Source organism: Curtobacterium sp. NPDC089689 (genome assembly GCF_044749145.1).
Classification (GTDB): Bacteria; Actinomycetota; Actinomycetes; order Actinomycetales; family Microbacteriaceae; genus Curtobacterium.
Map to the genome: position 1 here is coordinate 1 of NZ_JBIVHJ010000006.1, position 55,446 is coordinate 55,446.

The window sequence follows — 55,446 nt, forward strand, 5'->3', positions numbered from 1 at the left end:
CGGTCACATTCCGAACCCGGAAGCTAAGCCTCTCAGCGCCGATGGTACTGCAAGGGGGACCTTGTGGGAGAGTAGGACGCCGCCGGACTCAACGTGAAAGAAAGACGTGGCCATCGGCCCTCCGTCGAGCACAGGGGAAACCCGACGCTCGCGAGGGTCGGTGGTCATTTCTGTTTGTGGCGGTCGCTCGCCTCGACGCGCGGCACGGTTCGTGATGGACTGGGCGTGTGTCGTGCTCGAGGCCGGCACCCGATGACAACGACACAGCGGACGACAGCTCGGGAGACCGGGCGCGCAGACGAGGAGCGACGGTGGCGAACGACGACGAACAGCGACGAGACGGCGAAGGCCGTTCGGATCGGCCGCGTCGAGACGGAGACCGTGGGCCTCGTCGAGATGGCGGCCAGGGTGGCCGCTGGTCGTCCGGTCCGCGCGACTTCGAGCGTCGGGAGGGTGGCCGGCGTGACGATGGTCCTCGTCGCGAGGGTGGTCGTCCGTTCCGCGACGGCTCCCAGCGTGGGGACCGTCCGGCTTGGCGCGGTGATCGTCCTGACAGCGGGCGCCCGCCTCGTGGTGACGGTCCGCGCGGTGCTGGCCGACCGCAGCGCGACGGTGATCGTCCGTACCGTGGCGGATCTGATCGGCCGCAGCGGGATGGTGATCGCCCGTTCCGCGGTGGTGCTGATCGTCCGCGTCGTGATGGTGACCGTCCGTTCCGTTCGGATCGTCCGGCGCGTGATGGCGACCGTCCGTACCGTGGTGGATCTGATCGGCCGCAGCGGGATGGTGATCGCCCGTTCCGCGGTGGTGCTGATCGTCCGCGTCGTGATGGTGACCGTCCGTACCGTTCGGACCGTCCTTCGCGTGATGGTGATCGTCCGTTCCGTTCGGATCGTCCGGCGCGCGACGGTGATCGTCCGTTCCGTTCGGACCGTCCGGCGCGTGATGGTGACCGTCCGTTCCGTTCGGATCGTCCGGCGCGTGATGGAGATCGTCCGTTCCGTTCGGATCGTCCGGCGCGTGATGGTGACCGTCCGTTCCGCGGTGGTGCCGATCGTCCCCGTCGCGACGGTGACCGTCCGTTCCGTTCGGACCGTCCTGCACGCGATGGCGACCGTCCCGAACGCCGCGACGGCGGCCGTCCGTTCCGCGGAGACTCCGACCGCCCGCGTCGTGACGGAGGCGACGACCGTCGTCGCTTCGGGGACGGCTCGCGTCATGCCGGCGCACGCTTCGGCGAGGCAGCCCGTGACGACTGGGAGGACCGCGACCCGTACGGCACCAAGTCGATCCGCCCCCGCCACGACGATCCGGAGATCCCCGATGGCGTGCAGGCACGTGATCTCGACCCTGCCGCCCGTGCAGAGCTCAAGACCCTCAGCAAGGACAACGCGGACTGGGTCGCGAAGCACCTCGTCTCGGCGGCGCTCCTCGTGGACGTCGACCCCGAGACGGCGAACCAGCACGCACTGAGCGCTGCCCGTCGCGCCGGTCGCGTGGCCGTGGTCCGGGAGACGGCCGCGATCACCGCGTACCGTCTCGGCGACTTCGCCACCGCGCTCCGTGAGCTCCGGACCTACCGGCGCATCGCGGGCAAGAACGACCAGCTGCCGATGATGGTCGACTGCGAGCGTGGCCTCGGCCGACCCGAGCGCGCGCTCGAGCTCGGTCGTTCGGTCGACCGCGCAGCCCTCGACACCCCCGTGCAGGTGGAGCTCGCGATCGCGATGTCCGGCGCACGCCTCGACCTCGGCAATCCACAGGCCGCGCTCGGTGAGCTGGAGATTCCACAGCTCGACCCCTCCACTGCGTACAGCTGGTCCCCGGCGCTCTACAGTGCTTACGCGGCCACGCTCGAAGAGCTCGGCCGCCAGGACGAGGCCGACGAGTGGTGGGCCCGTGTCGATCACGCGACCACGGCTCTGGCCGAGGCCGCTGACGAGGATGCTTGGGAGACGGTTGATGTGGTCGAGGAAGCGATCGAGGACGAAGGACACCGAGGGGACGACGCCGAGCAGCTCGACGAGCCCGCAGTCGAGCAGGACGCCGACGACGAGCTCGAGCCTGCCGACGAGCACGCCCCCGTCGACGAGCCCGGCCCCGCCGACGAGCCCGGAGAGATCGACGACGACAACCCCACCGACGTCGACGGCTCCGCAGCTGACTGACGCGGCTCCGCAGCCGACTGACGCGGCTCCGCAGCCGTCCACCGGCGCGGTTCCCCCGACGCACGGGATCGACGTCGTCCTGACGGACCTCGACGGCGTCGTGTACCGCGGACGCAACGCGATCCCGCACGCCGTCGAGTCCCTGACCCGGGCGTCGCTCGGCGCCCGCGTCGGGTACATCACGAACAACGCGTCGCGACGTCCGGTCGACGTGGCCGAGCACCTCGAAGCATTCGGCCTCGAGGTCGCCGCGGACGACGTCGTGACCTCGTCGCAGGCCGGCGTCCGGCTCCTGTCGACGCTCGTGCCGGCCGGATCGACGGTCCTGGTGACCGGTGGCCTCGGTCTCACGAGCATCGTCGAGGAAGCCGGGTTCACGGTCACGAACAGCGCCGAGGACTCGCCGGCGGCGGTCATCCAGGGCTTCTCGCCCGACCTCGGGTGGAAGGAGCTCGCGGAGGCGTCCTTCGCCCTCGCGGACCCGGACGTGCCGTGGGTCGCGACGAACATGGACTGGTCGATCCCCGTCGAACGCGGGATCGCGCCCGGCAACGGGACGCTCGTGTCGGCCGTGCACCAGGCGGTCGGCCGGATGCCGGTCGTCGCGGGCAAGCCCGAACGGCCGATCTTCGACGCTGCCCTCGCCCGGTTCGGCGGTGCGCATCCCCTGTTCATCGGCGACCGACTCGACACCGACATCAAGGGGGCGAACGACGCCGGGATCCCGAGCGTCCTCGTCCTGACCGGGATCGACCAGGCGAAGCAGGTCCTCGCGGCCGACCCGAAGTCGCGGCCGACGTTCATCCTCGGCGACCTCCGCGGCCTGTCGACCCCCTACCCGGTGACGGTCCGGCGCGAGGACGAGGACGGCACCCGGTACGTCACGGTCGGCGACTCCACGGTGGCGATGCGCGGGCACGTCGTGCGGGTGCTCGACGACGGCGACGACCTCGACCGACTGCGCGCGGGTGCGACGATCATCTGGGAGTCGGGCCTGGCCATCTACGGTCTCGACGTGGACCCGAAGCTGTACGGCGGCGAGTAGCGTGACCGACGTGCCGAACGAGGACCGCCCGACGCAGCCGCAGCCCGGCGACGTCTCGGCGCGTCCGAAGCCGGGCGGGGCCTCCGGCGTCCCGCTGTCCGACCAGGACCACGAGGACTTCGCCGCGCGGACGGCAACGGCGGAGGAACTCGACCTCGCGGACCGTGCAGACGCCTTCGCGGCCCTGCACGACGAGCTCCGCACTCGTCTCGAGAGCGGCGGCACGGCGAGTGCCTGAGCCCGCCGGAGCAGCCGAGGGCGCTCGCGGCGGTCCCGTCCGTCTCGACGCGCTCGTCGCCGAACGCGGACTCGCACGGTCACGCACGGCGGCGGCCAAGCTGATCCAGGACGGGCGCGTCACCGTCGCCGGGGTCGCGGTCGTCAAGCCGTCCCACCCGACCCGTGCGGACGCCGCGATCGTCGTCGACTCCGGGGACGAGTGGGTCTCCCGTGCTGCGCGCAAGCTCGTCGGTGCCCTCGACGCCTTCGAGATCGACCCCACCGGACGCGTGGCGCTCGACGTCGGCGCGAGCACGGGCGGCTTCACGCAGGTGCTCCTCGCACGCGGTGCCCGTCGGGTCGTCGCGCTCGACGTCGGCCACGGCCAGCTCGACCCCGTGGTCGCCCTCGACGACCGTGTGGCCGTGATCGAGGGGTGCAACGCGCGGAACCTCACCGCCGAGTCGTACGCCGCGCTCGACCCGGCAGCGGCGGAGACGTCGCTCGTGGTCGGCGACCTGTCCTTCATCTCGCTCCGGATCGTGCTGCCGGTGCTCGCCTCCGCGGTGCCGTCCGACGACTTCGTGCTCCTGGTGAAGCCGCAGTTCGAGGTCGGCCGTGGTGGCGTCCGGGAGGGCATCGTGCGCGACCCGGGCCTCCGGAACGACGCGCTCATGAACGTGCTCTGGTCGGCGTGGGACGCGGGCCTCGGGACGTCCGGTCTCGCGGCCTCGCCCATCGTCGGCACCCACGGGAACCACGAGTACCTCGCGCGCTTCCAGCGTGGTGTCGGTACCAATCCGACAGAATGGATCGACCGGGCGACGAGCCTGGCGGAAGGGGTGGCATGAGCGACGAACGGCACATCCTGCTCGTCTCGCACACCGGGCGGCAGGACTCGATCGACGCCGCGGTCGAGGTCTGCGACATCCTGCACGCCGCCGGGGTGACCCCGGTGATGCCCTTCGACGAGTACGCCGACGTCCGGCGGGCCGAGGCGTCCGTGGGCAAGGTCGACATCCTCGGGGTCGACGTGCAGGCGGACCAACTCGAGATCGTCATCGTGCTCGGCGGTGACGGGACCATCCTCCGCGCGGCAGAGCTCGTCCGCGGGACCCGTGCGGCGCTCGTCGGGGTGAACCTCGGCCACGTCGGGTTCCTGGCCGAGAGCGAACGCCCCGACCTCGAGGAGACCGTGCAGCGCACCCTCCGTGGTGAGTACCACGTCGAGGAGCGCGTGGCGCTGCAGGTCGACGTCGTCGTCGGCCAGGAGACCGTGTACTCGTCGTGGGCGCTCAACGAGGCCACGATCGAGAAGGCGTCGCGCGAACGCATGCTCGAGGTCGTCACCGAGGTCGACGGCCGCCCCCTGTCGTCCTTCGGCTGCGACGGCGTGGTCATCTCGACTCCGACCGGCTCCACGGCGTACTCGTTCTCCGGCGGCGGTCCGATCGTCTGGCCGGACGTCGACGCGATCCTCATGGTGCCGCTGAGCGCGCACGCCCTGTTCTCCCGCCCCATCGTCGTCGGTCCGGACTGCACCCTCGCGGTCGAGGTGCTGCGCCGGACGAGCGGCGTCGGCGTGCTGTGGTGTGACGGCCGCCGGGCGCACGACCTGCCGCCGGGTGCACGTGTCGAGGTGCACCGGTCCTCTGAGCCCGTGCGGGTGGCGCGGCTCAAGGACGCCCCGTTCACCGACCGTCTGGTGGCGAAGTTCCGCCTGCCCGTCACCGGCTGGCGCGGCCCGCAGCGCGACGACGAGGTCGACCAGTGATCGAGGAGATCTCGATCGCCGACCTCGGGGTGATCGGTGAGACCACGCTCGAACTCGGTCCGGGCTTCACCGTCGTGACCGGTGAGACCGGCGCCGGCAAGACGATGATCGTCACCGCACTCGGCCTCCTGCTCGGTGCCCGTGCTGACGCCGGAGCCGTCCGACGGGGTGCGTCGTCCGCCGTCGTCGAAGGACGCTGGCACGTGCCGGACCACGACGCCGTCGCCGAACGGGTCGAGGACGCCGGCGGCGCCGTCGAGGACGGCGAGCTCATCCTCACCCGTACCGTGTCGGCGGAGGGTCGCAGCCGCGCGACGGTCGGCGGACGCAGCGCCCCGGTCGCGGTGCTCGGCGAGCTCGCCGACCAGCTCGTCACCGTGCACGGCCAGTCCGACCAGATCCGCCTCACGTCGGCCGCGGCCCAGCGCGCTGCCCTCGACGGGTTCGGCGGTCCGAAGCTCCGGAAGGCGTTCGACGCGTACGTCGCCGCGTACGACGCCTGGCAGCAGCACGCGGGCGAACTCGAGACGCTCACGCGCGACCGCGACGACCGCGTCGCCGAGGCAGAGCGGATCCGCGCCGCCTCGGACGAGATCGAGGCGGCCGACCCGCAGCCGGGCGAGGACGTCGAGCTCGCGGAACGGGCCGAACGGCTGGGCAACCTCGAGGAACTCCGGCTGTCCGCGGGCCTCGCCCACGAAGCGCTGTCGAGCGAGTCACTCGAGGGCGCACCGGACGTCGTCGGCCTCGTCGAGTCGGCACGCCGAGCGATCGAGCGCGTCGCCGTTTCGGATGCTGCGCTGCAGCCCGTGCTCGAACAGCTGACGGAGCTGAGCATCCAGGCGACGGAAGCCTCGGCGAGCCTGTCGAGCTACCTCGGCTCGCTCGAACCGGACGCCGGTCACGACCTCGAGCTCATCAACGAACGGCGCGCCCTGCTCGCCGGGCTCACGCGCAAGTACGGCGAGACCGTCGACGACGTCATCGCGTACGGGCAGCGGGCCGGCGAGCGACTCCTGGAGCTCGACGGCGACGACGACCGCATCGCTGCACTGCAGCAGGCTGTGGAGCAGGACGAACAGACCCTCGCTGACGCCGCCGGTGCCCTCACCGCGGCCCGGACCAAGGCTGCCGGCGACCTCGCGAAGCGCGTGACCGCCGAACTGAAGTCGCTCGCGATGGCCGGCGCCACCCTCGTGGTCGAGGTCACCGACGCGGAGGAGTACCGCCGACACGGTCGCGACCAGGTGGCGATCCTCCTGCAGCCGCACTCCGGCACCGACCCGCGTCCGATCGGCAAGGGCGCGTCGGGCGGTGAACTCTCGCGTGTCATGCTCGCGATCGAGGTCGTCATGGCGGGCAGCACCACCGTCCCGACGTTCGTCTTCGACGAGGTCGACGCCGGCGTCGGCGGAGCGGCGGCGATCGAGATCGGGCGGCGGCTCGCGCAGCTCGCGGAGCGCACGCAGGTCATCGTCGTGACACACCTCGCGCAGGTCGCGGCCTTCGCGAACAACCACCTCAACGTCGTGAAGGACGCCAGCGGCGCGGTCACCTCGTCGAGCGTGCGGCGGCTCGACGGCGAGGAGCGGCTGCAGGAGATGGCGCGGCTGCTCTCCGGCCTCGGCGACAGTGCCAGCGGCATGGAGCACGCCCGCGAGCTCCTCGAGGTCGCCGGTCAGTCCGCCTGACGGCGGTCCGCGCCCGCCACGACCGGCGCGCCACGAGGCGGGCCGGGCACCGGCCACCCACCCGCGCAACGCCCGCGGCGAACGCGGGTCGCGCCTCCCGTCCGATCTGACGTAGGATGGAAGCCCGTGGCGGACACTTACAGCGGCGGAACACAAACTTCGAACGAGACCCCGAAGGTGACGAAGCAGATCTTCGTGACCGGCGGGGTCGTCTCGTCTCTCGGCAAGGGCCTGACGGCGGCCAGCCTCGGCAACCTGCTCACGGCGCGCGGCCTCAAGGTCGTCATGCAGAAGCTCGACCCGTACCTCAACGTGGACCCGGGCACGATGAACCCGTTCCAGCACGGCGAGGTCTTCGTGACCGACGACGGCGCCGAGACCGACCTCGACATCGGGCACTACGAGCGCTTCCTCGACATCAACCTCTCGCAGGCGGCGAACGTCACCACCGGGCAGGTCTACTCGAGCGTCATCGCCAAGGAGCGTCGCGGCGAGTACCTCGGCGACACGGTCCAGGTCATCCCGCACATCACCGACGAGATCAAGCGTCGGATGCGCGAGCAGGCGGAGAACGACCCCCAGCCCGACGTCATCATCACCGAGGTCGGCGGCACGGTCGGTGACATCGAGTCGCAGCCGTTCATCGAGTCGGCGCGCCAGGTGCGGCACGAGCTCGGCCGCAACAACGTCTTCTTCGTGCACGTCTCGCTCGTGCCGTTCATGAACGCGTCGGGCGAGCAGAAGACCAAGCCGACGCAGCACTCCGTCGCCGCACTGCGCTCGATCGGCATCCAGCCGGACGCGCTCGTCCTCCGCAGCGACCGCCCCGTGTCGGACTCGAACAAGCGCAAGATCGCCCTCATGTGCGACGTCGACGAGGACGCCGTGGTGAACGCCGTCGACGTGCCCTCGATCTACGACCTCCCGGGGCTGCTGCACGACCAGGGCCTCGACCAGGTCATCATCGACGCCCTCCGCCTCGAGGCGCACGACGTCGACTGGTCGGCGTGGAAGCCGGTCCTCGACGCGGTGCACGAGCCGAAGAAGGAGGTCACGATCGCCCTCGTCGGCAAGTACATCGACCTCCCCGACGCGTACCTCTCGGTCACCGAGGCCCTCCGCGCCGGTGGGTTCGCCCACAACGCCCGCGTGAAGCTGAAGTGGGTCGTGTCCGACGACTGCACCACGCCCGAGGGCGCCGCGAAGCACCTCGGCGACGTCGACGGGATCTGCGTCCCGGGCGGCTTCGGTGTCCGCGGCATCGAGGGCAAGCTCGGCGCGCTGCGGTTCGCGCGTGAGCAGGGCATCCCGACGCTCGGCCTGTGCCTCGGCCTGCAGTGCATGGTCATCGAGTACGCCCGCCACGAGGCCGGGCTGACCGACGCGTCGAGCACCGAGTTCGACCCGGAGACGACGACGCCGGTCATCGCGACCATGGCGGAGCAGGTGGACATCATCGCCGGCGGTGACCTGGGCGGGACCATGCGCCTCGGCCTCTACCCGGCGCACTTCACCGACGGGTCGCTCGCGGCGGAGCTGTACGGCGCCCCGGAGGCGTCGGAGCGTCACCGTCACCGCTACGAGGTCAACAACCACTACCGCCAGCAGATCGCGGACGCCGGCCTGGTGTTCTCGGGTACCTCGCCCGACGGCACGCTCGTCGAGTACGTGGAGCTGCCGCGCGAGGTGCACCCGTTCTACATCGCCACGCAGGCGCACCCGGAGCTCCGGTCGCGTCCGACGAACGCGCACCCGCTGTTCGCGGGGCTCGTCGGTGCCGCGATCGAGCGCGCGGGGGCCTCGAGCCTGTTCGACCCGCAGGAGTCGGCTGCCTGAGGCGAACGCCCGACGGCCTGGAGGCGGGGGGGCCGCGGGGCCCCCCCCCCCCCGGGGGGGCGGGGGGGGGGGGGGGGGGGGGGGCCGCGGGGGGGGGGGGGGGGGGGGGGGGGTGGGGGGGGGGGCCCCCCCCCGGCTCGCCCCCCCCTGCGCCGCCCCCCGCCCCCCCCCCGGCGGGGGGGGGGGCGCGGGGGCCCCCCCCCCCCCCCCCCCCCCCCCCCCCCGTCCAGGGGGCGCGTTCTGTCGCTCGAAGCCGCGTTCTGTCGCTTGCGGTCGCGTTCTGTCGGGCGGAACCAGGTTCCGGGGACGGGGCGTGCTTGGATTGAGCACGTGACCGACGCACCCATCGCAGACGAGCCCACCTCCTTCGACGTCACCGACTCCACGGTCGTGTACGAGGGCGTCGTGTGGAACGTGAAGCGGGACACCGTCGCGTACGGGGACGGCTCGATGGTGCGCGAGTACATCGACCACACCGGGGCGGTCGCCGTGTACGCGGAGGACGACGAGGGACGCGTGCTCGTCATCCAGCAGTACCGGCACCCGGTCCGGGTGCGCGACTGGGAGCTGCCCGCGGGTCTGCTCGACCACCCGGGCGAGGACCACCTCGTGGCCGCGAAGCGCGAGCTCGCCGAGGAGGCCGATGTGGAGGCCGACGAGTGGGAGCACCTCGTCACCTACAACACCTCCTCGGGCGGGAGCGACGAGTTCCTCGAGATCTACCGCGCCCGCGGCATCCGGGCCACCGCGTCGGCGTTCGAACGGGAGGCCGAGGAGGCCGACATCGTGAAGCGGTGGGTGCCTCGCGCCGAGCTGGTCGAGGCGATCCTCGACGGGCGCCTGCACAACTCCGGGCTGGTGGTGGCGGTCCTCGCGGCCGACGCCGCGGCTCGTCGGTAGCGTGCCGGTCGTCGCGGTGACCGCGTGATCGCACTCGCACAGGCCACGGAATCGTACCTGCGGCACGTCGCGATCGAGCGGGGGCTGTCGCAGCACACCGTGTCGGCCTACCGGCGTGACCTCGCTGTGTTCGCGGAATGGTTGGCGGACGCCCCGGTCGTCGACTCCGCAGGCGCCGACCGGGCCGGGGGAGCCGCTGCCGTCGACGACGTGGGTCGTCTGGCGCGGGCGGACGTCGCCGGGTTCGTGGAGCACCTCGCCACCCGGCCGGAGCCCCTCGCGCCCCGGTCGATCGCGCGGATGCTCAGCTCGGTGCGGTCCTTCACGGCGTTCGCTGCGGGGGAGGGCTGGCTGCCGCTCGACCCCGGTACCGCCGTCCGACCGCCGAAGGCCCCGATGCGGCTGCCCAAGGCGATCTCCGTGCACGACATGGAGCGGCTGCTCGGCGCGGTCGTCGGGGACGATCCCGTGCAGCTGCGGGACCGGGCGCTGCTCGAGCTGCTCTACGCCACGGGTGCGCGCATCTCCGAGGCGGTCGGGCTGTCGGTCGACGACGTGCAGTCGGACGACGAGGGGCCCGACGGTCCCGGGGTCTCGGTCGTGCGGGTGACGGGCAAGGGCAACAAGCAGCGGATCGTGCCCCTCGGTAGCTTCGCCCGGGCGGCGATCGACGCGTACCTCGTCCGGGCCCGGCCGGTCTTCGCCGCACGTGGGCCCTCGACGCCGGCGCTGTTCCTCGGTGCCCGCGGGGCGCGGCTGTCCCGGCAGAGCGCGTGGCTCGTGATCCAGGCGGCTGCGGCTGCGGCCGACTTCGAGGCGCACGTGTCGCCGCACACGTTCCGGCACTCGTTCGCGACGCACCTGCTCGAGGGGGGTGCGGACGTGCGGGTCGTGCAGGAGTTGCTCGGGCACGCGAGCGTCGCGACGACGCAGATCTACACGATGGTGACGGCGGACATGCTGCGGGACGTGTACCAGACGGCGCACCCTCGGGCGAGGCGGGGGTAGGGCGGGGCGCGGTGTCGGGGTGCCGTGGGTTCGCGCAACCAAAGGCGATCGGCGCCATGGTTGCATCCGGTGCGATCGGACTTCGGTCGAGCGAACGGGAACCGCACCGCGGGGGCGGGGCGGGGACGTCGGCACACGGGCGAGCGTCGGCGGACGGGCGCCGGGGTCAGAACAGGCGGAACTGCGCCGACGCAGCGACGGCCGCCGTCGCCACCGCGACGACGAGGGCGCTCGTCGCGATGCTCCGCGAGAGCACCCGCCACCCGCCGGTCGCCCGGGGAGCGATCACGGCCACCGACCCGATCGCCAACGCGACCGCGCTGACGAGCCCGAGGGGGTTCCAGACCGCCGAGAGCGCCGCGGCAAGGGCGGCGACGACGGTCAGGACGCACAGTCGTCGGACGTTTCCGGCGTCGGACGCCCACGGACGGGTCCGGATCACCGCGGTGCCGACGGAGAACGAGGGCCCGACGGGTGCGACCACCACGGGCACGATCGGCTCCGTCCGGCTCGGCAGCGCCCGGGTCGCCTCGGCCCAGGTACGCCCGTCCCACCACCGCAGTCGCGATGCGTCCTGCGGATCGGGGAACCAGCCGGCGGCCGGGAGCGTCACGGGGTCCTCCTCGAGGAGACGGAGTGCGGATGTGCCCCTCGACGCTACGGCGTGGTGTGCGTGCGACACAGCCCCAGCCCGGGTGTCGGCGAGATGGGGGACCGCTGCGCGCCGGCCGGGACCGCTCAGGCGGGCACGGGTGCCGCGTCCACCTGCGTGAAGACGTCCTTCACCGCGGCGAGCATCCGGGCGTTGAAGTCCACGCCGAGCTGGTTCGGCACGGTGACGAGCACGGTGTCGGCAGCACGGACGGCCCGGTCGGCGGCGAGCTCCGCGACGAGGTCCTCGGGCGACCCGATGTACGAGCGGCCGAACCGTGCGAGTCCGCCGTCGAGGTGGCCGACCTGGTCTTGACCCTCGACCTGCGCCCGGACACCGAAGTAGTGGCGTGACTCGTCGTCGATGATCGGGATGATGCTCCGCGAGACCGAGACCCGCGGGGTCCGCTCCCACCCCATCTGCTCCCAGGTCGACCGGAAGCGCTCGATCTGCTCGGCCTGGAGCTCGTCGAACGGCACGCCGGTGTCCTCGGTGAGGAGCGTCGACGACATGAGGTTCATGCCCTGCTCGGCGGTCCACTCGGCGGTGGCGCGGGTGCCGGCACCCCACCAGATCCGGTCCGGGAGCGTGTCCGAGAGCGGGAACACGGGCAGCGACCCGGCCGTGCCGGTCATCTGCGGGTTCGCGTTCGCCATGGGCTCCCCGGCGATCGCTCGGCGGAAGACGCTCGTGTGCGAACGCGCGAGGTCGGCGCCGTTCGGGTCGCCGGCGTCCGGCACGTAGCCGAACTGCTGGTACCCGGCGAGAGCGGTCTCGGGTGATCCCCGGGAGACGCCGAGTTGCAGTCGGCCGCCGGAGATGAGGTCGGTCGCCGCGGCCTCCTCGGCCATGTAGAGGGGGTTCTCGTACCGCATGTCGATCACGCCGGTGCCGATCTCGATGCGGCTGGTCCGGGCGGCGATCGCGGAGAGCAGCGGGAAGGGTGCGGCCTGCTGCGGCGCGAAGTGGTGGACGCGGAAGTACGCGCCGTCCACCCCGGCCTCCTCGGCGGCGACGGCGAGGTCGACGGCCTGGACGAGGGCCTCGCGCGCGCTGCGCACCCTGGACCCCGGCACGTCGCGCCAGTGTCCGAACGACAGGAACCCGATCTTGGTCATGTCGATGCGAACGCATCCGAGTCGGCGTCCATTCCGCACCGGACCCGGGTGGCGGCACGCGACGGCGGACTACCGTGGTCCGCCATGGACGATCCCCGCGCCGCACTCACCGCCGAGCGCCTCCGCAACGAACGTCTGCTCGCCGGCGTCGAGCAGAGCATGCGGGACGTGAGCGACGCCCGGCAGGACGCCAACTCCGACGACGAGCACGACCCGGAGGGAGCGACCCTCGCGTGGGAGCGCGGTTCGCTCGGCGCGGTCCGCGACGACGCCCGCGAGCACATCCGGCTGGTGGACGCCGCGCTCGCGCGGCTCGACGCGGGGACCTACGGGCGATGCGCGGTCGGCGGGGAGCCGATCCCGGAGGCGCGCCTGGCCGCCGTCCCGTGGGCGGCGACGTGCGTCGCGCACGCGTGACGGGCCTCCAGGCCGGGTCGCTGACCCGACGCTGACGATGGCCGGGAGGCCCGTGGTGTGCCGTCCAGGACCCTGCCGTCCGCCACGGCGCAGTTTCCCAGCCGCAGCCCCTACCGTGCCGACATGGACGGCACACCCGACGAGCGACCCGGCGCTGTCGAGCCCTCGGCGGCGCGGCACCACCGCTTCCAGTGGTTCCGTGAACTCCGCGCCTGGATCCACGCGCGGCCGCACGTGCACCTCGTCTACAAGGTGCTCGTCGGGGTCGTCGGTGGGCTGGTGGTCGTCATCGGCCTGATCCTCGTGCCGCTGCCCGGGCCGGGCTGGCTCGTGGTCTTCATCGGGCTGACGATCCTCGCGAGCGAGTTCCACTTCTTCCACCGGATCATCACGTGGCTCCGGGCACAGCTCCACCGCTTCTGGGACTGGGCGAAGACCCGCGGCCCGAAGTGGCTGCGGAAGGTCGCTGACCGCGGCAAGGCGGACGTGGACGCCGCACACGCCGACGCGCACCGGAACATGGGGATGCAGGCCCGCGCACCGAAGCACCCGCGCCCCGGTCACTGAGCGAGCCCGGCGCCTCCGCTCAGTCGGCGGCCGCGGCGCCCCGCTCGGGGCAGGTCCGGACGGAGCCGGTGGCCGTGCGTTCGATGACCGAAGCAGCCTGCTCCTCGACCACAACCCGTCGGACCGACACGAGCTGCAGGACCAGGGCGGTCGCGGCGGCGAGGACGATGAACGCCCCGTAGCCGGCGAGCACGGGCACGAAGCCGAACGCCGGCTCGACGAGGCCCGCCACGACGGCAGGGACGCCGAAGGCCAGGTAGCTCACGATGTAGATCGTCGACAGAAGTCCGGCACGGTGCGTCGGAGCGGCGGTCGCGAGCAGCATCCGGAGCGGCGCCTGGAACCCGGCGCCGAACCCGATGCCGGCGATCGCGCTCCCGACGACGAGGCCGGGCAGCGAGTGCGCGAAGACGAACGACACGGTGACCACCGGGCCGACGATGAGCGCGACGAGCCCGAGCAGAAGGCTCCGTCGGGTGTCGAGGCGCTGGATCGCGAGACCGGTGAGTCCGCCGACCCCCGTCACGACGGCGATGAGCGCCCCGGCGGCGAAGTGGTCCTGGATGCCGAACACCGCGCCGAGCGCCGAGGGCACGAGCGAGAGGAAGAGGCCACCGAGGGCCCAGCTCGCGACGAGCGACCCGGCGACGCTGCGGAACAGGACGCGGGAGTCCCGCGGCACGGACACCGTCGGGCGGAGCGACCGGAGTGCGCCCGGTCGGCGGGTGACCCGCTCGGGGACGACGACGAGGGCGATCACCAGGACGAGCAGCAGGGCACCGAACACCACGTAGACGAGCTGTTCGGGCGCGGGGCCCCACTCGACGAGGGCGCCGCTCGACAGCGCGCCGGTTGCGAGCGCGAACGGCGGGACGGCACCGTTGAGGACACCGGCGAGGGACGGGAAGCGCTCGAGCGAGTGGTCGATGAGCGCGGCTCCGAGCGCGCCGATCAGCAGGCCGACCGCCACGCCCTGGACGATGCGGTCGACGATGAGGGCCGTGAGTCCGTCGGCCCGGGTGAAGAGCACGAGGGAGACCACGAGCAGCAGGCCACCTGCGAACAGCACCGGCTTCCGGCCGACGTGGTCGGACAGGCGTCCGGCGACGAGCATCGTGACGAGCAGTCCGGCGACGTAGATCGCGAACACCGCGGTGAGCATGAGCGGGGTGAGGTGCCATTCGGCCGCGTAGACGGGGTAGATGGGCGACGGTACCGAGGAGGACGCCATCGCGGCGAGGAGCACCGCGGCGAGGATCCAGAACCCGGCGACCGAGCGAGCTGACTGCTGCATGAGCACCCTTCCGAGGAGGTCTTGTACGACTGCATTCGTACCGCAGTCTTTTGTACGACGCAACTCGTACAGCATCGTGAACGGTGCTACCGTCTCGTGCATGCCCGCGAACGTCGATGCCCCGGAGCGGCTGCCCCAGCCGACCGTCGCCGAGATGGACCTGCCCGTCGTGCTCGACGCCCTGAGTGACCCGATCCGCCTCGCCATCCTGCACCGGTACCTGATCGACGCCGCCGGCGGGGTGCGGAGCTGCGGCTGGGTCGGCATCGACCGGCCGAAGTCGACGCTGACGCACCACTTCCGCGTGCTGCGCGAGGCGGGGCTGCTCGAACAGCACCAGGAGGGCCTCGTCCGCTCGAGTCGCGTGCGGTTCGACGACGTGCAGCAGCGGTTCCCCGGACTGCTCGACCTCGTCGCGGCGTGGGAGGTCCCGGCGGCCCTCATGCGCGAGGACGTCGCCCCGTGACCCCCGCTGCTCGACCGGCGCACCGGCTGCCCACGATCACGACCGAGCCCGCGGCCGTCGCGGCGATCGCCGCCGACCTCGAGGCCGCGGGGTTCACCGTGGAGCGGCTCGACTCCCTGTGGGGTGCCGAGGCCGCAGCGTCACTGCACCGGGGATCACGCGTGGCGGCGCTGCGTGCGCTGGGGGCGCGGGACTCTTCGCCGCTCGCGACCCTCGCCACGCTCTTCGTCCTCGGGCTCCCGGTGTCGCGGGCGCACGCGGCAGTCGCGTTCCCGACGGCGGGCGTCGACCGGGTCGCCGCCGCGGGCCTGCTGCGGACCGACTCGAGCAGCGCCGACGACTCGGGGCTGCCGCTCGACCCCGCCGACGCGCTCGTCCACCCCACGGTGGACCTCCGCCCGTACGCCTTCGTCGACGACCTCGGCGCCGACAGCTGGTGGATCGTCTCGGACCTCGGCGAGCTCGCCCTCGGCACGGCGCTGGGGGAGGAGCACGTGCTCGGCATCGGCGGAGCCACCACGACGCTCTCCGGCCTGCAGGTGCCCGTGCCCGTCCACCGCGTGCTCGATCTCGGCACCGGCTGCGGCATCCAGGCGATACACGCCCGCCGGTTCGCCGACGAGGTCGTCGCCACCGACATCTCCCGCCGCGCGCTCGACATCGCCCGGTTCAACGTCGCGCTGAACGGGCTGGACGGCATCGAGTTCCGGCTCGGCTCGCTGTTCGAACCCGTCGCCGGTGAGCGCTTCGACCGGATCGTCTCGAACCCGCCGTTCGTCATCACGCCCCGCCGCGAAGGGGTTCCGTCCTACGAGTACCGCGACGGCGGCATGGTGGGCGACGCCCTCGTCGCGACCGTCCTGCGCGGCCTCGGCGAGCACCTCGAACCCGGAGGGACCGCGCAGCTCCTCGGCAACTGGGAGTACCACTGGGGCTCCGACGGCCTCGACCGGGTGCGGTCCTGGTTCGCCGAGGCCGAGGCCGGCGCCGACTCCGACCTCGACGTCTGGGTGGTCGAGCGGGAGCGCGAGGACCCGCCCGCCTACGCCGAGACCTGGATCCGCGACGGCGGGACGAAGCCCGGCAGCGCCGAGTTCGACGACCTCGTGGACGCCTGGCTCGACGACTTCCGCGACCGCCGCGTCACGGGCGTCGGCTTCGGCTACGTCGTCGTGCGTCGCCCCGCGCACGCGGACGAACGGCCGGGAGGCACGCCCCGCCTCCGCCGCTTCGAGCGCGTCCCCGAGGTGCTCGGGTCCAACCCCGCGGGGCTCGGCGCCACCGTCGCGCGCGTCCTCGACGCGGCCGACTGGCTCGCCGCGCACGACGACGAGGCGCTCGGCGCCGCGCACCTGCGCGTCGCCGGTGACGTCACCGAGGAACGCTTCTACTGGCCGGGCAACGACGACCCGACCGTGATGACGCTCGTCCAGGGTGGTGGGTTCGGACGTCGGGTCGACGCGGACACGGCGCTCGCCGCGTTCGCCGGCGCGTGCGACGGCGAGCTGTCGGTGCGGGCGATCATCGGTGCGATCGCGCAGATCACGGGCGTGGACGAGGACGCGCTCGTGGCCGACCTGCTGCCGCGGGCGCGCGACCTCGTCCTCGACGGACTCCTGCTCCCGGCCTGACCGGGAGGCTGCCCGAGCGGCGGCCGCCCGGGCAGGCGTGACCGGGCTCAGCTGCGGTGGTCGCGCCAGCTGTGCTCGGGCGCGTAGCCGAGCAGCTCGCGGGCCTTCTCGCTCGAGAGCAGCGAGCTGACGCCGTCGATGTCGCTCCGGCGCTCGATGTCCGGCACGAACCGCTCGACGAGCTCGATCGTCGGGGTGTCCATGACGGTGTCGGGGCTCGCGATCACGAACGCCTCGAACCCGGTGAGGTCGGCCTCGAGAGCCCGTCGGACCGCTTGGGCGCCGTCGCGCGAGTCGATGTACGACCACAGGTTGAAGGTCTTCGCCTCCGGGGTCGCGTCCCACGGGAACGACGGGTAGTCGGTCTCGTCCATGACGTTCGAGAACCGGAGCCCGATCATCTTCAGCTCCGGGTCCCACCGGGTGAAGTGGCGGGCCATCTCCTCCTCCACGGCCTTGCCGAGGGAGTACGACGACTGCGGACGGACCGGGAACTCCTCGTCCACGGGCAGGTACGGCGGGTGGTGCTCGCCCATCGGGATGCCGAGCAGGGTCTCGCTCGACGCCCACACCACGTTCTTGATGCCGGCCTGGCGAGCGGCGTGGAAGACGTTGATCGACGACGTCACGTTGTTCGTGATGAGCGCCACGTCCGGCACCTGACCCGGAGCGGGCACGGCGGCGAGGTGCACCACAGCGTCGACGTGGTCGTAGCGGTCGTCCACCCCGAGCAGCACGTTCAGCACCTGGCCGTGGTCGGTGAGGTCGGTGCGGATGAACGGCACCCGCTCGGGCTTGTCCGGCGAGGGTACCCGGTCGACGAGCACCACGTCGTACCCGTGCTCGTCCAGGTGCCGGACCACGGCCCGCCCGAGCTTGCCGCTGCCACCGGTGACCACCACGCGTGTCATCGCGTCTCCTCTTCGTCGAGTGTTGCGTACCCGCCCATCCTGCCCGGCGCGGGGTGGACGCAACCAGGCACGGACGGTACCTGTCCGCCGGACGCTGCACGGGCCTCCCGGCCGGCGCGCCAGCGCACCCGCGACCGCGCGGTTGCCGGCAGCGCAGTCCGATCGGGCATGATCGTACGGTGTCCTCTCCCGACGTGACCGCCGCCTTCCGTGCCGCCCGCGACCGACTGCTCGCGGCCGAGACCGCTGAGCAGGCCCGTGCCGACTTCACCTGGCCCGACGTCGGTGAGACGTTCAACTGGGCGGACGACTGGTTCGACGTCATCGCCCGCGACAACGACCGCACCGCGCTCCACCTCGTCGACGCGGAGCGCGACCGGCGCTTCAGCTACGCCGAGATGGCGGCGCGCTCCGACCGGCTCGCGGCGTTCCTGCACGCGCACGGCGTCCGGAAGGGCGACCACGTGCTCCTCATGCTCGGCAACCAGCTCGAGATCTGGGAGACGATGCTCGCGGTGATGAAGGTCGGCGCAGTGATCCTGCCCACCACCACCATGCTCGACACCGCAGACCTCCAGGACCGTGTGGACCGTGGCGCGGTGGCGCACGTCGTGACGAACGCCGGCGAGACGGCGAAGTTCGACGAGGTGCACGGCGACTTCTCGCGCATCGCGGTCGGGGCAGCGACCCCGGGCTGGACGACCTACCCGACCGACCTCGGCGAGCCCGCCCCCGCCGACGAACGCCGGCCGGTGGTGCGCACCCTCGCGACCGACCCGTGCCTGGTGTACTTCACCTCGGGGACGACCTCGAAGCCGAAGATGGTCGTGCACTCGCAGACCTCGTACCCGGTCGGACACCTCAGCACGATGCACTGGATCGGTGTCCGTCCTGGCGACGTGCACCTCGCGATCAGCTCGCCCGGCTGGGGCAAGCACGCGTGGAGCTGCTTCTTCGCGCCGTGGATCGCCGAGGCCACGATCTTCGTGCACGACACCCCGCGCTTCGACCCGGTCGCGCTGCTCGACGCGCTCGACCGACACGAGGTCACGTCGTTCTGCGCGCCGCCGACCGCCTGGCGGATGATGCTGCAGGGCGACCTCGGGGCTCGGCCGCGGGCACTCCGCGAGGTCGTCTCCGCGGGCGAGCCGCTCAACCCCGAGGTCATCGCGCGCGTCGCCGACGCCTGGGGCCTGACGATCCGCGACGGCTACGGCCAGACCGAGACCACAGCGATCATCGGCAACCCGCCCGGCGCTCCCGTGACCCCGGGCGCGATGGGCACGCCCCTGCCGGGCGTCGACGTCGTGCTGCTCGACCCGGTCACCGGCGAACGGACCGACGAGGGCGAGGTCTGCCTCGACCTGACCCGACGCCCGCTGAACCTCATGTCCGGGTACCTCGGCGACCCCGACCGCACGGACGTCGCCATGCGGGACGGCTTCTTCCACACCGGTGACATCGCCTCGCGCGACGCCGACGGGCAGCTCACGTTCATCGGTCGGACCGACGACGTGTTCAAGTCCTCGGACTACAAGGTGTCGCCGTTCGAGGTCGAGAGCGCCCTGCTCCAGCACCCCGCGGTCGCGGAGAGCGCCGTCGTGCCCGCTCCGGACGCCGCGCGGCTCAACATCGTCAAGGCCTACGTGACGCTCGCCGCGGGGTGGGCCGCCGACGCAGACACCGCCCTGCAGGTCCTGCAGCACGCCCGCACCGCACTGCCCGCGTACGCCCGGGTCCGTCGGGTCGAGTTCGCCGAGCTGCCGAAGACGATCTCGGGCAAGATCCGCCGGGTCGAGCTCCGGGAGCGCGAGGAGCGGGCGGCCGCGGCCGGCGTCCCGGTCGAGGGGGAGTGGCGCGAGGACGGGTTCCCGGAGCTGCGGCGCAGCTGAACTGCGGCGCGCGCCGGCGCGGCGTGCGCGCGAGCGCCGCGGGCGCGGGCGCGGCGGGCGCGGCGTGCGCTGCGTGGGCGCGGCGCCCGGTGCGCGTCAGTCCGCGATGCTCGCCGCGGCCTGCGTCACGGCGAGCTGCGCGATGAGCTCGACGTGCGCGGCCATGTCCCGCGACGGGTCGTAGAGCCACTGGATCTGCATGCCGTCGGACACCGCGAGCATGACGCTCGTCAGGGCTTCTGGATCGACGTCGGCACGGAGCCGCCCCTCGGCCTGCATCTCCCGGAACTGCCGGGTCATCTCTGCACGGGTCGTCTCGTAGCGCTGCTGGAAGTAGTCGTGCGCCGCGTGCTCCGGATCGGTCGCGGCCGCGGCGGAGAGGTTCACGAACATCTGCACGAGCCCGGGGACCTCGGCGTTGTGCCGCACCACGGCAGCGAGGAGCTGGGCGGGGTCCGACGCCTGCCAGTCGTGGGCATCGTCGATCGCGTCGCGGCGCTTGAGCACCTCGACCCAGAGCTCGTCCTTCGAGTCGAAGTAGTGCAGCAACCCGGCCTGGGTGAGCCCCACAGCGTCGGCGATGTCCTTGATGCTGGTGCGGCGGAACCCGTTCACGGCGACGAGGTCGAGCGCGATCGTGAGGATCTCCTCGCGCTTCGCGATGCCCTTTGCGTACGAACCCCGTCGTGCCATGCGGTGACCATACCGCCAGGAGCACGCCGACAAAACCAAGCACAAGTAGGTTTCTGGTGTTACGGTGGTCGGAGCCGCCGAAGGAGGCGCGCGAGTCACCGGTGCTGGTGGCGCACCCGGAAGAAGGACCCAGTGGCCAACGACGCCCTGACCATGGCCGACACCCCGACCGCCGTCGCCCCCACGCGCGGTCGCGGGAACCCGCTGATGTACACGCTCGGCATGCCGATCGCGATGTTCGGCCTGTTCATCGCCCTCCTGCCGCCCGTGCTCGTCGCGATGGCGCTCAAGGTCGCGGAGATCGCGCCCCAGAACCAGGCCGGTGTGCTCGGCACGGCCCTCGGCATCGGCGCGTTCGCGGCGATGGTCGCCAACCCCCTGGCGGGTCGCCTGAGCGACCGGACCGCCGGGAGGCTCGGCATGCGTCGTCCGTGGATCATCGGTGGCACCGTGGTCGGCTTCGCAGCCCTCGTGGCCGTCGCGACGACGTCCTCGGTCGTCGTCCTCGTCGTCGCCTGGAGCGTCGCCCAGATCGCGTACAACGCCACGATCGCCGCGCTCACCGCCGTCATGCCGGACCACGTCACGCGCTCGCAGCGCGGCCGCGTCGCCGCGCTCCTCGGACTGGCGCAGAACCTCGCGCTCGTCGGCGGCACGTTCCTCGTGCAGCTCTTCTCCACCTCGGCCACGCAGATGATCGTCCCCGGGGCGATCGGATCGGCGCTCGTCGTCCTCTACGCCGTGCTCTTCCGGGACCGCGTGCTCGTGAACCGCCCGACCTCGAAGCTCGGCGTCGGACAGCTCTTCGGGTCGTTCGTCTTCAACCCGGTCAAGCACCCGGACCTCGGCTGGGCCTGGTTGACCCGCTTCATGATGGTCGCCGCGCAGTACACCGCGGTGTCCTACCTGACGTACTTCCTTCGCGACGACATCGGGGTGAACGATGCGAACCTCGCGAACGCGGTCTTCCAGGGCACGCTGTGGAACGTCGTCGGTATCGTGCTCACCTCGCTCGTCGCGGGCTGGCTGTCCGACCGACTCGGGCGCCGCAAGCTCTTCGTGGCCGTCGCCGGGGTCGTCGGCGTCGTGGGCCTCGTGCTCATCGCGCTCGCGCCGTCGCTGTCGATGGTGCTCGTCGGCGAGTTCGTCATGGGCGCCGGCATGGGCGTCTTCTACGCGGTCGACCTCGCGCTCATCACCGACGTGCTGCCGTCCGACCAGGACAACGCGAAGGACCTCGGCGTCGTGAACATCGCCCAGGCGCTCCCGCAGTCGATCGTCCCCGCGGCCGCCCCCGGCGTGATCGCCGTGACCGGCGGCTACAGCGGGTTCTTCATCACCGGAGCGGTGGTCGGCCTGCTCGGCATCGCCTCCGTCTCCCGCATCCGCGGCGTGCGCTGACGCCCGCCCCCACGAAAGGACCGACCACCGTGACCATCGTGAACGAGACGACCCGTGCCTCCAGTCCGCTGGCCGAGCGCATCGACGCGCTCCTCGACCAGCTGACCGTCGAGGAGAAGGTGCAGCTGCTCACCGGACGTGACTTCTGGACCACCTGGCCGATCGAGAAGATCGGACTCCGCCGCATCCTCATGTCGGACGGCCCGTCCGGCGTCCGCGGCGAGGTGTGGGACGAGCGCGACCCGTCGCTCAACCTCCCGTCCGCCACCGCGCTGTCGGCGAGCTGGGACCGGGCGATCGCCAAGCGCTACGGCGCGGCAGCCGCCGTCGAGGCCCGGCGCAAGGGCGTCGACGTCGTCCTCGGCCCGACGATCAACCTGCACCGCTCGCCCCTCGGCGGCCGGCACTTCGAGGCGTTCAGCGAGGACCCGGTGCTCACCGCCGACCTCGCGGCCAGCTACGTCGAGGGCGTGCAGGAGAACGGCGTCGCCGCGACCCCGAAGCACTACATCGCCAACGACTACGAGACCGACCGCTTCACCGCCTCGACCGAGGTGTCCGACCGGGCCCTGCGCGAGCTGTACCTGCTCGCGTTCGAGAAGGCCGTCACCGAGGCGCAAGCCTGGGCGATCATGTCGTCCTACAACGCGATCAACGGTGTGACCGCGTCGGAGAACGACCTGCTCGAGACCCCGTTGAACTCGGAGTGGGGCTTCGACGGCATCGTCGTCTCCGACTGGACCGGTGTCCGCTCGGTCGACTCGGCGAAGGCGTCCCAGGACGTCGCGATGCCCGGACCGAACCCGTGGTGGAGCGAGGGGCCGCTGCTCGACGCCGTGCGCTCCGGTGACGTCCCCGAGGCCGACATCGACCGCAAGGTCCGGCGCATCCTGACGCTCGCCGCCCGTGTCGGCGCACTCGAGGGGTTCGAGCCCGTCGCCGCGCAGCCCGTGCACGTCGAGGACGGCGTCGCGTTCGTCCGCGAGGCCGAGGCGGAGGGCACGGTCCTCGTCCGCAACACCGGCATCCTGCCGCTCGACCCCGGCGCAGTGTCGCGCGTCGCCCTGCTCGGGCACAACGCCGACCAGGCCCGCAGCCAGGGCGGCGGCTCCGCGACCGTCGTGCCGTCGCACGTCGTGACGCCGGTCGAGGGCATCCGCGCCGCGTTCCCGGGTGCGACGATCGACCACGCCATCGGTGCCGTCGTGCAGGAGGGCATCGCCGAGTTCCCGCTGTCGACCATCACGAACCCGGCGACCGGCGAGCCCGGTGCCCGCGTCGCGTTCGTCAGGGCCGGCGAGGAGATCTTCGTCGAGGACCGCCGGGCCACCGCGCTCTTCTGGTTCGGCGGGGACGCCCCGACCCGCGAGGCCGACCGGCTCGACATCACCACGACGTACACCGCACCCACGACCGGCACCGTCCGGATCGGCATCGGCGCCGCCGGACACTCCCGGATGTGGATCGACGGTTCGCTGGTCCTCGACGAGGAGGTCGGCTTCGAGGGCGACCAGCTCGGCGCCGCCTTCCTCAACCCGCCGGCGCGGTCGGTGCCGGTCGAGGTCGAGGCCGGCCAGCAGGTCGCGATCCGCATCGAGTACGACGTCGTCCAGGACGAGACCCTCGGCGGGGTGCTCGCGTACCAGTTCGGCACCGAGCCGAGCGACGCGGACCCGGCCGTCCTGATCGAGGAGGCCGTGCGCACCGCCACGGGCGCGGACGTCGCCGTGGTCGTCGTCGGGACGAACAGCAAGGTCGAGTCCGAGGGCTACGACCGCGACTCCCTCGCGCTGCCGGGGCACCAGGACGACCTCGTCCGCGCCGTCGCCGCCGCGAACCCGAACACGGTCGTGGTCGTCAACGCCGGCTCCCCGGTCGAGATGCCCTGGCGCGACGACGTCGCCGCGGTGCTCCTCACCTGGTTCGGCGGGCAGGAGTACGGCAACGCGCTCGCCGACGTGCTGACCGGTGCCGCGGAGCCGGGCGGGCGCCTGCCCACGACCTGGCCCGCGACGCTCGCGGACGTCCCCGTGTCGAACGTCACCCCGGTGGACGGCAAGGTCGCCTACGACGAGGGCGTGCACATCGGCTACCGGGCCTGGCTCCGGGCCGGCACCGAGCCGGCGTACCCGTTCGGGCACGGCCTCGGCTACACGACCTGGACGATCGACGGTGTCGCAGCGACCCCGGCGGTCCGCGGGGGCGACGCCGTGATCGTCACCGCGACGGTCGCGAACACCGGTGCGCGCGCGGGCAAGCACGTCGTGCAGGTCTACGCCTCGCGTGCCGACTCCGTGGTCGACCGGCCGGTCCGCTGGCTCGTCGGGTTCGCCCCGGTGCGACTCGACGCCGGCGCCTCCACCGAGGTGTCGATCGAGGTGCCGGCCCGTGCGTTCGCGCACTGGGACGGTGCGTGGTCGTACGAGCCCGGGACCTTCACGCTGCACGTCGGGGCGTCGGTCACGGACGAGGCCGGCACCGCGACCCTCGAACTGGAGCAGTGACCACATCCGGTTTCCGCGCGGGCGAGTGGTGCATTCAGTAACATGATCCCGCGCGTGTCGGCTGGTTACCGATCGCGCACACACCACGAACGGTGCCGTCGTGCGTGCGAGCCGGTCTCCTGATCCGATCGGTCAGCCCGGACGACACCGGTGTGTCCAGGATGCGCCCCCACGCTTGCGCGGGGGCGCATTCGTCTTCCCGGAGCCCGATCGTCGAGTGACGAACGTTCATCTTGGATCGCCGGAATCCGCGATGTCGGCGTGACAAGCCCGTGGCGGGGTGCAACTATGGACGCACCATCCCGTGCGGATCAGGAACGGGATGGTGCATCCGGCCGGGGGCCCGGGGAACTCACCAGCCCGTCGTGGGCCCCGCCGGATGCCCCGGCCGGGAGACGACCGGGTTCAGCCGGCTCGCACGACCGGAGCGACCTGCTCGGCCACGATCTGCAGGATGCGCTCGTGCGCTGCCGCGTCGCCGTTCGCCGGCAGGGTGACCACGAGTTCGTCCGTCGCCGCCACCGCGGGGTCCGCGAGGAGCGTCTCGGTGATCTGCTCGACGGATCCCTGGACCACCCTGCTGAAGCGGAACGGCGGCCCCGAGAGCGGACGTCCTTCGTCGTCCATGCCCGAGGCGTACCCGGTCAGGAACTCCTCGTGCACCGCGCGGTCGTGGTCGTCGAGGAGCGGCACGACGATCCGCCCGACGGCGACCTTCGGCGTGCGGTCGGGGTGGAGCTCAGCGAAACGCTCGCGGTACGCCGTGATCTGGTCCGCCTGCGCCACGGCGAACGGCGCACCGGTGTCCTCGGTGTTCAACGTCGAGCAGTGCAGCAGCAGCCCCTTCTCAGCCGTGCGCACCGCGGTGGCCGTGCTGCCGCCGCCCCACCAGACCCGATCGCGGAGACCGGGGCTCAGCGGCTGCAGCGTCAGGTCGGCGCCGGCCGGGATGCTCTCGTAGCCCTTGCCGGCCGTGCCGAGCGGCTCACCCTGCAGGACCTCGAGGAGTCGCGCGGCTCGTGCCTCGGCCTCGTCACGGAAGCTCCGTTCGACCGAGCCGAACACCGGGTCGAGGATCGGCCCGTACCCGGCGATGCCGGTGCTGATCCCGAGCTGCACGCGCCCGCCGCTCAGCAGGTCGACCGTGCTCGCGTCCTCGGCCAACCGTACCGGGTCCTCGTACCGCATGCCGAGCACGGCGGTGCCGAACCCGATCGTGCTCGTCCGCTGTGCCGCGGCCGCGAAGAACGTCATCGGACTCGTCAGGAACGGCTCGAAGTGCCGCCCGCGGACCCAGCCGGTGCCGTAGCCGAACGACTCGGCAGCGGCGAAGAGCCGCAGGCCGTCCTCCAGCGCTCCAGCGGCACCGGCGGTGCCACCGTGGTTCGGGACGAAGGAGAGGAAGCCGAGTTCGCGCATGTCGCGAGTCTATGCGCGCGTATGGAGCAGGGTCTGCGGCTCGGCACGATCCGGACTGGGGGCGCAGGGCGGGCCCGTACCGCGCCTCCCGGCCGCCCCGTCCGCACCTGGGAGGATGGACGAATGACCGACGTCACCGCCCAGCCCCCGCTCGTCGCCGCCCTGCCGGCGGCGGTCGACGGTGTCGTCGACCCGGACGCCGTCTACGAGGCCTTCGCCGCGTGGGCCGCCGACGGCGGCCGACCGCTCTACCCGGCGCAGGACGAAGCGGTCATCGAACTCGTCTCCGGCGCCAACGTCGTCCTCTCGACCCCGACCGGCACCGGCAAGTCCCTCGTCGCCGCCGGCGCGCACTTCGCCGCGCTCGCTGAGGGCAAGCGGAGCTACTACACGGCGCCGATCAAGGCCCTCGTGTCCGAGAAGTTCTTCCAGCTCGTCGACCTGTTCGGCGCGGAGAACGTCGGCATGGTGACCGGCGACTCGAGCGTCAACGGCGACGCCCCGATCGTGTGCTGTACGGCGGAGATCCTCGCCAACCTCGCACTGCGGCAGGGGCCGGACGCCGAGGTCGACGTCGTCGTGATGGACGAGTTCCACTTCTACGGCGACCCCGACCGCGGCTGGGCGTGGCAGGTGCCGTTGCTCGTGCTCGAACGCGCGCAGTTCCTCCTGATGTCCGCCACCCTCGGGGACGTCACCACCATCTCGGATGACCTGTCCCGTCGCACCGGACGGCCGACCGCCCGGGTGACCGGTGTCTCCCGGCCGGTCCCGCTGTCCTACGAGTACGTCATGACACCGGTGCAGGAGACCGTGGAGCGGCTGCTCGAGGAGGGCAAAGCGCCGGTCTACATCGTGCACTTCGCGCAGGCCGCAGCGCTCGAGCGAGCGCAGGCGCTCATGTCGGTGAAGGTCGCCTCACGCGAACGGCGCGATGAGATCGCTGCTGCCATCGCGGGGTTCCGGTTCAGCGCCGGGTTCGGCCAGACCCTCTCGAAGCTCATCCGCGCGGGCATCGGCGTCCACCACGCGGGAATGCTGCCGAAGTACCGGCGGCTCGTCGAACAGCTGGCGCAGCGCGGACTCCTGCCGGTGATCTGCGGGACCGACACCCTCGGCGTCGGCATCAACGTACCGATCCGCTCCGTGCTGCTCACCGGCCTGACGAAGTTCGACGGCTCGCGGATGCGGCAGCTGTCCGCGCGCGAGTTCCACCAGATCGCCGGACGGGCGGGACGCGCCGGGTACGACACCGAGGGCGACGTCGTCGCCGAGGCGCCCGAGCACGAGATCGAGAACGCCCGAGCCCTCGCGAAGGCCGGCGACGACCCGAAGAAGAAGGGCAAGGTCAAGAAGAAGAAGGCGCCGGAGGGGTTCGTCTCCTGGGGGCAGGCCTCCTTCGAGAAGCTCATCGCGGCCGAGCCCGAGCCGATGGTGTCGCGCATGCGGATCACGCACGCGATGGTGCTCTCCGTCGTGGCACGCGGTGGATCGGCGTTCGAGGACGTCCGGGCGCTCGTCTTCGAGAACCACGAACCACGGGCCAGGCAGCTCGCGATGGCGCGGCGAGCACTCATCATCGCCCGGACGCTCATCAACGCACGGGTGATCGAGCGTGTGTCCGGACCGCCGGTGTCGTACCGGTTGACGGTCGACGTCGCGCCCAACTTCGCGCTCAACCAACCGCTGTCGCCCTTCGCGCTCGCAGCGTTCGAGCTGCTCGACCCCTCCTCGCCGACGTACGCGTTGGACATGGTGTCGATCGTCGAGTCCACCCTCGACGACCCGCGGGCGATCCTCGCGCAGCAGCAGTTCAAGGAGCGCGGCGAGGAGGTCGCGCGCATGAAGCGGGAGGGCATCGAGTACGAGGAACGGATGGAGCTGCTCGAGGAGGTCACCTGGCCCAAGCCGCTCGACGAGCTGCTGACCGCCGCGTACGAGGCCTACGCCGCCGAGCAGCCGTGGGTCCTCGACTTCCAGCTCTCGCCCAAGGCAGTCGTGCGGGACATGTACGAGCGGGCGATGACCTTCGGCGACTTCGTGCGGTTCTACCAGCTCACCCGCTCCGAGGGACTCGTCCTCCGGTACCTCTCCGACGCCTACCGCACCATGCGGCAGACCATCACCGACGAACAACGCACCCCCGAGCTCGACGACCTCATCGAGTGGCTCGGCGAGGTCGTCAAGCAGACCGACTCCTCGCTCGTCGACGAGTGGGAGGCGCTGCTGAACGGCTCGGTGGCGGAGGCCGCCGCCGAGCACGAGGAGATCGCGCCGCCGCAGCCCGCGCGGCTCACCGGCAACGTCCGCGCCTTCCGGGTGCTCGTCCGCAACGCCCTGTTCCAGCGGGTGCTGCTCGCCGCCGCCGACGACGTGGACGGGTTGGCCGCGCTCGACGGAGCCGCAGGCTTCGGGCGGGACGAGTGGGACGCCGTGCTCGAGGAGTACTACGACGCGCACGACTCAATCGGGACCGACGCCGACGCACGGTCGATGCAGTACCTGGTCCTCGACGAGCACGGCGCCGGGCGGACCTGGCGTGCGCGGCAGATCTTCGCGGACCCGGCCGGCGACAAGGACTTCGGGTTCTCGGCGACGATCGACCTCGACGCCTCCGACGAGGCCGGCGAGGCGGTCGTCCGCGTCACCGAGATCGGCCGGTTCGACGGGTGGGCCGAGGTGGACGTCGACTGATGGCGCCCGTCGCCCGTCCGCTCGGCGGTCCGACCGCCGCACGGGACGTCGCCGCCCTGCAGGACCTCCTCGAGTCCGTACCGGACTACGCGGCTCCCATCACCGGGTACCCGCCGGGGACGTCCGACGGGCTCAGCGCGCTCATCGGCGTCCCGGACGGGTTCGACCCCGCGGGGAAGCACGGCCTCGGACTGTGGGACGGCGACCAGCTCGTCGCGTTCGCGGACCTGCTGCTCGGGTACCCGGCGCCGGAAGTGGCGCACGTCGGGCTGCTCGTCGTCCGCGGGGGATCGCACGGGCAGGGACTCGGGCGAGCGATGCACGACGAGGTCGTGGCGTGCGCTCGGGCGGCTGGCGGTTCGGCGGGTGCGGGTGCGGCTGCGGGCCGGACCGAGACGTCGGCCGTCCCGGTGTCCCCGGTGCCGATCACCCGGCTCCGGCTCGGGATCGTCGCGACGAACGCCGACGTCGCGGAGCCGTTCTGGCGTTCGCTCGGGTACGAGCCGACGGGGGAGACGAAGCCCTACCGGTACGACCGGCTGGAGAGCACCGTCGCACTGTGGGAACGCCCACTCTGACGTTCGGGTACGTTCGACGGCAGCCCAGCTCCGTCCGGTGGCCGGGACCGTCGAGAGGAACCGCCATGCGCATCGGATCGAGCATCGCCCTGATCGTGATCGGCGCCATCGTGGCGTTCGCCCTGAACATCCAGGTCGCCGGGGTCGACCTCCGCCTGATCGGCTACATCCTGATGGCCGCCGGTGTCGTGCTGCTCATCATCAGCCTGGCGGTGGCGTTCGGCGGCCGTCGTACCACGACGACCACCCGGAGCGGGATCGATCCGGCGTCGGGTGAGCAGATCACCCGGCAGGACCGCCGGGACGGGACCTACTGACCCCGCTGCCTGCCCGATTCGCCAGGCCTGGTCCACCTCACCGGCCAGAAGTTCGCTGCAGGGCCGTGAGCAGGGCGTCGCCGTCCGCGACGTCGTAGAGCGCGAAGTTCCCGCGGTCGGGTGTGAGGTCGAGGCCGGTGTTCGCGTACTGCCGCACCGCCTCGCTCCCACCCCAGAAGAGCGTGTCGAGGTGGCGTGAGTCATCCCACTCGACGGAGATGTGCTCGGCGGAGCGATCGACGTACCAGTCGGTCCGGCTCGCGGAGGTCTCCCGGACCCGGCGCTCGTTCACCACGAGCACTCGGTGGTCCGTGACCGCGTAGACGTCGGTGTGCTTGCGGTGCCACTTCACGATGAACCGGCCCGCGAGCACGTGCAGTCCGATCAGCAGGAATGCCGTGAGCAGCGCGAGCACCGCGGGATGGGACGAGCCCCGTGCAGCGGAGATGAGGGCGACCGCCACGAGGACGGTGAAGAGCCCACTGAACGGGATCAGGTAGCGGTCGGCGTGCACGAACATCCGACCGAGGTCGCTCCGGCCGACCCACAAGAGTTCCTCGCCGTCGTGGAGCCGTGACTCGACGAGTGACCGTGCCTCGTCGGGACCCGGCGCTCGTCCCATCAGAACAGGGTCGCGGGCGGGGTCGCCTCGGGGAGGGGCTCCGGCTCGGTGACCTCGACACCGGGCCAACCCGGGCCGTGCGGTACGTCGGTGCCGTTCTGGTACGCGGTCGCAGCACCCCGGGCGCGGACGTCGGCAGCCTCGTTCATCTCGTGCCCGACGTGACCGCGGACCCACTCGAAGGTGACCTTCCGGCCCTGCAGTTCGGCGTCGAGCTCCTTGATGATCTCGACGTTGAGCACGGGCTTGCCGTCGGCCTTCCGCCAGCCCTTCCGCTTCCAGCCGGCGAGCCACTCGGTGCACGCCTTGATCGCGTACTGGCTGTCGCACAGGATGTGCAGCGGCTCGCCGGTGTCCTTCGTGGCACGGAGCAGCTGCAGCACGGCGGTGAGCTCGCCCTGGTTGTTCGTCGCCTTCGGCCAACCGCCGGCTGCCCACCGGTCGTCATCGACGTACCAGGCCCAGCCGGCAGGGCCGGGATTGCCGAGGGCTGAGCCGTCTGCGGCGGCGACGATCGTCACGATGGGACCTCCAGGTGGTGCGGGTGCTGCACCACCGTAACGGAGGCCGGGGACCTCAGCGGTTCGTGGTGTGCTGCGGCGCCGGGGAACGGACCGGCGGGAAGCGGATGAGCGTGCCCGCGACCGAACCGTGCCCGGAGGCGACCGGCCTACTGTGCAGCCCATGAGCGACAGCATCCCCCAGGCCCCCGGCCCCGACGAGTCCGACGACCGCGCCCGCAACGACGAGCTGCGCGACGCTGCGCACCACGAGGGCGCCGACGGCCTCGACGATCGCGCCCAGCGCGCGGCGGACACGTCCTACAGCCCGTCGAGCGAGCGCGAGACCGCCGCCTCCCAGACCCAGCAGCGCGACGACGCCGAGCTCCGCGAGGACGGCATCGACCCGTCCCGTGTGGTCGCGGCACCCGGGACCGGCGGCGCGGACGACGCGGGCGTCGTCGAGCCGGAACCGGGCGACCTCAACCTGCCGTGGCAATCCGAGGAGGATCGCCGGGGCTGACCGGACGACACCGGCCCAGGCACGACGAGTAGCTTCCGGCGCATGCCCGTTCCCTGGATGGAGCGCACCGGTCGGACCCCAGGAGGGGTCATCGGAGCGTGGTTCAACGTCATCGTGTGCGCCGTGCTGGTGGTCGGCCTGCCGATCGCAGCACTCTCCCGCGGGCACGGTGCCCTGGACATCGCTTTCGCGGTCGTCCTACCCGTGGTCGCGCTGGGCATGGAGGTCCTGTTCGTCCGCAACCTGCGTCAGCAACTTGCCCGCCGGAGGGGCGAATGACCGTCATGACCTGGTTCGGCATCGGCGCGGTCGTCGTCGCGCTCTGGGGCATCACGATCGCCGTCTTCAACCGGTGGGCGCAGTCGATCGGGGGCGACCAGCTGATGAACGGGAAGCCGATCACCCCGGGCTTCGTGCGGTTCATCGGCATCTTCCTCGCCGTCGTCGGCACGGCGATCGCCGTCCTGGCGTTCAGCGGCGTGCTGCCGGAGCGCTGAGGGCAGCGCTACGACACCGAGTCCGGGTGCGATCCCGTCCGCTGCCCGGACTCGAGCGTCGCGATCGCCGCGAGGTCCTCTTCCGTCAGGGTGAACCCAACGACGTCGATGTTCGAGCGGATCCGCTCGGGCGTCACCGACTTCGGCAGCACCACCACGCCCTGCTGCACGTTCCACCGCACGAGCACCTGCGCGACGCTCACACCGTGCGCCTCCGCGATCGCCGTCAGCACCGGTTCGTCCACGAGACGCCCCCGGCCGAGCGGCGACCACGCCTCGGTCACGATGCCGTGCTCGGCGTGGAACGCCATCAACTCGCGCTGCGGAAGCCACGGGTGCCGCTCGACCTGGTTCACCACGGGGGCCTCGCCGGTCTCGTCGATGATCCGCTCGAGGTGCGGCACCTGGAAGTTCGAGACTCCGACGCTCCGCGCACGTCCGGACGCACGCAGCTCGACGAGCGTCCGCCACGTCTCCACGTACCGGTCGCGCGCCGCTGCCGGCCAGTGGATCAGGTACAGGTCGACGGCGTCGAGCCCCAGCCGGTCGAGGCTCGCGTCGAACGCCCGCAGGGTCGCGTCGCGACCCTGGTGGTCGTTCCACACCTTGGTCGTCACGAAGACGTCGTCACGATCCAGCCGGGAGGCACGGATCGCCTCCCCGACGCCACGCTCGTTGCCGTACATCTCGGCTGTGTCGACGTGGCGGTACCCGGCGTCGAGCGCGGTGCCGACGGCGACGGCCGCCTCGGCGTCGTCGACCTTGTAGACGCCCAAGCCGACAGTGGGGATGCTCCGGCCGTCGCGGAGGGGGATGGAGGTGAGCATGCACCCATCCTGGTGGTCATGGCGGGCGCGTGTCGTGCCTCCCGGCCGGTGCTCGCACCACGTGATCGACGTGACGAGCGTCGATCGACGCGCGCGATGTCGGAACGCGCGCGTTTCGTGGATCAGGTGGGGAGGTTGACCGGCTCGGTGTCGGGGATGGGGCTCGCGTCACGGCCGCGCAGGTCGGGCAGCCACTGCTTCGCCGCGAGGGGGAGCAGCACCCCGACCAACGCCATGCCCGCACCGACCATGAGGCCGCCGGTCGGCCCGTGCAGGTCGATGAGGAACCCGGCCACAGCGGAACCGCCAGCCGCGCCGATGAGCTGGCCGGTGCCCATCCAGCCGTAGGCCTCGGCGGTGTCGGAGAACTTCACCGTCGCCGACACCGAGCCGAACATCACGGCGAGGGCCGGGGCGATGCCGCCACCCGCGATGAGGAGCGCCAGGCAGAGCCACCAGAAGTTCGTTCCGCCGACCGCGAGCGCGAGGCCCACGAAGACGATCGCCATGCGGGTCCAGAGGGTGTTCGGCGAGATCGGGCGGTGGCCGAACGCGAGGCCGCCGACCAGGGACCCGATCGCGAACACCGCGAGGACGATGCCCGCGTTCGGGCTGCCCTCGCCGAACACGCTCGTGACGCTGGCCTCGACCGCGGCACACGCTCCGATGAGGAGGAGGCCGGTCAGGGTGGCGACGACGACCGAGGGGCGGCGCAGGACGACGCCGAACGCCCGCTTCGAGCGGGGGATGCGCACGCGGCCGAGCTCGGGGGAGGCGATGAACCACACGCCGCCGATGACGAGGAACGCCATCGCGACGACGATCGCCTCGACGGTGCCGATCTGCGTGGCGACGAAGGTCGTGATGACGGGGCCGGCCACCCAGATGAGCTCCTGCGCGCTCGCGTCGAGGGAGAACAGGGGAGTGAGCTGCGCCGAGGTCACCATCTTCGGGTAGATGGTGCGCACGGCCGGCTGGACCGGGGGCACCGCCAGCCCGCCGATGAACCCGACGACGACGTAGCCCCAGAGCGGCATCAGGACGAACCCGACGACGCCCATGCTCGCGAGCGCGACGATGCTCGTGAGGATCAGGACGGGACGCATGCCCCAGCTGCCCATCCACCGGCTGGTGAGCGGGCCCGCGATCGCCTGCCCGATGCTCGTCGTGGCGAGCACGAGTCCGGCCGCGCCGTACGAGTCGAAGACGTGCTCGACGTGGAGCAGGTACGCGAGCGAGAGCATCCCGAACGGGAAGCGGGCGGTGAGCTGCGCGGCGATGACACGACCGACGCCGGGGGTCTTCAGCAGGGGCCCGTACGTACTCACAAGAGGAGTGTACGGACCGGACGGACGGCCTGTCCCCCGGTCGGGGAGGTGTGCGTGCACGGCACCTGTGCACGGTCAGGTGCCGGGCTCCGCGACACGCCGATCGTGTTCTGCCCACAGGCGTGGAGGGATGTGTCCACAAGGTGTGGAGGAGTGTCGGTGGCGAGGGTCAGACTGGCGGAATCACGGGCCTCTCCCGACTGTTCACACTGTGGAGGGCGTTGTGGAGAACTACACGGCTGTAACACTTTCTCTTGTGGTCGGTCCCGGTGTCGGCCACTAGATGTAGTATCGAGTCACCGGTTCGCACCCGCTCTCTGCGGGCGCAGCACTCGCTCTCTGCGAGACCCGGCAGGCTTCAGAAGCACCACAGCAGCACAACCACCAGCACCACTGAACGACCCGCTCGACGGGCCGAGAACACAGGGGAGATCATGGCCGTCACCGTCTACACCAAGCCGTCCTGCGTCCAGTGCACCGCGACGTACCGGGCCCTCGACAACAAGGGCATCCAGTACGAGGTGCACGACGTCTCCACGGACGAGGCAGCCCTCGAGCACGTCAAGAGCCTCGGCTACCTGCAGGCCCCGGTCGTCGTGACCGACGACGACCACTGGTCGGGCTTCCGTCCCGACAAGATCGCGACACTCAGCGCCGAGCTCGCGTGACCCCGGTGTGGTGCTGGCTCCGGCGAGCACCACACCGCCCCTCCTGATCTGCTGTCCGCACCTCTCACCAGGGAGCGCACATGAGTCGCCTCGTCTACTTCTCGAGCGTGTCCGGCTACACGGCCCGCTTCATCGAGAAGCTGGGCCTGCCGGCACATCGGATCCCGCTCTACCCGAACGACCCGTTCCTCCACGCGGACGAGCCGTACGTCCTCGTGCTGCCGACCTACGGGGGCGGTAACGGGCAGGGAGCGGTCCCGAAGCAGGTCATCAAGTTCCTCAACGACGAACGCAACCGCTCCCTCATCCGCGGTGTGATCGTCGGCGGCAACACGAACTTCGGCGAGGCCTACGGTCTCGCAGGGGACGTCATCGCACAGAAGTGCGGCGTCCCCGTCCTCTACCGTTTCGAGCTCTTCGGCACGCCTGACGACGTGCACGCAGTCACCACTGGATTGGAAGCATTTTGGACGCAGCAGTTGCAGACGTCGATCTGACGTCGCCGCAGACGGGGATGGACTACCACTCCCTCAACGCGATGCTCAACCTCTACGACTCGGACGGGAACATCCAGTTCGACAAGGACCGTGAGGCCGCCAAGCAGTTCTTCCTGCAGCACGTCAACCAGAACACCGTCTTCTTCCACAACCTGAAGGAGCGGCTCGACTACCTGGTCGAGAACGAGTACTACGAAGCCGCGACGATCGAGCAGTACTCGCTCGACTTCATCCAGAAACTCAACGACCTGGCGTACTCGAAGAAGTTCCGGTTCCAGACGTTCCTCGGTGCGTTCAAGTACTACACGAGCTACACGCTCAAGACGTTCGACGGCAAGCGGTACCTCGAGCGCTTCGAGGACCGCGTCGTGATGACGGCCCTCGGCCTCGCGCAGGGCAACGAGCAGCTCGCGATCGACCTCGTGGAAGAGATCATCGCCGGCCGCTTCCAGCCCGCGACCCCGACGTTCCTCAACACCGCGAAGGCCCAGCGCGGCGAACTCGTCTCCTGCTTCCTCCTCCGCATCGAGGACAACATGGAGTCGATCTCGCGCGGCATCAACTCCTCGCTGCAGCTCTCGAAGCGCGGCGGCGGCGTGGCCCTGCTGCTCTCCAACATCCGTGAGGCCGGCGCCCCGATCAAGCAGATCGAGAACCAGTCCTCCGGGATCATCCCCGTGATGAAGCTGCTGGAAGACTCCTTCTCCTACGCGAACCAGCTCGGTGCGCGTCAGGGTGCCGGTGCCGTCTACCTGTCGGCGCACCACCCGGACATCATGAAGTTCCTCGACACCAAGCGCGAGAACGCGGACGAGAAGATCCGCATCAAGACGCTGTCGCTCGGTGTCGTCGTGCCGGACATCACGTTCGAGCTCGCGAAGAACAACGAGGACATGTACCTCTTCTCGCCGTACGACGTCGAGAAGGTCTACGGCATGCCGTTCGGCGACGTCCCGATCTCCGAGAACTACCGCGCGATGGTCGACGACTCGCGCATCAAGAAGACGAAGATCAAGGCGCGTGACTTCTTCACGACCATCGCCGAGATCCAGTTCGAGTCGGGTTACCCGTACATCGTGTTCGAGGACACGGTGAACAAGGCCAACCCGATCAAGGGTCGGATCAACATGTCCAACCTGTGCTCGGAGATCCTGCAGGTCAACACCCCGACCACCTTCAACGAGGACCTCTCGTACAAGGAGATCGGCAAGGACATCTCCTGCAACCTCGGGTCGCTGAACATCGCGCTGACCATGGACTCGCCGGACTTCGGCAAGACCATCGAGACCGCCATCCGCGGCCTCACCTCGGTGTCGCAGATGTCGCACATCTCGTCGGTCCGCTCCGTCGAGGACGGCAACGACAAGTCGCACGCCATCGGCCTCGGCCAGATGAACCTGCACGGCTACCTCGCTCGTGAGCGCGTGTACTACGGCTCCGAAGAGGGCATCGACTTCACGAACATCTACTTCTACACGGTGCTGTTCCACGCCCTGCGCGCCTCGAACAACATCGCCATCGAGACGGGGGAGACCTTCGACGGCTTCCGCGACTCGAAGTACGCGTCGGGTGAGTTCTTCGACAAGTACACCGACCAGGCGTGGACGCCGGCGACCGCCCGCGTCGCGGAGCTCTTCGCGACCGCGAACATCGCGATCCCGACGCAGGACGACTGGAAGGCGCTGAAGGCCTCCGTCCAGGAGCACGGCATCTACAACCAGAACCTGCAGGCCGTCCCGCCGACCGGTTCGATCTCGTACATCAACCACTCGACGTCGTCGATCCACCCGATCGCGTCGAAGATCGAGATCCGCAAGGAAGGCAAGCTCGGCCGCGTCTACTACCCGGCGCCGTTCATGACGAACGACAACCTGGACTACTACCAGGACGCGTACGAGATCGGTGCCGAGAAGATCATCGACACCTACGCCGCTGCCACGCAGCACGTCGACCAGGGCCTGTCGCTCACGCTGTTCTTCAAGGACACCGCGACCACGCGCGACATCAACAAGGCCCAGATCTACGCATGGCGCAAGGGCATCAAGACGATCTACTACATCCGTCTGCGTCAGCTCGCGCTCGAGGGCACCGAGGTCGAGGGCTGCGTCAGCTGCATGCTCTGATTGCTGTCGCAATCATTCTTGGCCTGGAGGCGCGGTGCCAGGCCGCACCGCGCCTCCAGTCCGTTACATAGTCACCATCTCTTGAAGGAAACGTGCGTTGGTCGAGAAGCTGAAGCTCATTGATCGGGTCCAGGCCATCAACTGGAACCGCATCCAGGACGACAAGGACGTCGAGGTCTGGAACCGCCTCGTCAACAACTTCTGGCTGCCGGAGAAGGTGCCGCTGTCGAACGACGTCCAGTCGTGGAACACGCTGACGCCGGCCGAGCAGAAGATGACCATGCGCGTCTTCACCGGCCTCACGCTGCTCGACACGATCCAGGGCACCGTCGGCGCCGTGTCGCTCATCCCCGACGCGATCACCCCGCACGAGGAAGCCGTCTACACGAACATCGCGTTCATGGAGTCGGTGCACGCCAAGAGCTACTCGTCGATCTTCTCGACCCTCGCGTCGACGCCGGAGATCGACGAGGCCTTCCGCTGGTCCGAGGAGAACCCGAACCTGCAGAAGAAGGCCCAGATCGTCATGGACTACTACCAGGGCGACAACCCGCTGAAGCGCAAGGTCGCTTCGACGCTGCTCGAGTCGTTCCTGTTCTACTCCGGCTTCTACCTGCCGATGCACTGGTCCTCGCGGGCGAAGCTGACGAACACCGCCGACCTCATCCGCCTCATCATCCGCGACGAGGCCGTGCACGGGTACTACATCGGGTACAAGTACCAGAAGGGTCTCGAGCAGGTCACCGAGGCCGAGCGTCAGGAGCTCAAGGACTACACGTTCTCGCTCCTCTTCGAGCTGTACGAGAACGAGACGCAGTACACGCAGGACCTCTACGACGAGGTCGGGCTGAGCGAGGACGTCAAGAAGTTCCTGCACTACAACGCGAACAAGGCGCTCATGAACCTCGGGTACGAGCCGATGTTCCCGAAGGAGCTCACCGAGGTGAACCCGGCGATCCTGTCGGCGCTCTCCCCGAACGCGGACGAGAACCACGACTTCTTCTCGGGGTCGGGCTCGTCGTACGTCATCGGCAAGGCTGTCGTGACGGAGGACGAGGACTGGGACTTCTGATCCCGGCCTGACTCGTGGGAACGCCCCGCTGGCTTCGGCCGGCGGGGCGTTCGTCGTTCAGGGGCGCGGTCGCCGACTGGTCGGAGAGCGGAACTTCATCGAGATTCGATTCGGACGGGCTGTCTGCGACACGGCAGTCGCATTGCGTGCGTTGCAAGAAGCTGTGTTCGGTGACGGACCGTCAATCGGACAGAGCGAGCGCGGAAACCGGCGGGAATCGGCCTCGTCCCGGTCGGCGCCTCCCGGGGCACTGACTTGCATTGCCTATCGCGTTTGCCCGAGCACGTGATCCGCGGCAATCTCAAGGAGTTCTGTGGTGTACTGCCGCGTCGCCATGACGAGGCTGCGCAGGCGCTTGTCGAGCGAGCCCCAAGGGCGGCCGAGCTGCCCTGAGGGGCCGACGCTCTCTGTCACATTCGTCACGTCGACGTCGAACTCGACCCTCAAATCGAAATTGTGGGGAGCAAGGACGAAGCCCTCGGCTAACCGCAGCCTCACAATTGAATCACCGTCTCCTATGATGCCCGGCCGTCCCTGATCGAGGACTTCGATGTAGCGGAGGTCGGCCTTCATACGCAGATGAGAAAGGTACAGCCCCAGACCGTGCATCGATCGGTGCCGGTCCACCCGCGCGAGCTCGTGCAGGATCGCCAGGCTGTTCCACCCCGGTAGCTGGGCCTGATAAGGCTGCACCTTCTCGAGAGCCTCCCTGATCACCGGCGGCAAGTCGCGGTACCTACTGGCCTGGCTCTTCCACTCTGCCGGCGTTTCGCGGATCGGCCATTCCAGTCTCCCCGCGCTCGGCGGCGGGTTCTCCCCCGAGACAAGCACCGCAATCGCGTAGAGGCAGTTGTCGAGTGCTGCACGCAGCTCATAGAGCAGCTCCCCGAAGATCACCGACAAGTCGACGGGAAGCGGTCTTGTTCGGTGCAGCCGCACCGTCAACGTCCCGTCGCTCTCCGGAGTGTGTCGAAGCTTGTGAGGCCTGGTGCTCAGGTACTCGTCCCACGTCCCCCGGAACATCCGCACATGCGCGTCAGCCCGATCGAGCCGCGCGTGCACAAGCCGGATTTCAGAGGCGATCGGGTTGAAGACGGCAGGAATTGGTTCGACCATGACGCAATGATTCCGGATCGCTGTCCAGACAGTAGCGCGTTCCGTCAAGGGATCGCTTACCGAGACGACGAAAGTATCGAGGGTGAGGCCGGAGAACCTGCGACTGTTCACGCTGCTTCGCACGTTTCTGGTCACGCTGAAGTGCGCGCTTCGGCCTGACCAAGGTGCGTCCGAGGTGCGCGCCACCTTCCGCCGTTCAACTGCGGCATGACTCCGCCCAAGCAGCTCAGGATCGTGAGGACCGAACACGCCCGGACGTAACTATGAACATTGTCCCCAGCATCGCTAGCCATGGCGCTCTTGACCTAGTCCTCGCCAACACGGGGGCGACTGCTGCTAAAGACGTCCGTTTCGAGCTCCTCGGTGCGGGCTTCGGACTCTCTGATGACGATACCCACGTTGGGCCAGGTCTCCGCGAGTTCTTCGCTGCACCGTTTGAGCTCGCGCCCGGGGCACGGATCCGCCTGTTTTGACACCTGCCGGAGAGTACAGCGGATCGCAGTGACAAGAGCGGCGCTATGGGTGCCCCTGTCACCGGCGAGCTGCAGGTGACCTACGGACGTGAAGTTGATGGCCAGGCGGCTTCGCATGAGTACGTGACCAAGCACCGCTACGACTTCACACTGTGGCCCAAGATCACGCCTGAGGCGTGGACTGGAGCGCGCAATGAGGGCAGCTCGTCTGACCCGCTGACGCACCTGAAGAACATCAACTTCGGTTTTCGGGCCATCGCGCACCACCGTGGGGGGACGACTCGTTGAGGACGCTGTGGAGCACCTTGGTCAGGACCGTTGGCGGCGGAAGAGTTTCCGACCGGCGGCCAGTTCACTATCAATCGCCGGGCACGTCGCCTCGAAGCCGGCGCGATAGCCACCTGCGCAGGCTCTACCTGCGGAGGTTGCGAGGGTCGACCTGAAGGAACGTCAGTACTCCTCGGTAAGCTGCTCGAAGCGCGCCAACGAGGTCGCATGGAGAGGAAATCATGGCCAAAACAGTGTTCTACAGCTTCCACTACGACAACGATTCGTGGCGGGTTCAGCAGGTGTCAAACATGGGAGTTGTCGAGGGGCAGCCCATCATGGATTCGCAGGAGTGGGAAGCGGTGAAGCAACAAGGTGACACCGCGATCCAGGAGTGGATCGACGAGCAGATGTCCGACAAGAAGGCCGTCGTCGTACTGATCGGTTCTGAGACCGCAGACCGCAGCTGGGTCCAGTACGAGATCGCGAAGGCGTGGGATGCGAAGAAGCCTCTCGTGGGTATCCGCATCAACGGCCTTGCTGACTCCTCGGGCACGACCGATAGTGCAGGCGCCAACCCGTTCTCGAACGTTGCACTGAAGGGTGGCGGCACCGTTGCCGACTACGTCCCGGTACACACCCCGTCTGGCTCCACGAGTCAAGCGGTCTACGCGGACATCAAAGCCAACATCACCTCATGGGTGGACGGCGCATACGCTCGCTCATGAGTGACATCGGTGGTGAGGAGGGCTGCCCGTTCTGCGAAATCGTCGATCGCGACGACCCAGACGCCCGAGAGGTGTACCGCGACGAACACACGGTCGCCTTTTTCCCCACTGAGCCCGCAGTGCTCGGCCACACGATGGTCATCCCTCGCTCGCACGTCCCAGACATTTGGGAGCTGGATGAGCCGACGGTTCAACGACTCAGCGTCACCGCCCTCAGGATTGCGAAGGCCATCGAAGAGAGCCTGCACCCGGACGGACTCAACATCATTCAATCCAACGGTGAAGCGGCCAGCCAATCGGTGATGCACATGCACATTCACCTTGTACCACGGAACGAGAACGATCGGATCGGACGTATCTGGCCGCCGGAGAGCAACTACAGTGAGGCGCAGAAAGACGACGCCTGGGAAACTCTCCGAGAAGCTTGCCGAACTATCGGCAGTGCAGCCACACCAGCAGCGCCACCCCGACAAGGAGCATGAGTCCGTAGTAGTCACGCACCGACCACGACCACACAACTTCACCCAGCGAAATGGACTTGGAGTCCGCGAGGCTCAACGTGTCGCAGTAGCTACTCGCGTTCATCTCGTACACATCAACGGCGCCGCCTCGAGCTGCGTCGAAGAGCAATCGGTACTTGCGCTCCTCTCGAAGGTAGCGAGTATCGACCGCGGCGAAGAGCACTACAGCAAACATCCCGAGAAGCGCGACGACAGCGGATGACTGCGTGCCGGCGTACCCAAAGGTGGCCGTCGCGATAGTGAGCGCCCATCCCTTCGCGACAGCCGATGCAGCAGACATGCGTGCGATCGCCGCCTGAATAAAGTCCAAGTGCTGACGGCGATCTTCGGGAAGTACTTGCTCGGCGATGGGAGGTCCCCTTCCGTGTTTGTGGAGGATGACTCAATACTCGCACGAGTATGCCTCGATTGGCGGCTCTCGCGGGCGGTCGCCCCGCGGATGCTGACGACGCAGGCAGAGACGACCGGCAGCGGCTCGCTGAACGTCTCGTTGACTGATCGGTAAACGGACGCACAAACGACCCGTGGCACACGATTGGTGCCACGGGTCGTTGTGCGGGGGTCAGCCGCGGTCGCGGGCCATGCCGGCTTCGGTGTTGCGGGTACCGACCGCGACACCGTGCGGGGAGACCACTTCGATGCGTTCGAGGTCACGGGTGGTGAGGACGACGTCGGCGGCGGCGACGTTCTCCTCGACCCGGGACGGCTTCGTGGTGCCGGGCATGGGGACGGTGCCTGCTTGGATCAGCCAGATGAGCGCGAGTTGCGCGGTGGTGACGCCCTTCTCGTCAGCGATGGCCTTTAGCTCGTCGACGACGCGGAGGTTCGCGTCGATCGCGGCGTCGGAGAACCGGGGGAGGTTCCGACGGGCGTCGCCCTCGGGTAGGTCGTCCTTCTGAGTGACGGTGCCGGAGAGGAACCCACGGCCGAGCGGGGAGAACGGCACAAACCCGATCCCGAGCTCCGATGCGGTGTCGAGGACGCCATTGTGCTCGGCGTCCCGCCCGAACAGGCTGTACTCGGACTGAATCATCGGCTGTTGCGACAGGAGACCGGATAGCCTCCGCCCGTGCTTACTCTCTGGATCGCAGTAGCAGCGGTCGTTTGTCTCAGCTGGGGCACCGTCCTACTTTGCTTCCCCGAGCCGATCGCGCGGTTCTCGCGGAAGTCGCAGGGCGAGTTCTAGGGAGGTCAGTTCACTCCGGAGCTCACGAGGTTCTTAGGATGCGCCTTCGTACTCGCCGGCATTGTGATCAGCGTCTCGCTGCTCGCGCACCTCCTCCGGGGCTGACGGTCGTCCGGTTCGAGCATGCTCCAACGGACGCGCCAGTACGACGCCGTTCGTGCACTCGCACGATGACGTGCTCCCGTTTCATCGCGGGAATCACCCTCCCTGCCTCGTCTCCGTGCGGAGCCCTCGCAGAACAACACCGCCTCGTTGAGCGATGGCGAATCCGCCACTTGCCTGAACGCGCGCCGAGTCAGCGCGGCTCCGTCACGGCGCGGAGCGAGTGCTTCGCAGAGACCGAGTCGGGAGTGTCTCGTGCCGGTCAGGACGTGGTCGGTAGATGTCGATCAGGAGACTCCGAACGTGATCCGGCGCGCATCCGTCCGGCGGTCGAGCGACAACTCGACGCTCGACCAGGAGGCGATGTCCGCTTCAGCGTCCCGCTTCATGCTGGCGGTGTCGTCCCCGCGCCCTCGGTGTCGTCCGCGCCCGCTGGGCCGGTCCCGGCCTGGTCGAGGTTCTCGTACGGATCGCCCATGTCGCCGGTCGCCTTGCCCGCTGGGGACAATCCGAAGTGCTTGCGGACTTGGTTCGCCTCGGTGATGGACAAGGCGTTCTCGGTGCTGGCCGCGGGCGCGCCCTTGATCGCGTTCTTCGTGTAACCGACGTGCAGAGCCGAGCCGTCGAACATGGCGTCCTCGACCGGGACGAGCACGGCGTGCCCGCCGAAGAGACCGGTCGCGACGCTGACGAACGCGGCGCTGCCGTCCTCCTCGGAGGGGAACACCTGAGCGACCTTGCCGACTGAAAAGCCGTCGCGGTCCCGGACGGTCGCGTTCTCGACTTCGTGGATCTCGCCCTTGGTGATCATGGGGGTAGTCAACGCCTTCGGCCTGACCGACGACAGCCACGTGTCGGGGCCGAGCCGTGCCTCCAGACCGGGTTGAGCCTCGTCGTGAGCCGAACCGCTAGCGGCCAGCCGGCACGGCCGCGCCCACCAGCTCGGCCCGCACGATGTCCGCCCCGGCGGACAGCGCCCCGAGCTTCGCGAGCGCAGCACTCCGCGCCAGCGGCGCCATCCCGCAGTTCGAGCTCGGGATGAGCTTGTCCGCGTCGACGAACTCGAGCGCCCGCCGCAGCACCTCGGCGACCTCGTCCGGCGTCTCGACGGTCTCGGTGGCGACGTCGATCGCGCCGAGCATCACCTTCTTGCCGCGGATGAGCTCCACGAGGTCGAGCGGCACGTGGGAGTGGATGCACTCGAGGGAGACGATGTCGATCGAGGACTGCTGGAGGAGCGGGAACGACTGCTCGTACTGCCGCCACTCGGCCCCGAGTGTCTCCTTCCACCGGTTGTTCGCCTCGATGCCGTAGCCGTAGCAGATGTGCACGGCGGTCTCGGCGGTGTGCAGGCCCTCGGCGGCACGCTCGAGCGCGGCGACACCCCAGTCCTGCACCTCGTCGTGGAAGACGGTGAAGGCGGGCTCGTCGAACTGGATGATGTCGACCCCGGCCGCTTCGAGTTCCCGTGCTTCTTCGTTGAGGATCGTGGCGAACTCCCACGCCAGCTTCTCGCGCGACTTGTAGTGCTGGTCGGAGAGGGTGTCGATCATGGTCATCGGGCCGGGGAGCGCCCACTTGATCGGTCGGTCGGTCTGGGTGCGCAGGAAGCGGGCGTCGTCCACGAACACCGGGGCGGAACGACTCACGGCGCCGACGACGGTGGGGACGGCGGCGTCGTAGCGGTCGCGGATCCGGACGGTCTCCTTGCGCTGCTGGTCGATGCCGTCGAGGTGCTCGATGAACGTCGTGACGAAGTGCTGCCGGCTCTGCTCGCCGTCGCTGACGATGTCGATGCCGCGCTGCTCCTGCTCGTGCACGGCCGCCCGGAGCGCGTCCTGCTTGCCCTCGGCCAGGGTGTCGCCCTCGAGCAGCCAGGGGGACCACAGCTTCTCGGGCTCGGCGAGCCAGGACGGCTTCGGCAGGCTGCCGACGATGGAGGTGGGGAGGAGGGACGTCATGCGAGTGCGGGTCCTGTCAGGAAGGAGGGAGGTCAGAGGGTGACGGCGGCGTCGGCAGCGAACCGGCCGAGCAGCGCACGGTGCGGTGTCACGAGGTGTTCCTCGGTCCACCGGCCCTGGGTAACGCCGAGGCGGCTGCGCTCCTCGCGGTCGTACGTGACCGGCGGCACCGTGAAGTCCGTGTGCTCGAGGGTCGGGCGGTAGGTCGCGCCGGCGGGGGTGTCCGCGTTGTAGATCTCCGGGCGGTAGATCTTCTGGAACGTCTCCATCGTGGCGATGGTGCCGATGAGCTGCAGGTCCGAGTAGTCCCCGGTGACGTCGCCGCGCGAGTAGAAGGCGAGCGGGGCCGCGCCGCCCGCAGGCTGGAAGTAGCGCACCTGCATCCCCATCCGCCCGAAGTAGTCGTCGGTGAGGGAGGAGTGCTCGTGGTCGTACTCGGCGCCGAGGACCGGGTGGACGAACCCCGTCTGCCGGTAGGTCTGGCTCGTCGAGACGCTGATGCAGACGACGGGCTCGGTGTCGAACCCGTCGTGGAACGCCGACGACGAGAGGAACCGCTGGAAGAGAACCCCGTGCAGCACACCGAAGTCGGACGGCAGCGACGGCAGTGACGGCAGCAGCACCGAGAAGTCGTAGTCGCGGAGGTACGACGAGAAGTTGTTGCCGAGGATGCCCTGGTGGCGCTCGCCGGTGTGCTGGTCGACGATCGTGACGTCGAGCATCTCGAGCAACGGGAAGCGCTCCGCCGCACCCTCGTCCACGAACTCCATCGACACCGACACGATGTCGAGCTCGACACGGTAACGGTCACCGGTCGCGCTCGGCACCGCAGACGACCCAGCAGCGCCGGCCAGCTCGTTCAGCCGCCCGTTGATCAGCGACAGCGCGTTGCGGAGGTTCTGCTGCCGGTGCTCCCCGCGCGCCAGGTTCGCGAAGTTCGTCGTCAACCGGGAGCTGTCCGAGGGGGAGTAGTCCTCGTCGAACCGGGTCCTGGTGATGCTGAAGGTGAGGTCGTCCGTCATGGTGAGCCATCCGTCTGCGTCGCGGCCCGGAGGCACTGGGAAGGGGTCTCTCGATCATGACGGGAACCACGGGTCATCAGGTAATACGGAGACGCTATGCGGCGGTATAGCCTCTGCCTATGGCGCGGGTCTCGAACGACATCACCCTGCAGCAGCTGCGGTACTTCATCGAGGTCGCATCCGAAGGGTCGATCAGCGCGGCAGCCGACCTGCTCTACGTGTCGCAGCCGACGATGTCCGCGGCGATGAAGGACCTCGAGGCGCGGATCGGGCGCCCGCTCTTCACGCGGTCGGCCCGCGGTGTCGTGCTCACCGTCGACGGCGTCGAGTTCCTCGGGTACGCCCGGCAGGTCGTCGAACAGGTGTCCCTCCTCGAACAGCGCTACGTCGGCCGGCAGGCATCACGACGCCTGCTCGGGGTGAGCGCGCAGCACTACTCGTTCGCCGTCGAGGCCTTCGTCCGCATGGTCGAGGGGGCGGCCGCGGACGAGTACGAGTTCTCCCTCCGCGAGACCCGCACGTGGGACATCATCGAGGACGTCCGGACCCTCCGCAGCGAGGTCGGCATCCTCTACCGCAACGAGTTCAACCGGCAGGTGCTCGGCAAGCTCTTCCGGGACGCGGGGGTCGTGTTCACCCCGCTGTTCGTCGCGCAGCCGCACATCTTCGTCGCCCGTCGGAACCCGATCGCCGCACGCGAGCGCGCCACGCTCGAAGACCTCGCCGACCTGCCGCGGCTGACGTTCGACCAGGGCGCGAACAACTCCTTCTACCTCGCCGAGGAGATCCTCTCCACGATGTCGAGCAAGCGCGAGATCCGGGTGTCGGACCGTGCGACGATCTTCAACCTCATGATCGGACTCGGCGGCTACACGATCTCCACCGGCCTCATCAGCGACGACCTCGACCCCGAGATCGTCGCCATCCCGCTCGACGTCGACGAGCGGATCGAGATCGGCTGGATCGCGCACGCCTCGGTCCCGCTCACCGTGCAGGCGCAGACCTACCTCGACGAGCTGCGCGCGGTGGTCACCAGCTACGGGGTCGAGCCACTCGGGTAGGCGGGCTGCGGCAGTCTGCGGTCGCGCGTCGACCGCCGTCGCGGTGACCGGCCTGGAGGCGCGACGCGACCCCGCAGGGCGGGTCGCGCCTCCAGGCCGGTGCGTTGCGCCACGGACGCTGCGGACCGCAGCGCGCCAGCAGGGTTCGGGTGTGGAACCGAACAACAGTGCTCAGGTGACAGCCTTCGCCGCGTACCTCATCGGTCCGTCGGTCGCTGTCCTGGGGATCGTGGGGGTCTTCGTCCTCGGTCCCGTGCCGGGCGCGGCGATGATCCTCGGTGGCCTGCTGATCGTGTGCACGGGGATGCTCGTCGGCGCGTTCGGCGCTGGCCGCGCCGCCGTTCCGCGCTCCGAGGAGGCCTGACGCCGCTCGGCCCGTGCACGAAGCACAGCGACCGTCAGCGGAACGCGTTGCGCCACGGCGACTCCGGGTGTGCGGTGCGGATCGCTGCGTCGAGCCAGTCGCGCGCCTCGTCGTCGAGCAGCGGGGCCACCGCCGTCCGGTCTGCGTCGTCCTTCGCGAGCGGAGCAGCCGACTTCCAGAGCAGCTGTACTTCGGGGCTGACGACCCGCATCCCCCGCACGTCCGAGATGGCGGACGTCCACGTGCGCTCGATGCTCGGCTCGCGACGATAGCGCCACGCGCGTTGGTCGCCGGCCTCGAGATTGATCTGCAGACACCATGATCCCGTCCGGCTGTCGACGCACCAGACGTTGACCAACGGCTCGTGGTCGAGCGTTTCGTCGAGCGGCGCGAGCAGTCCGGACCGCGCCGCGAAGCAGTGCAGCCAGTCGGGGAGCGTCGCGACCAAGTCGGGGAAGTCCTCGGCCGTGACGCTGACGTCGACGTCGCCGTGCGCGCGGGACTCGTACCCGAGCAACACATCCAGGGCGACCCCGCCGGACAGCCATGCGCGACCGTCGGCGATGAGATCACGGACGTCGGCCACCGGCAGGGGGACCCACCGGTCGACGGACGGGTCGTAGCGGCGTCGCATGCCGACACGATAGATGGCCCGGTACCGGCCGGACACGATCTCGTTCACGATGACGGGTCATCACCGCGGTCGAACGCGATACGGACCTCGGCGCGCACGCGCTCTGCCAACGCTGCCTGGGCCGGATCGGCGGCGACCGAGGCGTCGATCAGCCGACGTAGCCGCCGCACCGTCGCACCGCCCGCGTCCGTCCCGCCGACGCGCTCGAACCCGCGCAGCACGAGGCCGTCGACGTCACCTCGACCGCGGTGCGACGCACGCAGGGCCGCGACGACGTTCATCAACGCACTCTCGGCGCTGGACCTCGCACCGGCCCAGCTCGGCGTGTCGGGGCCGAACCGACCCACGACGTCGATGTCGACGCGCTGGAACAGGGACCAACCGTGGAACCGCACGAACACCAGGCGACTGCTCGCGGCCCGGTCCGGGTCGAGCCGGAGGGACTCGACGGGTCCGACACCTCGGAGCGCGTGCGGGAGCGCCGCCAGTGCGTCGTCGCCCTGGTCGACGTTCCACGAGAGGTCGATGTCGCTCCACGCGTCCGCTGTACCGCGGGCGAGCGAACCGCGGAGACGAACGGACGAACCCGGAGCTGCCTCGAGCAGCGTCCGGCGCAGGTGTGTCACTCGGCGCGCGCGCTCGACGTCGTGCGCGTTCGCTGCGGTGGTCACGGTGCCTCGCTGCCGCCGTGGTCGCTGAACGCGGTGAGGACGAGGTGCTGGTGGCCGTCGACCAGCTCGCGTCCGACGTCGAGGTGGCCGGCGTGCGTGGCGGTCTCGGTGATGACGTGCAGGACGGTCTCGAGCAGGGAACGGTCCGGCGCCCAGGGGTAGCGCGCCGACGCACGTGACGAGGGGCGCGCGTCGAGCGCCGTGGACCCGATGATGCGGTCGGAGCGTGCCGCGGCGGCCGCGTAGTCGTCGAGGATCTGCTGGCGGCCCGGGAACGGCGACGGGTGCCACACCTCGTCGTCGGTCGGGAGGTCGAGCGCCTCGCCGGCGACGACCCCCTGGAACCAGAACCGCTCGACGTCGGAGGTCAGGTGACGGACCATGCCGAGCGGGGTCCAGCCCGACGGGACGGCCGAGCTCGTCAGCGCCCCGTCGGGGAGGCCGTCGAGGGCGCTGAGGACGCGGCGCCGCTGGGCGCGCAGCGTGTCGAGCAGGAGGTCCTTCAGGTCGGTCATCGTGTCGCGGCCCACTCGTGGAGCGCGGCTTCGACACCGCTCGCGTCGTTGCTCAGGACCACCACCTCGGTGTCCTCGCCGGGCACTTCGGCGAGCAGGGACTGGAAGCCGGGGTTGTCCCCTGGCACGAACCAGCCGTCGTCGCCGAGCACCCGTCCGAGGAACGTGCCGTAGCCGTAGGCCGTCGCCGACAGTGGGCGGTCGACGGGGTCCGGCGGCTCGAGGACCGCCTGCGGGGACAGCATCTCCGCGACCAGGGCGTGGGGGAGGAGCTGCCCGGACCGCAGGGCTCGGCCGTACCGGAGCAGGTCACCGGCCGTCGTCCACAGGTCGCCGGTGCCGGGGAGGTCGGCGAAGCCCGGCTCGACGGCGATCGTCCGGCCGTCGACGTGTCCGACCGCAGCCCCGCGCTCGGGGAACTGCCCGGACGTCGTGTCGTGCATCCCGGCCGGTTCGAGCACCACGTCGTCGAGGACGTCTGCGTACGGGCGTCTGGCCACCGCTTCGACGACGAGTGCGACGACGAGGAACCCGGGTCCGCTGTACCGGAAGCGCTCACCGGGCGCAGCTCCGGGGCGTGAGGTCAGGGTCAGCCGGACGAGCTCCTCGTGCGACGGCGGGACGTCGAGCAGGGGCGGCACCCCGTCGAGGCTGTCCCAGTGACCGAGTCCGGAGGTGTGGCTGAGGAGGTGGTGCAGTGTCACCGTCCGCAGGTGGCCGGGGAGGGCGGGCAGGTGCTCGGCGATCGGTTGGTCGAGCGCGAGGCGCCCGCGGGCGACGAGGTCGAGGGCGACCACCGACATGAGCTGCTTGCTGATCGACCCCGCCTGGAACCTCGTGCCGAGGGTGATCGGCGGTGAGCCCGGCCCGGCGGTGTTCCCAACGACCCGCTCGACGACCGGTTCCGCTCCGCGCGCGACGAGCATCGTCCCGGACCAAGCCGGCTGCGGTGCGACGTCGTCGTCCATGCGTGCACGCTACCGCCGGTCAGGCGAGCGATCCGAGCACCCGGTCGAGACCGCTCGTCTCGTGAAGCAGGCCCGCCAGGTTCCGGAACGCCCGCTCCTGCACCGCGCGCTCCGGGTGGTGGGCCGCGATGGCGAGCTCGACCGTTATCGCGTGGAGCGCCAGCCGGTCGCGCTCGTGCTCGTGGGAGAACAGTCCCGGGTACGCGTCACGGAGCCACCGCGGAACGTCCACCAGGGTCCCCGGGTCGAGCGTCGACGCTCCGGGGGTCGGCGGGAACTCGTCCGGGTGGGCGCACCACCGCAGGAGCGTGTCGAGTTCGACGTCGGCGGGTTGTGTGACCGCCTCGGCGAAGTCGATGAGGCCGGAGACCTCGTCGCCGTCGACCATGACGTTCGACGGGTGCAGGTCACCGTGGACCAGGACCGGCGGGTCGTCGGCGACGAGCCCGACGTGTGCACGCGCCCAGTCCCGGGCGGCGGTGACGACCTCGACGTCCACCCCGTCGCGCTGCAGTGCCTCGGCTGCCAGGCGCTCGGCCGTGCCGACGATCGGCGGGTGGTAGGCGGGCCAGTCTGCCCCGGCGAATGCGTCCGCCAACCACGGCGGGAGCAGTCCCGGGGGTGCGGGGACCCGGTGCAGGGTGTGCAGTGCCGCGCCGAGGCTCTCGATCATCCGCCGTCGTCCGTGCTCGTCCGATGGCCCCCACGCCTGGTGCAGTGTCCTGCCCGGCAGGCGCTCGGTCACGGACCACGGCCCGTCCGGGTGCTCACCGACCGCGATCGATCGGGCGTGTGGGACGCCCGTGCCCGCCAGCGCTGCCAGGACCCCGGCTTCGTGGCGGTAGGCGTCGCGCGCGCCGCCGGTGCTCTGCCGCACGACGACGTCGTCGCCGATCCACGCCCGGCTCACCCATCCGGCCGACGTCCGGAACCGCCCGCTGGTGGGCAGTCCCGCGGCGGCGAGGATGTCGGCGAGGGCGCCGGTCGGCTGGTCCATCCCGGCGCCGATCAGGTCGACTGCCGCGGGACGAGGAAGCACTCGGCCATGCGGACGCCGCCGGTGACCTCGTCGCCCTGGATCATCCGCATGAGCAGGTCCGCCGCCTGGCGCCCGACCTCGCGCAGGTTGAGGTCGACCGAGGTGATGCTCGGGCGCGCTGCCTCCGTCACCACGGTCCAGTTGTCGACCCCGACGACGCCGACCTGCGTGGGCACGACGACCCCGGCCTCGCGCAGGCAGTCGACGACCCCGCGCGCGATCTGGTCGCTCGCGCAGAACACGCCGTCGAACTCCGTGCCGAGCAGCCGGGTCGCCGCCTCGTACCCCCAGCGTTCGCTCCACTCACCGTAGAGCGCGTCACCGCCCGCGAGCGTCGCTCCGGCTGCGGCGATCGCACGCTTCGCGCTCTCGACCCGGTGCGTGCTCGCCGTGTGCCGACGGGCTCCGGACACGACGGCGATGGACCGCCGTCCCGTCCCGACGAGGTGGTCGATCGCACGGGCCGCCCCGGCTTCGTCGTCGGGCACGATCGACACGTCGGCCGGGTCCGTGGACGGCGAGAGCGCGTACACCGCCGGGACCCCGAGGAGGCCGGTGATGGAGGGCCGCGGGTCGCTGGAGCGTCCGGTCACGACGATGCCGTCGACGCGCTGGTTCAGGAAGGTCTGCACGTAGTGCGTCTCGCGGATCGGGTCGCCCCGGCTCTCGGCGAGCAGCATCGAGACCTCGCCAGGGCCGAAGGTGTCCTCGGCGCCGGTGAGGATCGGGATCGTGAACCGTCCGTAGGCGTCGGTCGAGAGCACTCCGACGAGGAACGACCGGCCGGGAGGCACGGTGCGGGTCCCGGCGCGCACGCTCAGCCCCAGCTCGGTCGCCACCGCGGCGACGCGCTCTCGCGTCTGCGCCGCGATCTGACCGCGGCCGTTCAGCACCTTAGAGACGGTGCCGACGGACACGCCGGTCTGCGCGGCGACGTCCGCCAGCGTGACCTCTCGACGGTTGACCACGGCGTCCTCCTTCCGGTGCGATGCTACGGCACCTCGGCAAACCTTGCCGCATCACGATTCGGTCGTCAAGCATTGACACGCCGGTCACCGCCCTTTAGCGTCGGCAAACACAGCAAAACTTGCGGCAACGATGCGGCAAGGAGAGATGCGGAGATGACGATGAAGACATCCACGTTCAGGCGCGCGACGGTGCTCACCGCCGCGCTGGCCGTCGCGGCGCTGGGGTTGGCCGGGTGCTCGTCCAGCGGCTCGGCCGAGGGCAACGGCGACGGGAAGGGCACCGTGACGCTCTGGCAGCGGGACGGCGGTGTCGACCTCACCGACCAGGTCAAGGCGTACGAGAAGACCCACCCCGGGGTGACGGTGAAGATCTCGACGATCCAGGCCGACCAGTACCTCACGAAGCTCGCGAACTCCGCACGCGCCGGATCGGTGCCGGACCTCGTGAGCTTCGACATCGTCAACACCCCGCTCCTCGCGACGCAGGGACTGCTGGCCGACGTGACCGACAAGGTGAAGGACCTGTCGAACGCGGACGACCTCGCCCCGGCCGGCGTCGACATCGGCACGCTCGACGGCAAGAACTACGGGCTGCCCGTGGGGCTGACCGGCTCCCAGATGTTCTGGAACAAGTCGCTCTTCGAGAAGGCGGGCCTCGACGCGACCAAGCCGCCGACGTCGCTCGCCGAGGTCCGTGCCGCGGCCGAGAAGATCCAGGCGCTGGGTGGCGGCGTGACCGGCTTCTCGACGCTCGGCGGCGTCGGCCAAGCGTGGACCGGCTTCCCGAGCTCGTGGGCGAAGGGCGGGAGCGTCCTCACCGCCGCGGGCAAGAGCCAGAAGGCCGAGTTCACCAGCAAGGACCTCGTCGGCATGGTCGACTGGTACCAAGGCATGTGGAAGTCGGGACTCATGCAGAAGACCGACCAGCCGAACCAGGACCCGGGCAACGTCGGGCAGGAGAACGCCCTGAACGGCAAGGTCGGCATCGTGTTCGGGGGCGCGAACGTCCTCACCGCGAAGAAGGCGGACTGGGGCAGCGCGGTCGGGATCCCGGGCGTGGACGGCGGCTCCGGGTCGTTCCTCGGCGGCGACGAGATCGGCATGACCGCGGCGGCGAAGAACACCGACGGGGCGTGGTCGCTCATGAAGTGGCTCGTCAGCTCGAAGCAGGCCGCTGAGATCGACCTGTCGCAGGGCTGGATCGCTCCGGACCTCACGGTGGCGAAGAGCCTCGCGACCGACGAGTGGTCGAAGGACATCGTCGACACGCTCGCGATCGGCAAGCTGCCGAAGAGCATCGCCTACAACGCGGTCGTCAACGATCCGAACGGGCCGTGGGCGCAGCAGTCCCAGAAGGTGATCTTCCAGGGCGCCGACGCCGAGAGCGCCCTCGCCAGCGCGGAGCAGCAGGCCAACTCGTTGATCGAGCAGGCGTACAGCCAGGTCGGCCAGTGACCGCCGTCACGACGACGGCGCTCGCCGGGGTCGCGGACGGGCCCGCCCGGGCGCGTCCGCGACCCGGGAGCCGGCGGCGGCAGACCCTCGCCTGGCTGCTCCTCGCCCCGGCCCTCGTCCTCGCGGTCGTCTTCTTCGTCGTCCCGATGGCGCTCCTGGTCGGGATGTCGTTCACGAACTGGCCGCTGCTCGGACGGGTCAGCGGTGCCGGGATCGCGAACTACGCCCAGGCGTTCCAGGACGCGGCGTTCTGGCGGTCGCTCGGGTTCTCGCTGCTGTTCACGGTGGTCTCGGTGCCGCTCGGCATGGCCGTCAGCTACGCGGCCGCGACGATGGTGCGAGGAGAGGGACGGTTCGTCTCGTTCGTCCGGACGGCGTTCTTCATGCCCGTCGTCATCGGGTTCACCGCCGCGGCGTACATGGCGAACGTGCTGCTCGTGCCGGGGACCGGTGTGATCAACGTGCTGCTGCGGTCGGTCGGCCTGACCGACGGGCAGACGGCCTGGTTCACCGCACCCGGTCCGGCGTTCTGGGCGGTGGTCGTCCTCACGGTCTGGAAGTCGATGGGCGTCGCGATGATCCTGCTCATGGCCGGGATGCAGGCGGTGCCCAACGAGGTGATCGAGGCGGCGAAGATCGACGGCGCCGGATGGTGGCGCCGTGAGGGCTCGGTCGTGTTCCCGCTCGTCCGCCGACAGTTCGCGCTGTGCCTGCTGCTCGCCGTGTCCGGGTCGATCCTCGTGTTCGACCAGTTCTACGTCCTCACCAAGGGCGGCCCGAGCGGGGCGACGACCACGACCGTCATGTACACGTACCAGCAGTCGTTCGTCCGCTACGACCTCGGCTACGGCGCCGCGCTCTCGATGATCCTCACGGTCATCATCCTCGCCATCGCGGTCGTCCAGCTCCGGGCCCTGCGGTCCACCGGGACGGGGGACGAACGATGAGCGCGACCGACGTGACCCGGCGGACGACCGCAGCCGGCGGACGCGACGCGAGCCGTGCCTCCCGGCCGGGCGTCCGTGACCGGACCGACCTGCCGGAAGCGGCGCCGCGTCGTTGCCGGCGCGGGCCGACCGCAGCCGGCGTCACGTACGTCGTCGTCGGGACCGTCCTCGCCCTGCTCTTCATCGCGCCGGTGGTCTACATCGTCTTCCGCTCGTTCCTCCCGGCGGACGCCGACGCCCGCGGCATCGGGTTCGAGTCGCTCGCGACCCTGACCCTCGGGAACTACGCGAAGGTCTTCGACCCGTCCGTCGACCTGCGGCAGAACATCGTCAACTCGTTCGCCGTCGCGATCGCCGTCGCGGTGCTCGTCGCCGTCGTCTCCACCCTGGCCGCCTACGCGCTCTCGAAGATCCGCTTCCGCGGGTCGACCGTGGTGTTCGTACTCCTGCTCGCGCCGCTCGTCGTGCCGTTCCAGGGGCTGCTGACGCCGCTGTCGATCGTGCTCGGCAAGCTCGGTCTGCTCGACTCGCTCGCCGGGGTCGTGCTCGTCCTCGTGACGCTCCAGCTGCCGTTCTCCGTCTTCGTCATGCGCAACACGTTCGACGGCATCCCGCCGGAGCTCGAGGACGCGGCCGCCATCGACGGGGCCGGGACCGGGCGGATCCTCGGCTCGGTGATGCTGCCCCTGGCGTGGCCGGGGCTGGTCACCACCGCACTGTTCGGCTTCATGGCCGGGTGGAACGACCTCCTCAGCTCGGTCACGTTCCTCTCGACCGACAGCAAGTACACACTCCCGCTCGCGCTGGCGAGCATCAGCACGTCCTTCAAGATCCCCGGTGTGCCGGTGATCGACCCGGGACTCCTCACCGCCGTCGCGTGCGTCGCGACGGTCCCGGTGGTCGTGCTGTTCCTCGCGCTCCAGCGCTACTACACCAAGGGCCTCATCGGAGGGTCGATCAAATGACCATCGAGTACACCACCACCGACGACACCACCACGGACGACTCCGTCACCGCGCGCCGAGGACGCCCGCACCGACCACTGCCGCTCGGGAGCACCACGCCGCGAGGCTGGCTGCTCGACCAGCTCCGGCTACAGGCCGACGGCATCACCGGGCAACTCGAGTCCGTCTGGCCCGACGTCGGTCGGGACAGCGGTTGGCTCGGCGGCCAAGGCGAGAACTGGGAGCGCGGACCGTACTACCTCGACGGGCTCGTCCCGCTCGCCCACGTCCTGCGGGACGAACGGCTCCTCGCGCTCGCCCGTCCGTGGATCGAGTGGATCCTCGGGTCCCAGCGCGAGGACGGGTTCTTCGGGCCGACCGGCAACGATGACTGGTGGCCGCGGATGGTGGCGTGCAAGGTGCTCACGCAGCACGCCGACGCCACCGGGGACGACCGCGTCGCGCCGTTCCTCGCCCGGTACTTCCGACACCAGCTGGACCACCTGCCCGAGCGGCCCCTGACGTCGTGGGGTCGTGCGCGCGGCGCGGACAACGCGCTCTCCGTCTGGTGGTTGCACGAGCGGACCGGTGAGGACTGGCTGCTCGACCTCGTCGACCTGCTCGCTGCTCAGACCACCCGCTGGGACGATTA

Annotated in this window: 57 protein-coding genes and 1 rRNA gene (1 of these 58 only partly in view); 36 read left to right on the forward strand and 22 right to left on the reverse strand. The window is 70.1% G+C overall.

Annotated elements, in window-relative coordinates:
• A 5S ribosomal RNA gene (gene rrf, locus ACIPYW_RS16515) occupies positions 1-88 on the forward strand; the annotation flags it as partial.
• A 76-nt stretch (positions 89-164) separates the two neighbouring features.
• On the opposite strand, the gene ACIPYW_RS16520 is transcribed toward rrf, so the two are convergent.
• Positions 165-1,220 carry a hypothetical protein gene (locus ACIPYW_RS16520; RefSeq protein WP_400415459.1) on the reverse strand — a complete coding sequence of 352 codons (1,056 nt, stop codon included), beginning with the start codon at positions 1,218-1,220 and terminating at the stop codon, positions 165-167.
• 108 nt (positions 1,221-1,328) lie between these two features.
• On the opposite strand from ACIPYW_RS16520, the gene ACIPYW_RS16525 reads away from it, so the two are divergent.
• From ACIPYW_RS16525 to ACIPYW_RS16565, 9 genes are all read left to right on the forward strand, one after another.
• The gene (locus ACIPYW_RS16525; RefSeq protein ID WP_400415462.1) at positions 1,329-2,168 is read left to right on the forward strand and encodes a hypothetical protein; all 840 of its coding nucleotides are present in this window, start codon (positions 1,329-1,331) and stop codon (positions 2,166-2,168) included.
• Between the two features lie 67 nt (positions 2,169-2,235).
• Positions 2,236-3,213: an HAD-IIA family hydrolase gene (locus ACIPYW_RS16530; protein WP_400415620.1), complete on the forward strand. Its 978-nt coding sequence runs from the start codon at positions 2,236-2,238 to the stop codon at positions 3,211-3,213.
• Between the two features lie 10 nt (positions 3,214-3,223).
• Positions 3,224-3,451: a hypothetical protein gene (locus tag ACIPYW_RS16535; RefSeq protein ID WP_400415465.1), complete on the forward strand. Its 228-nt coding sequence runs from the start codon at positions 3,224-3,226 to the stop codon at positions 3,449-3,451.
• On the forward strand, positions 3,444-4,283 hold the full coding sequence (locus ACIPYW_RS16540; protein WP_400415467.1) for a TlyA family RNA methyltransferase: 840 nt from the start codon (positions 3,444-3,446) through the stop codon (positions 4,281-4,283). Before ACIPYW_RS16535 ends, ACIPYW_RS16540 begins: the two co-directional genes overlap by 8 nt.
• Entirely contained in the window at positions 4,280-5,206 is a 927-nt protein-coding gene (locus tag ACIPYW_RS16545; RefSeq protein ID WP_058725554.1) for an NAD kinase, read from the forward strand. Before ACIPYW_RS16540 ends, ACIPYW_RS16545 begins: the two co-directional genes overlap by 4 nt.
• Entirely contained in the window at positions 5,203-6,897 is a 1,695-nt protein-coding gene (recN, locus tag ACIPYW_RS16550; RefSeq protein ID WP_400415470.1) for a DNA repair protein RecN, read from the forward strand. Before ACIPYW_RS16545 ends, recN begins: the two co-directional genes overlap by 4 nt.
• Positions 6,898-7,023: 126 nt before the next feature.
• The gene (locus ACIPYW_RS16555; RefSeq protein WP_290133806.1) at positions 7,024-8,733 is read left to right on the forward strand and encodes a CTP synthase; all 1,710 of its coding nucleotides are present in this window, start codon (positions 7,024-7,026) and stop codon (positions 8,731-8,733) included.
• Between the two features lie 330 nt (positions 8,734-9,063).
• Positions 9,064-9,633: an NUDIX hydrolase gene (locus ACIPYW_RS16560; RefSeq protein WP_290133807.1), complete on the forward strand. Its 570-nt coding sequence runs from the start codon at positions 9,064-9,066 to the stop codon at positions 9,631-9,633.
• Positions 9,634-9,660: 27 nt separating this feature from the next.
• Positions 9,661-10,641, forward strand: coding sequence for a site-specific tyrosine recombinase XerD (locus ACIPYW_RS16565; RefSeq protein ID WP_400415622.1), 981 nt, complete (start codon positions 9,661-9,663; stop codon positions 10,639-10,641).
• A gap of 166 nt (positions 10,642-10,807) precedes the next feature.
• Here the strand turns inward: ACIPYW_RS16565 and ACIPYW_RS16570 are convergent, their stop codons facing one another.
• Together ACIPYW_RS16570 and ACIPYW_RS16575 are read right to left on the reverse strand one after the other, a co-directional pair.
• Positions 10,808-11,254, reverse strand: a complete 447-nt coding sequence (locus ACIPYW_RS16570; RefSeq protein ID WP_400415473.1) for a DUF2510 domain-containing protein — start codon at positions 11,252-11,254, stop codon at positions 10,808-10,810.
• 125 nt (positions 11,255-11,379) lie between these two features.
• Positions 11,380-12,411, reverse strand: coding sequence for an LLM class flavin-dependent oxidoreductase (locus ACIPYW_RS16575; protein ID WP_400415475.1), 1,032 nt, complete (start codon positions 12,409-12,411; stop codon positions 11,380-11,382).
• An 84-nt stretch (positions 12,412-12,495) separates the two neighbouring features.
• On the opposite strand from ACIPYW_RS16575, the gene ACIPYW_RS16580 reads away from it, so the two are divergent.
• Positions 12,496-12,828, forward strand: coding sequence for a TraR/DksA family transcriptional regulator (locus ACIPYW_RS16580; RefSeq protein WP_400415478.1), 333 nt, complete (start codon positions 12,496-12,498; stop codon positions 12,826-12,828).
• A 123-nt stretch (positions 12,829-12,951) separates the two neighbouring features.
• Positions 12,952-13,395 carry a TIGR02611 family protein gene (locus ACIPYW_RS16585; RefSeq protein WP_400415481.1) on the forward strand — a complete coding sequence of 148 codons (444 nt, stop codon included), beginning with the start codon at positions 12,952-12,954 and terminating at the stop codon, positions 13,393-13,395.
• Between the two features lie 19 nt (positions 13,396-13,414).
• Here ACIPYW_RS16585 and ACIPYW_RS16590 read toward each other — a convergent pair whose 3' ends face one another.
• Positions 13,415-14,689 carry an MFS transporter gene (locus ACIPYW_RS16590; RefSeq protein ID WP_400415484.1) on the reverse strand — a complete coding sequence of 425 codons (1,275 nt, stop codon included), beginning with the start codon at positions 14,687-14,689 and terminating at the stop codon, positions 13,415-13,417.
• Between the two features lie 100 nt (positions 14,690-14,789).
• Between ACIPYW_RS16590 and ACIPYW_RS16595 the strand changes: the two genes are divergently transcribed.
• Both ACIPYW_RS16595 and ACIPYW_RS16600 read left to right on the forward strand, forming a co-directional pair.
• Entirely contained in the window at positions 14,790-15,155 is a 366-nt protein-coding gene (locus tag ACIPYW_RS16595; RefSeq protein WP_290133813.1) for a helix-turn-helix transcriptional regulator, read from the forward strand.
• Positions 15,152-16,786 carry a methyltransferase gene (locus tag ACIPYW_RS16600; RefSeq protein WP_400415486.1) on the forward strand — a complete coding sequence of 545 codons (1,635 nt, stop codon included), beginning with the start codon at positions 15,152-15,154 and terminating at the stop codon, positions 16,784-16,786. The genes ACIPYW_RS16595 and ACIPYW_RS16600 overlap by 4 nt, the downstream gene beginning before the upstream one ends.
• A gap of 47 nt (positions 16,787-16,833) precedes the next feature.
• On the opposite strand, the gene ACIPYW_RS16605 is transcribed toward ACIPYW_RS16600, so the two are convergent.
• Positions 16,834-17,697 carry an NAD-dependent epimerase/dehydratase family protein gene (locus tag ACIPYW_RS16605; protein WP_400415488.1) on the reverse strand — a complete coding sequence of 288 codons (864 nt, stop codon included), beginning with the start codon at positions 17,695-17,697 and terminating at the stop codon, positions 16,834-16,836.
• A 179-nt stretch (positions 17,698-17,876) separates the two neighbouring features.
• Here ACIPYW_RS16605 and ACIPYW_RS16610 point away from each other — a divergent pair, with 179 nt between their 5' ends.
• On the forward strand, positions 17,877-19,589 hold the full coding sequence (locus tag ACIPYW_RS16610; protein WP_400415490.1) for an AMP-binding protein: 1,713 nt from the start codon (positions 17,877-17,879) through the stop codon (positions 19,587-19,589).
• Between the two features lie 96 nt (positions 19,590-19,685).
• Here ACIPYW_RS16610 and ACIPYW_RS16615 read toward each other — a convergent pair whose 3' ends face one another.
• Positions 19,686-20,282 (reverse strand): TetR/AcrR family transcriptional regulator, encoded by a 597-nt coding sequence (locus tag ACIPYW_RS16615; RefSeq protein ID WP_400415492.1) that lies wholly within the window; start codon positions 20,280-20,282, stop codon positions 19,686-19,688.
• Positions 20,283-20,414: 132 nt separating this feature from the next.
• On the opposite strand from ACIPYW_RS16615, the gene ACIPYW_RS16620 reads away from it, so the two are divergent.
• A complete protein-coding gene (locus ACIPYW_RS16620; protein ID WP_400415494.1) occupies positions 20,415-21,683 on the forward strand; it encodes an MFS transporter in 1,269 nt (422 codons plus the stop codon).
• Between the two features lie 29 nt (positions 21,684-21,712).
• On the forward strand, positions 21,713-24,187 hold the full coding sequence (locus ACIPYW_RS16625) for a glycoside hydrolase family 3 protein (RefSeq protein ID WP_400415496.1): 2,475 nt from the start codon (positions 21,713-21,715) through the stop codon (positions 24,185-24,187).
• A 405-nt stretch (positions 24,188-24,592) separates the two neighbouring features.
• Here the strand turns inward: ACIPYW_RS16625 and ACIPYW_RS16630 are convergent, their stop codons facing one another.
• Positions 24,593-25,606: an LLM class flavin-dependent oxidoreductase gene (locus ACIPYW_RS16630; protein ID WP_400415498.1), complete on the reverse strand. Its 1,014-nt coding sequence runs from the start codon at positions 25,604-25,606 to the stop codon at positions 24,593-24,595.
• Positions 25,607-25,729: 123 nt separating this feature from the next.
• Here ACIPYW_RS16630 and ACIPYW_RS16635 point away from each other — a divergent pair, with 123 nt between their 5' ends.
• From ACIPYW_RS16635 to ACIPYW_RS16645, 3 genes are all read left to right on the forward strand, one after another.
• Entirely contained in the window at positions 25,730-28,300 is a 2,571-nt protein-coding gene (locus tag ACIPYW_RS16635; protein ID WP_400415500.1) for a DEAD/DEAH box helicase, read from the forward strand.
• Positions 28,300-28,878, forward strand: coding sequence for a GNAT family N-acetyltransferase (locus ACIPYW_RS16640; protein WP_400415502.1), 579 nt, complete (start codon positions 28,300-28,302; stop codon positions 28,876-28,878). The genes ACIPYW_RS16635 and ACIPYW_RS16640 overlap by 1 nt, the downstream gene beginning before the upstream one ends.
• A 65-nt stretch (positions 28,879-28,943) precedes the next feature.
• Positions 28,944-29,195, forward strand: a complete 252-nt coding sequence (locus tag ACIPYW_RS16645) for a DUF6458 family protein (RefSeq protein WP_058725573.1) — start codon at positions 28,944-28,946, stop codon at positions 29,193-29,195.
• Between the two features lie 37 nt (positions 29,196-29,232).
• Here ACIPYW_RS16645 and ACIPYW_RS16650 read toward each other — a convergent pair whose 3' ends face one another.
• Together ACIPYW_RS16650 and ACIPYW_RS16655 are read right to left on the reverse strand one after the other, a co-directional pair.
• Positions 29,233-29,817 carry a hypothetical protein gene (locus tag ACIPYW_RS16650; protein WP_400415505.1) on the reverse strand — a complete coding sequence of 195 codons (585 nt, stop codon included), beginning with the start codon at positions 29,815-29,817 and terminating at the stop codon, positions 29,233-29,235.
• Complete coding sequence (locus ACIPYW_RS16655; protein ID WP_290133825.1) at positions 29,817-30,338, reverse strand: ribonuclease H; 522 nt, start codon at positions 30,336-30,338, stop codon at positions 29,817-29,819. The genes ACIPYW_RS16650 and ACIPYW_RS16655 overlap by 1 nt, the downstream gene beginning before the upstream one ends.
• A 163-nt stretch (positions 30,339-30,501) precedes the next feature.
• On the opposite strand from ACIPYW_RS16655, the gene ACIPYW_RS16660 reads away from it, so the two are divergent.
• Genes ACIPYW_RS16660 through ACIPYW_RS16670 form a run of 3 tightly spaced genes read left to right on the forward strand, consistent with a single transcriptional unit; the run spans position 30,502 to position 31,337 of the window.
• Positions 30,502-30,840: a hypothetical protein gene (locus ACIPYW_RS16660; protein ID WP_400415507.1), complete on the forward strand. Its 339-nt coding sequence runs from the start codon at positions 30,502-30,504 to the stop codon at positions 30,838-30,840.
• Positions 30,841-30,882: 42 nt separating this feature from the next.
• Positions 30,883-31,119, forward strand: coding sequence for a hypothetical protein (locus ACIPYW_RS16665; protein ID WP_400415508.1), 237 nt, complete (start codon positions 30,883-30,885; stop codon positions 31,117-31,119).
• Positions 31,116-31,337: a hypothetical protein gene (locus ACIPYW_RS16670; protein ID WP_400415511.1), complete on the forward strand. Its 222-nt coding sequence runs from the start codon at positions 31,116-31,118 to the stop codon at positions 31,335-31,337. Before ACIPYW_RS16665 ends, ACIPYW_RS16670 begins: the two co-directional genes overlap by 4 nt.
• Positions 31,338-31,345: 8 nt before the next feature.
• On the opposite strand, the gene ACIPYW_RS16675 is transcribed toward ACIPYW_RS16670, so the two are convergent.
• Positions 31,346-32,164 (reverse strand): aldo/keto reductase, encoded by an 819-nt coding sequence (locus ACIPYW_RS16675; RefSeq protein WP_400415513.1) that lies wholly within the window; start codon positions 32,162-32,164, stop codon positions 31,346-31,348.
• Between the two features lie 122 nt (positions 32,165-32,286).
• Positions 32,287-33,492 carry an MFS transporter gene (locus ACIPYW_RS16680; protein ID WP_400415515.1) on the reverse strand — a complete coding sequence of 402 codons (1,206 nt, stop codon included), beginning with the start codon at positions 33,490-33,492 and terminating at the stop codon, positions 32,287-32,289.
• Between the two features lie 434 nt (positions 33,493-33,926).
• On the opposite strand from ACIPYW_RS16680, the gene nrdH reads away from it, so the two are divergent.
• From nrdH to nrdF, 4 genes are all read left to right on the forward strand, one after another.
• Entirely contained in the window at positions 33,927-34,160 is a 234-nt protein-coding gene (gene nrdH / locus ACIPYW_RS16685) for a glutaredoxin-like protein NrdH (protein ID WP_022904483.1), read from the forward strand.
• Positions 34,161-34,240: 80 nt separating this feature from the next.
• Positions 34,241-34,657: a class Ib ribonucleoside-diphosphate reductase assembly flavoprotein NrdI gene (gene nrdI / locus ACIPYW_RS16690; protein ID WP_400415519.1), complete on the forward strand. Its 417-nt coding sequence runs from the start codon at positions 34,241-34,243 to the stop codon at positions 34,655-34,657.
• Positions 34,658-34,674: 17 nt separating this feature from the next.
• Positions 34,675-36,780 carry a class 1b ribonucleoside-diphosphate reductase subunit alpha gene (nrdE, locus tag ACIPYW_RS16695; RefSeq protein WP_400415521.1) on the forward strand — a complete coding sequence of 702 codons (2,106 nt, stop codon included), beginning with the start codon at positions 34,675-34,677 and terminating at the stop codon, positions 36,778-36,780.
• 97 nt (positions 36,781-36,877) lie between these two features.
• Positions 36,878-37,852 (forward strand): class 1b ribonucleoside-diphosphate reductase subunit beta, encoded by a 975-nt coding sequence (gene nrdF, locus ACIPYW_RS16700; protein ID WP_400415523.1) that lies wholly within the window; start codon positions 36,878-36,880, stop codon positions 37,850-37,852.
• A gap of 264 nt (positions 37,853-38,116) precedes the next feature.
• Here nrdF and ACIPYW_RS16705 read toward each other — a convergent pair whose 3' ends face one another.
• Positions 38,117-38,968 carry a hypothetical protein gene (locus tag ACIPYW_RS16705; protein WP_400415526.1) on the reverse strand — a complete coding sequence of 284 codons (852 nt, stop codon included), beginning with the start codon at positions 38,966-38,968 and terminating at the stop codon, positions 38,117-38,119.
• Between the two features lie 518 nt (positions 38,969-39,486).
• Here ACIPYW_RS16705 and ACIPYW_RS16710 point away from each other — a divergent pair.
• From ACIPYW_RS16710 to ACIPYW_RS16720, 3 genes are all read left to right on the forward strand, one after another.
• Entirely contained in the window at positions 39,487-39,729 is a 243-nt protein-coding gene (locus tag ACIPYW_RS16710) for a hypothetical protein (RefSeq protein ID WP_400415527.1), read from the forward strand.
• Between the two features lie 221 nt (positions 39,730-39,950).
• Complete coding sequence (locus ACIPYW_RS16715) at positions 39,951-40,436, forward strand: TIR domain-containing protein (RefSeq protein ID WP_400415529.1); 486 nt, start codon at positions 39,951-39,953, stop codon at positions 40,434-40,436.
• On the forward strand, positions 40,433-40,918 hold the full coding sequence (locus tag ACIPYW_RS16720; RefSeq protein ID WP_400415531.1) for an HIT family protein: 486 nt from the start codon (positions 40,433-40,435) through the stop codon (positions 40,916-40,918). Before ACIPYW_RS16715 ends, ACIPYW_RS16720 begins: the two co-directional genes overlap by 4 nt.
• A gap of 601 nt (positions 40,919-41,519) precedes the next feature.
• Here the strand turns inward: ACIPYW_RS16720 and ACIPYW_RS16725 are convergent.
• From ACIPYW_RS16725 to ACIPYW_RS16740, 4 genes are all read right to left on the reverse strand, one after another.
• Positions 41,520-41,990: an aldo/keto reductase gene (locus tag ACIPYW_RS16725; protein ID WP_400415532.1), complete on the reverse strand. Its 471-nt coding sequence runs from the start codon at positions 41,988-41,990 to the stop codon at positions 41,520-41,522.
• A gap of 640 nt (positions 41,991-42,630) precedes the next feature.
• Positions 42,631-43,056, reverse strand: a complete 426-nt coding sequence (locus ACIPYW_RS16730; protein WP_400415534.1) for a PRC-barrel domain-containing protein — start codon at positions 43,054-43,056, stop codon at positions 42,631-42,633.
• A gap of 97 nt (positions 43,057-43,153) precedes the next feature.
• Complete coding sequence (locus tag ACIPYW_RS16735) at positions 43,154-44,206, reverse strand: methionine synthase (RefSeq protein WP_400415536.1); 1,053 nt, start codon at positions 44,204-44,206, stop codon at positions 43,154-43,156.
• 32 nt (positions 44,207-44,238) lie between these two features.
• Positions 44,239-45,228 carry a putative oxygenase MesX gene (locus ACIPYW_RS16740; RefSeq protein ID WP_400415538.1) on the reverse strand — a complete coding sequence of 330 codons (990 nt, stop codon included), beginning with the start codon at positions 45,226-45,228 and terminating at the stop codon, positions 44,239-44,241.
• 119 nt (positions 45,229-45,347) lie between these two features.
• Here ACIPYW_RS16740 and ACIPYW_RS16745 point away from each other — a divergent pair, with 119 nt between their 5' ends.
• Together ACIPYW_RS16745 and ACIPYW_RS16750 are read left to right on the forward strand one after the other, a co-directional pair.
• Positions 45,348-46,289, forward strand: a complete 942-nt coding sequence (locus tag ACIPYW_RS16745) for a LysR family transcriptional regulator (protein WP_400415541.1) — start codon at positions 45,348-45,350, stop codon at positions 46,287-46,289.
• Between the two features lie 175 nt (positions 46,290-46,464).
• Positions 46,465-46,653: a hypothetical protein gene (locus ACIPYW_RS16750; RefSeq protein WP_400415543.1), complete on the forward strand. Its 189-nt coding sequence runs from the start codon at positions 46,465-46,467 to the stop codon at positions 46,651-46,653.
• 34 nt (positions 46,654-46,687) lie between these two features.
• Here ACIPYW_RS16750 and ACIPYW_RS16755 read toward each other — a convergent pair whose 3' ends face one another.
• From ACIPYW_RS16755 to ACIPYW_RS16780, 6 genes are read right to left on the reverse strand one after another with little or no spacing between them, the layout of a single operon-like run.
• Positions 46,688-47,287 carry a nucleotidyltransferase domain-containing protein gene (locus ACIPYW_RS16755; protein ID WP_400415546.1) on the reverse strand — a complete coding sequence of 200 codons (600 nt, stop codon included), beginning with the start codon at positions 47,285-47,287 and terminating at the stop codon, positions 46,688-46,690.
• Between the two features lie 44 nt (positions 47,288-47,331).
• A complete protein-coding gene (locus ACIPYW_RS16760) occupies positions 47,332-47,958 on the reverse strand; it encodes a hypothetical protein (protein ID WP_400415548.1) in 627 nt (208 codons plus the stop codon).
• Positions 47,955-48,473 (reverse strand): DUF664 domain-containing protein, encoded by a 519-nt coding sequence (locus ACIPYW_RS16765; protein ID WP_400415549.1) that lies wholly within the window; start codon positions 48,471-48,473, stop codon positions 47,955-47,957. Before ACIPYW_RS16765 ends, ACIPYW_RS16760 begins: the two co-directional genes overlap by 4 nt.
• Entirely contained in the window at positions 48,470-49,441 is a 972-nt protein-coding gene (locus ACIPYW_RS16770; RefSeq protein ID WP_400415552.1) for a serine hydrolase domain-containing protein, read from the reverse strand. Before ACIPYW_RS16770 ends, ACIPYW_RS16765 begins: the two co-directional genes overlap by 4 nt.
• A 19-nt stretch (positions 49,442-49,460) precedes the next feature.
• Positions 49,461-50,438, reverse strand: coding sequence for a phosphotransferase (locus ACIPYW_RS16775; protein WP_400415554.1), 978 nt, complete (start codon positions 50,436-50,438; stop codon positions 49,461-49,463).
• 11 nt (positions 50,439-50,449) lie between these two features.
• Positions 50,450-51,448 carry a LacI family DNA-binding transcriptional regulator gene (locus tag ACIPYW_RS16780; RefSeq protein WP_400415557.1) on the reverse strand — a complete coding sequence of 333 codons (999 nt, stop codon included), beginning with the start codon at positions 51,446-51,448 and terminating at the stop codon, positions 50,450-50,452.
• A gap of 153 nt (positions 51,449-51,601) precedes the next feature.
• On the opposite strand from ACIPYW_RS16780, the gene ACIPYW_RS16785 reads away from it, so the two are divergent.
• The 4 genes in view from ACIPYW_RS16785 to ACIPYW_RS16800 are tightly spaced (each overlapping or abutting the next) and all read left to right on the forward strand, a layout consistent with a single transcriptional unit that may run on beyond the window.
• The gene (locus ACIPYW_RS16785; protein ID WP_290133855.1) at positions 51,602-52,903 is read left to right on the forward strand and encodes an ABC transporter substrate-binding protein; all 1,302 of its coding nucleotides are present in this window, start codon (positions 51,602-51,604) and stop codon (positions 52,901-52,903) included.
• Positions 52,900-53,850 (forward strand): carbohydrate ABC transporter permease, encoded by a 951-nt coding sequence (locus ACIPYW_RS16790; protein WP_400415560.1) that lies wholly within the window; start codon positions 52,900-52,902, stop codon positions 53,848-53,850. The genes ACIPYW_RS16785 and ACIPYW_RS16790 overlap by 4 nt, the downstream gene beginning before the upstream one ends.
• Positions 53,847-54,815: a carbohydrate ABC transporter permease gene (locus ACIPYW_RS16795; protein WP_400415563.1), complete on the forward strand. Its 969-nt coding sequence runs from the start codon at positions 53,847-53,849 to the stop codon at positions 54,813-54,815. Before ACIPYW_RS16790 ends, ACIPYW_RS16795 begins: the two co-directional genes overlap by 4 nt.
• Positions 54,812-55,446: the 5' portion of a beta-L-arabinofuranosidase domain-containing protein gene (locus ACIPYW_RS16800; RefSeq protein WP_400415566.1), read on the forward strand. It continues 1,348 nt past the right edge of the window; 635 of the gene's 1,983 nt are visible here — the first part of the coding sequence; the start codon lies at positions 54,812-54,814; its stop codon lies beyond the right edge, outside the window. Before ACIPYW_RS16795 ends, ACIPYW_RS16800 begins: the two co-directional genes overlap by 4 nt.

What these genes read in the sequence shown, in the direction of transcription:
- ACIPYW_RS16520 (WP_400415459.1), bottom strand. Translation starts at nt 1,220, where the DNA reads ATGACGCGAGCCGTCCCCGAAGCGACGACGGTCGTCGCCTCCGTCACG.
- ACIPYW_RS16545 (WP_058725554.1), top strand. Translation starts at nt 4,280, where the DNA reads ATGAGCGACGAACGGCACATCCTGCTCGTCTCGCACACCGGGCGGCAG.
- ACIPYW_RS16575 (WP_400415475.1), bottom strand. Translation starts at nt 12,411, where the DNA reads ATGACCAAGATCGGGTTCCTGTCGTTCGGACACTGGCGCGACGTGCCG.
- ACIPYW_RS16580 (WP_400415478.1), top strand. Translation starts at nt 12,496, where the DNA reads ATGGACGATCCCCGCGCCGCACTCACCGCCGAGCGCCTCCGCAACGAA.
- ACIPYW_RS16585 (WP_400415481.1), top strand. Translation starts at nt 12,952, where the DNA reads ATGGACGGCACACCCGACGAGCGACCCGGCGCTGTCGAGCCCTCGGCG.
- ACIPYW_RS16590 (WP_400415484.1), bottom strand. Translation starts at nt 14,689, where the DNA reads ATGCAGCAGTCAGCTCGCTCGGTCGCCGGGTTCTGGATCCTCGCCGCG.
- ACIPYW_RS16595 (WP_290133813.1), top strand. Translation starts at nt 14,790, where the DNA reads ATGCCCGCGAACGTCGATGCCCCGGAGCGGCTGCCCCAGCCGACCGTC.
- ACIPYW_RS16605 (WP_400415488.1), bottom strand. Translation starts at nt 17,697, where the DNA reads ATGACACGCGTGGTGGTCACCGGTGGCAGCGGCAAGCTCGGGCGGGCC.
- ACIPYW_RS16615 (WP_400415492.1), bottom strand. Translation starts at nt 20,282, where the DNA reads ATGGCACGACGGGGTTCGTACGCAAAGGGCATCGCGAAGCGCGAGGAG.
- ACIPYW_RS16630 (WP_400415498.1), bottom strand. Translation starts at nt 25,606, where the DNA reads ATGCGCGAACTCGGCTTCCTCTCCTTCGTCCCGAACCACGGTGGCACC.
- ACIPYW_RS16635 (WP_400415500.1), top strand. Translation starts at nt 25,730, where the DNA reads ATGACCGACGTCACCGCCCAGCCCCCGCTCGTCGCCGCCCTGCCGGCG.
- ACIPYW_RS16640 (WP_400415502.1), top strand. Translation starts at nt 28,300, where the DNA reads ATGGCGCCCGTCGCCCGTCCGCTCGGCGGTCCGACCGCCGCACGGGAC.
- ACIPYW_RS16645 (WP_058725573.1), top strand. Translation starts at nt 28,944, where the DNA reads ATGCGCATCGGATCGAGCATCGCCCTGATCGTGATCGGCGCCATCGTG.
- ACIPYW_RS16650 (WP_400415505.1), bottom strand. Translation starts at nt 29,817, where the DNA reads ATGGGACGAGCGCCGGGTCCCGACGAGGCACGGTCACTCGTCGAGTCA.
- ACIPYW_RS16660 (WP_400415507.1), top strand. Translation starts at nt 30,502, where the DNA reads ATGAGCGACAGCATCCCCCAGGCCCCCGGCCCCGACGAGTCCGACGAC.
- ACIPYW_RS16665 (WP_400415508.1), top strand. Translation starts at nt 30,883, where the DNA reads ATGCCCGTTCCCTGGATGGAGCGCACCGGTCGGACCCCAGGAGGGGTC.
- ACIPYW_RS16670 (WP_400415511.1), top strand. Translation starts at nt 31,116, where the DNA reads ATGACCGTCATGACCTGGTTCGGCATCGGCGCGGTCGTCGTCGCGCTC.
- ACIPYW_RS16675 (WP_400415513.1), bottom strand. Translation starts at nt 32,164, where the DNA reads ATGCTCACCTCCATCCCCCTCCGCGACGGCCGGAGCATCCCCACTGTC.
- nrdH (WP_022904483.1), top strand. Translation starts at nt 33,927, where the DNA reads ATGGCCGTCACCGTCTACACCAAGCCGTCCTGCGTCCAGTGCACCGCG.
- nrdI (WP_400415519.1), top strand. Translation starts at nt 34,241, where the DNA reads ATGAGTCGCCTCGTCTACTTCTCGAGCGTGTCCGGCTACACGGCCCGC.
- nrdE (WP_400415521.1), top strand. Translation starts at nt 34,675, where the DNA reads ATGGACTACCACTCCCTCAACGCGATGCTCAACCTCTACGACTCGGAC.
- ACIPYW_RS16705 (WP_400415526.1), bottom strand. Translation starts at nt 38,968, where the DNA reads ATGGTCGAACCAATTCCTGCCGTCTTCAACCCGATCGCCTCTGAAATC.
- ACIPYW_RS16710 (WP_400415527.1), top strand. Translation starts at nt 39,487, where the DNA reads ATGGGTGCCCCTGTCACCGGCGAGCTGCAGGTGACCTACGGACGTGAA.
- ACIPYW_RS16715 (WP_400415529.1), top strand. Translation starts at nt 39,951, where the DNA reads ATGGCCAAAACAGTGTTCTACAGCTTCCACTACGACAACGATTCGTGG.
- ACIPYW_RS16720 (WP_400415531.1), top strand. Translation starts at nt 40,433, where the DNA reads ATGAGTGACATCGGTGGTGAGGAGGGCTGCCCGTTCTGCGAAATCGTC.
- ACIPYW_RS16725 (WP_400415532.1), bottom strand. Translation starts at nt 41,990, where the DNA reads ATGATTCAGTCCGAGTACAGCCTGTTCGGGCGGGACGCCGAGCACAAT.
- ACIPYW_RS16730 (WP_400415534.1), bottom strand. Translation starts at nt 43,056, where the DNA reads ATGATCACCAAGGGCGAGATCCACGAAGTCGAGAACGCGACCGTCCGG.
- ACIPYW_RS16735 (WP_400415536.1), bottom strand. Translation starts at nt 44,206, where the DNA reads ATGACGTCCCTCCTCCCCACCTCCATCGTCGGCAGCCTGCCGAAGCCG.
- ACIPYW_RS16740 (WP_400415538.1), bottom strand. Translation starts at nt 45,228, where the DNA reads ATGACGGACGACCTCACCTTCAGCATCACCAGGACCCGGTTCGACGAG.
- ACIPYW_RS16745 (WP_400415541.1), top strand. Translation starts at nt 45,348, where the DNA reads ATGGCGCGGGTCTCGAACGACATCACCCTGCAGCAGCTGCGGTACTTC.
- ACIPYW_RS16755 (WP_400415546.1), bottom strand. Translation starts at nt 47,287, where the DNA reads ATGCGACGCCGCTACGACCCGTCCGTCGACCGGTGGGTCCCCCTGCCG.
- ACIPYW_RS16765 (WP_400415549.1), bottom strand. Translation starts at nt 48,473, where the DNA reads ATGACCGACCTGAAGGACCTCCTGCTCGACACGCTGCGCGCCCAGCGG.
- ACIPYW_RS16770 (WP_400415552.1), bottom strand. Translation starts at nt 49,441, where the DNA reads ATGGACGACGACGTCGCACCGCAGCCGGCTTGGTCCGGGACGATGCTC.
- ACIPYW_RS16775 (WP_400415554.1), bottom strand. Translation starts at nt 50,438, where the DNA reads ATGGACCAGCCGACCGGCGCCCTCGCCGACATCCTCGCCGCCGCGGGA.
- ACIPYW_RS16785 (WP_290133855.1), top strand. Translation starts at nt 51,602, where the DNA reads ATGACGATGAAGACATCCACGTTCAGGCGCGCGACGGTGCTCACCGCC.
- ACIPYW_RS16795 (WP_400415563.1), top strand. Translation starts at nt 53,847, where the DNA reads ATGAGCGCGACCGACGTGACCCGGCGGACGACCGCAGCCGGCGGACGC.